This window comes from Bradyrhizobium sp., from assembly GCF_035652035.1.
GTDB lineage: Bacteria > Pseudomonadota > Alphaproteobacteria > Rhizobiales > Xanthobacteraceae > Bradyrhizobium.
On sequence record NZ_DASREO010000031.1, the window covers coordinates 56,283 to 112,093 of the forward strand.

At 61.1% G+C, this 55,811-nt stretch carries 57 protein-coding genes and 1 pseudogene (2 of these 58 cut by a window edge); 30 read left to right on the plus strand and 28 right to left on the minus strand.

The genetic code is table 11. From position 1 onward, the window contains the following. Both VFB05_RS11010 and VFB05_RS11015 read right to left on the minus strand, forming a co-directional pair. Positions 1-60, minus strand: the 5' portion of a protein-coding gene (locus VFB05_RS11010; RefSeq protein WP_325012091.1) for an alpha/beta fold hydrolase. Its footprint begins 804 nt before the window's first position; 60 of the gene's 864 nt are visible here — the first part of the coding sequence; its start codon is at positions 58-60; its stop codon lies off the left edge, out of view. A gap of 349 nt (positions 61-409) precedes the next feature. Further along, positions 410-1,333 (minus strand): division plane positioning ATPase MipZ, encoded by a 924-nt coding sequence (locus VFB05_RS11015; RefSeq protein ID WP_325012093.1) that lies wholly within the window; start codon positions 1,331-1,333, stop codon positions 410-412. Positions 1,334-1,615: 282 nt separating this feature from the next. On the opposite strand from VFB05_RS11015, the gene panC reads away from it, so the two are divergent. Further along, positions 1,616-2,467 (plus strand): pantoate--beta-alanine ligase, encoded by an 852-nt coding sequence (panC, locus tag VFB05_RS11020; protein ID WP_325012095.1) that lies wholly within the window; start codon positions 1,616-1,618, stop codon positions 2,465-2,467. 16 nt (positions 2,468-2,483) lie between these two features. Here panC and VFB05_RS11025 read toward each other — a convergent pair whose 3' ends face one another. The 6 genes from VFB05_RS11025 to VFB05_RS11050 all read right to left on the minus strand — a co-directional run bounded on the left by VFB05_RS11025 (position 2,484) and on the right by VFB05_RS11050 (position 6,275). Next, positions 2,484-2,924, minus strand: coding sequence for a DUF1489 domain-containing protein (locus VFB05_RS11025; protein WP_325012097.1), 441 nt, complete (start codon positions 2,922-2,924; stop codon positions 2,484-2,486). 116 nt (positions 2,925-3,040) lie between these two features. Next, positions 3,041-4,015 carry a hypothetical protein gene (locus VFB05_RS11030; RefSeq protein ID WP_325012099.1) on the minus strand — a complete coding sequence of 325 codons (975 nt, stop codon included), beginning with the start codon at positions 4,013-4,015 and terminating at the stop codon, positions 3,041-3,043. 232 nt (positions 4,016-4,247) lie between these two features. Further along, positions 4,248-4,439, minus strand: coding sequence for a hypothetical protein (locus VFB05_RS11035; RefSeq protein WP_325012101.1), 192 nt, complete (start codon positions 4,437-4,439; stop codon positions 4,248-4,250). A gap of 290 nt (positions 4,440-4,729) precedes the next feature. Beyond that, positions 4,730-5,098, minus strand: coding sequence for a YidB family protein (locus VFB05_RS11040; protein WP_414643180.1), 369 nt, complete (start codon positions 5,096-5,098; stop codon positions 4,730-4,732). A 167-nt stretch (positions 5,099-5,265) separates the two neighbouring features. Further along, a complete protein-coding gene (locus tag VFB05_RS11045; protein WP_325012103.1) occupies positions 5,266-5,463 on the minus strand; it encodes a hypothetical protein in 198 nt (65 codons plus the stop codon). Positions 5,464-5,618: 155 nt separating this feature from the next. Further along, a complete protein-coding gene (locus VFB05_RS11050; protein WP_325012105.1) occupies positions 5,619-6,275 on the minus strand; it encodes a glutathione S-transferase family protein in 657 nt (218 codons plus the stop codon). A gap of 95 nt (positions 6,276-6,370) precedes the next feature. Between VFB05_RS11050 and VFB05_RS11055 the strand changes: the two genes are divergently transcribed. Then, a complete protein-coding gene (locus VFB05_RS11055; protein ID WP_325012107.1) occupies positions 6,371-7,054 on the plus strand; it encodes a DUF599 domain-containing protein in 684 nt (227 codons plus the stop codon). 18 nt (positions 7,055-7,072) lie between these two features. Here the strand turns inward: VFB05_RS11055 and VFB05_RS11060 are convergent, their stop codons facing one another. Beyond that, a complete protein-coding gene (locus tag VFB05_RS11060; protein ID WP_325012109.1) occupies positions 7,073-7,411 on the minus strand; it encodes a helix-turn-helix domain-containing protein in 339 nt (112 codons plus the stop codon). Between the two features lie 193 nt (positions 7,412-7,604). Here VFB05_RS11060 and VFB05_RS11065 point away from each other — a divergent pair, with 193 nt between their 5' ends. Both VFB05_RS11065 and VFB05_RS11070 read left to right on the plus strand, forming a co-directional pair. Beyond that, entirely contained in the window at positions 7,605-8,453 is an 849-nt protein-coding gene (locus tag VFB05_RS11065) for a polysaccharide deacetylase family protein (protein WP_325012112.1), read from the plus strand. A 145-nt stretch (positions 8,454-8,598) separates the two neighbouring features. After that, on the plus strand, positions 8,599-9,873 hold the full coding sequence (locus VFB05_RS11070; RefSeq protein WP_325012114.1) for a polysaccharide deacetylase family protein: 1,275 nt from the start codon (positions 8,599-8,601) through the stop codon (positions 9,871-9,873). Between the two features lie 4 nt (positions 9,874-9,877). Here the strand turns inward: VFB05_RS11070 and VFB05_RS11075 are convergent, their stop codons facing one another. From VFB05_RS11075 to VFB05_RS11095, 5 genes and pseudogenes are all read right to left on the minus strand, one after another. Further along, positions 9,878-10,252, minus strand: a complete 375-nt coding sequence (locus VFB05_RS11075; protein ID WP_325012116.1) for a hypothetical protein — start codon at positions 10,250-10,252, stop codon at positions 9,878-9,880. A 484-nt stretch (positions 10,253-10,736) separates the two neighbouring features. Continuing rightward, the gene (locus tag VFB05_RS11080) at positions 10,737-11,084 is read right to left on the minus strand and encodes a RidA family protein (RefSeq protein ID WP_325012118.1); all 348 of its coding nucleotides are present in this window, start codon (positions 11,082-11,084) and stop codon (positions 10,737-10,739) included. A 7-nt stretch (positions 11,085-11,091) separates the two neighbouring features. Then, a pseudogene (locus VFB05_RS11085) lies at positions 11,092-11,318 on the minus strand (FAD-dependent oxidoreductase); the annotation flags it as partial. A gap of 309 nt (positions 11,319-11,627) precedes the next feature. Beyond that, positions 11,628-12,236, minus strand: coding sequence for a MarR family winged helix-turn-helix transcriptional regulator (locus tag VFB05_RS11090; protein ID WP_325012120.1), 609 nt, complete (start codon positions 12,234-12,236; stop codon positions 11,628-11,630). 85 nt (positions 12,237-12,321) lie between these two features. Beyond that, entirely contained in the window at positions 12,322-12,999 is a 678-nt protein-coding gene (locus tag VFB05_RS11095) for a DUF2848 domain-containing protein (RefSeq protein WP_325012122.1), read from the minus strand. A gap of 83 nt (positions 13,000-13,082) precedes the next feature. Here VFB05_RS11095 and VFB05_RS11100 point away from each other — a divergent pair, with 83 nt between their 5' ends. Beyond that, positions 13,083-13,613 (plus strand): flavin reductase family protein, encoded by a 531-nt coding sequence (locus tag VFB05_RS11100; RefSeq protein WP_325012124.1) that lies wholly within the window; start codon positions 13,083-13,085, stop codon positions 13,611-13,613. Positions 13,614-13,648: 35 nt separating this feature from the next. Next, on the plus strand, positions 13,649-14,029 hold the full coding sequence (locus VFB05_RS11105) for a cupin domain-containing protein (protein WP_325012126.1): 381 nt from the start codon (positions 13,649-13,651) through the stop codon (positions 14,027-14,029). Between the two features lie 25 nt (positions 14,030-14,054). On the opposite strand, the gene VFB05_RS11110 is transcribed toward VFB05_RS11105, so the two are convergent. From VFB05_RS11110 to VFB05_RS11120, 3 genes are read right to left on the minus strand one after another with little or no spacing between them, the layout of a single operon-like run. Continuing rightward, on the minus strand, positions 14,055-15,251 hold the full coding sequence (locus VFB05_RS11110; protein ID WP_325012128.1) for an amidohydrolase family protein: 1,197 nt from the start codon (positions 15,249-15,251) through the stop codon (positions 14,055-14,057). A gap of 15 nt (positions 15,252-15,266) precedes the next feature. Beyond that, positions 15,267-16,745 (minus strand): 4-hydroxyphenylacetate 3-hydroxylase family protein, encoded by a 1,479-nt coding sequence (locus VFB05_RS11115; RefSeq protein WP_325012130.1) that lies wholly within the window; start codon positions 16,743-16,745, stop codon positions 15,267-15,269. Between the two features lie 52 nt (positions 16,746-16,797). Continuing rightward, the gene (locus tag VFB05_RS11120) at positions 16,798-17,394 is read right to left on the minus strand and encodes an amino acid synthesis family protein (protein ID WP_325012132.1); all 597 of its coding nucleotides are present in this window, start codon (positions 17,392-17,394) and stop codon (positions 16,798-16,800) included. 178 nt (positions 17,395-17,572) lie between these two features. Between VFB05_RS11120 and VFB05_RS11125 the strand changes: the two genes are divergently transcribed. The 6 genes from VFB05_RS11125 to VFB05_RS11150 all read left to right on the plus strand — a co-directional run bounded on the left by VFB05_RS11125 (position 17,573) and on the right by VFB05_RS11150 (position 24,701). Further along, the gene (locus tag VFB05_RS11125; RefSeq protein WP_325012134.1) at positions 17,573-18,802 is read left to right on the plus strand and encodes an ABC transporter substrate-binding protein; all 1,230 of its coding nucleotides are present in this window, start codon (positions 17,573-17,575) and stop codon (positions 18,800-18,802) included. A 101-nt stretch (positions 18,803-18,903) separates the two neighbouring features. Further along, on the plus strand, positions 18,904-19,782 hold the full coding sequence (locus tag VFB05_RS11130) for a branched-chain amino acid ABC transporter permease (protein WP_325012135.1): 879 nt from the start codon (positions 18,904-18,906) through the stop codon (positions 19,780-19,782). Positions 19,783-19,784: 2 nt separating this feature from the next. Next, entirely contained in the window at positions 19,785-20,618 is an 834-nt protein-coding gene (locus VFB05_RS11135; protein ID WP_325012137.1) for a branched-chain amino acid ABC transporter permease, read from the plus strand. Continuing rightward, on the plus strand, positions 20,615-21,376 hold the full coding sequence (locus VFB05_RS11140) for an ABC transporter ATP-binding protein (protein WP_325012139.1): 762 nt from the start codon (positions 20,615-20,617) through the stop codon (positions 21,374-21,376). Before VFB05_RS11135 ends, VFB05_RS11140 begins: the two co-directional genes overlap by 4 nt. Further along, positions 21,376-22,113: an ABC transporter ATP-binding protein gene (locus tag VFB05_RS11145; RefSeq protein WP_325012141.1), complete on the plus strand. Its 738-nt coding sequence runs from the start codon at positions 21,376-21,378 to the stop codon at positions 22,111-22,113. The genes VFB05_RS11140 and VFB05_RS11145 overlap by 1 nt, the downstream gene beginning before the upstream one ends. Positions 22,114-22,373: 260 nt before the next feature. Continuing rightward, on the plus strand, positions 22,374-24,701 hold the full coding sequence (locus tag VFB05_RS11150) for a Tex family protein (RefSeq protein ID WP_325012143.1): 2,328 nt from the start codon (positions 22,374-22,376) through the stop codon (positions 24,699-24,701). A 107-nt stretch (positions 24,702-24,808) separates the two neighbouring features. On the opposite strand, the gene VFB05_RS11155 is transcribed toward VFB05_RS11150, so the two are convergent. Beyond that, the gene (locus VFB05_RS11155; protein WP_325012145.1) at positions 24,809-25,078 is read right to left on the minus strand and encodes a DUF2312 domain-containing protein; all 270 of its coding nucleotides are present in this window, start codon (positions 25,076-25,078) and stop codon (positions 24,809-24,811) included. A gap of 138 nt (positions 25,079-25,216) precedes the next feature. Between VFB05_RS11155 and VFB05_RS11160 the strand changes: the two genes are divergently transcribed. Continuing rightward, positions 25,217-26,368: an alpha/beta hydrolase gene (locus VFB05_RS11160; RefSeq protein ID WP_325012147.1), complete on the plus strand. Its 1,152-nt coding sequence runs from the start codon at positions 25,217-25,219 to the stop codon at positions 26,366-26,368. Positions 26,369-26,508: 140 nt separating this feature from the next. On the opposite strand, the gene greA is transcribed toward VFB05_RS11160, so the two are convergent. Together greA and VFB05_RS11170 are read right to left on the minus strand one after the other, a co-directional pair. After that, on the minus strand, positions 26,509-26,991 hold the full coding sequence (greA, locus tag VFB05_RS11165) for a transcription elongation factor GreA (RefSeq protein ID WP_325012149.1): 483 nt from the start codon (positions 26,989-26,991) through the stop codon (positions 26,509-26,511). Between the two features lie 294 nt (positions 26,992-27,285). Continuing rightward, positions 27,286-28,437, minus strand: a complete 1,152-nt coding sequence (locus tag VFB05_RS11170; protein ID WP_325012152.1) for a YaaC family protein — start codon at positions 28,435-28,437, stop codon at positions 27,286-27,288. Between the two features lie 158 nt (positions 28,438-28,595). Here VFB05_RS11170 and VFB05_RS11175 point away from each other — a divergent pair, with 158 nt between their 5' ends. Further along, positions 28,596-29,714, plus strand: coding sequence for a hypothetical protein (locus VFB05_RS11175; RefSeq protein WP_325012158.1), 1,119 nt, complete (start codon positions 28,596-28,598; stop codon positions 29,712-29,714). Between the two features lie 165 nt (positions 29,715-29,879). Here the strand turns inward: VFB05_RS11175 and VFB05_RS11180 are convergent, their stop codons facing one another. Continuing rightward, positions 29,880-31,343: a hypothetical protein gene (locus VFB05_RS11180; RefSeq protein WP_325012160.1), complete on the minus strand. Its 1,464-nt coding sequence runs from the start codon at positions 31,341-31,343 to the stop codon at positions 29,880-29,882. Between the two features lie 5 nt (positions 31,344-31,348). Continuing rightward, a complete protein-coding gene (locus tag VFB05_RS11185) occupies positions 31,349-33,502 on the minus strand; it encodes a helix-turn-helix transcriptional regulator (protein ID WP_325012227.1) in 2,154 nt (717 codons plus the stop codon). Positions 33,503-33,785: 283 nt separating this feature from the next. Here VFB05_RS11185 and VFB05_RS11190 point away from each other — a divergent pair, with 283 nt between their 5' ends. Genes VFB05_RS11190 through VFB05_RS11200 form a run of 3 tightly spaced genes read left to right on the plus strand, consistent with a single transcriptional unit; the run spans position 33,786 to position 36,313 of the window. Next, positions 33,786-34,550: a hypothetical protein gene (locus tag VFB05_RS11190; RefSeq protein WP_325012162.1), complete on the plus strand. Its 765-nt coding sequence runs from the start codon at positions 33,786-33,788 to the stop codon at positions 34,548-34,550. A 6-nt stretch (positions 34,551-34,556) separates the two neighbouring features. Further along, on the plus strand, positions 34,557-35,408 hold the full coding sequence (locus tag VFB05_RS11195; RefSeq protein WP_325012165.1) for a hypothetical protein: 852 nt from the start codon (positions 34,557-34,559) through the stop codon (positions 35,406-35,408). Then, positions 35,405-36,313 carry a hypothetical protein gene (locus tag VFB05_RS11200; RefSeq protein ID WP_325012167.1) on the plus strand — a complete coding sequence of 303 codons (909 nt, stop codon included), beginning with the start codon at positions 35,405-35,407 and terminating at the stop codon, positions 36,311-36,313. Before VFB05_RS11195 ends, VFB05_RS11200 begins: the two co-directional genes overlap by 4 nt. Here VFB05_RS11200 and VFB05_RS11205 read toward each other — a convergent pair. From VFB05_RS11205 to VFB05_RS11215, 3 genes are all read right to left on the minus strand, one after another. Beyond that, positions 36,310-37,023 carry a Fis family transcriptional regulator gene (locus tag VFB05_RS11205; RefSeq protein ID WP_325012168.1) on the minus strand — a complete coding sequence of 238 codons (714 nt, stop codon included), beginning with the start codon at positions 37,021-37,023 and terminating at the stop codon, positions 36,310-36,312. The two genes, VFB05_RS11200 and VFB05_RS11205, sit on opposite strands and share 4 nt — an antisense overlap. Then, entirely contained in the window at positions 37,020-40,124 is a 3,105-nt protein-coding gene (locus VFB05_RS11210) for an N-6 DNA methylase (RefSeq protein WP_325012169.1), read from the minus strand. Before VFB05_RS11210 ends, VFB05_RS11205 begins: the two co-directional genes overlap by 4 nt. Before the next feature lie 957 nt (positions 40,125-41,081). Further along, positions 41,082-42,143, minus strand: coding sequence for an alpha/beta hydrolase (locus VFB05_RS11215; RefSeq protein WP_325012171.1), 1,062 nt, complete (start codon positions 42,141-42,143; stop codon positions 41,082-41,084). A 278-nt stretch (positions 42,144-42,421) separates the two neighbouring features. Here VFB05_RS11215 and trbB point away from each other — a divergent pair, with 278 nt between their 5' ends. Genes trbB through VFB05_RS11270 form a run of 11 tightly spaced genes read left to right on the plus strand, consistent with a single transcriptional unit; the run spans position 42,422 to position 51,637 of the window. Further along, on the plus strand, positions 42,422-43,411 hold the full coding sequence (trbB, locus tag VFB05_RS11220) for a P-type conjugative transfer ATPase TrbB (RefSeq protein ID WP_325012173.1): 990 nt from the start codon (positions 42,422-42,424) through the stop codon (positions 43,409-43,411). Beyond that, positions 43,408-43,719, plus strand: a complete 312-nt coding sequence (locus tag VFB05_RS11225; RefSeq protein ID WP_325012175.1) for a TrbC/VirB2 family protein — start codon at positions 43,408-43,410, stop codon at positions 43,717-43,719. Before trbB ends, VFB05_RS11225 begins: the two co-directional genes overlap by 4 nt. Further along, the gene (locus VFB05_RS11230; RefSeq protein WP_325012177.1) at positions 43,716-43,988 is read left to right on the plus strand and encodes a VirB3 family type IV secretion system protein; all 273 of its coding nucleotides are present in this window, start codon (positions 43,716-43,718) and stop codon (positions 43,986-43,988) included. The genes VFB05_RS11225 and VFB05_RS11230 overlap by 4 nt, the downstream gene beginning before the upstream one ends. Positions 43,989-43,996: 8 nt before the next feature. Then, positions 43,997-46,432, plus strand: coding sequence for a conjugal transfer protein TrbE (trbE, locus tag VFB05_RS11235; protein WP_325012179.1), 2,436 nt, complete (start codon positions 43,997-43,999; stop codon positions 46,430-46,432). Continuing rightward, a complete protein-coding gene (gene trbJ, locus VFB05_RS11240) occupies positions 46,429-47,154 on the plus strand; it encodes a P-type conjugative transfer protein TrbJ (protein WP_325012181.1) in 726 nt (241 codons plus the stop codon). The genes trbE and trbJ overlap by 4 nt, the downstream gene beginning before the upstream one ends. Before the next feature lie 11 nt (positions 47,155-47,165). Beyond that, entirely contained in the window at positions 47,166-47,402 is a 237-nt protein-coding gene (trbK-alt, locus tag VFB05_RS11245; protein WP_325012183.1) for a putative entry exclusion protein TrbK-alt, read from the plus strand. Between the two features lie 3 nt (positions 47,403-47,405). Beyond that, positions 47,406-48,533 (plus strand): P-type conjugative transfer protein TrbL, encoded by a 1,128-nt coding sequence (trbL, locus tag VFB05_RS11250; protein ID WP_325012185.1) that lies wholly within the window; start codon positions 47,406-47,408, stop codon positions 48,531-48,533. Then, positions 48,530-49,216: a conjugal transfer protein TrbF gene (trbF, locus tag VFB05_RS11255; RefSeq protein ID WP_325012186.1), complete on the plus strand. Its 687-nt coding sequence runs from the start codon at positions 48,530-48,532 to the stop codon at positions 49,214-49,216. The genes trbL and trbF overlap by 4 nt, the downstream gene beginning before the upstream one ends. After that, a complete protein-coding gene (trbG, locus tag VFB05_RS11260) occupies positions 49,216-50,199 on the plus strand; it encodes a P-type conjugative transfer protein TrbG (protein WP_325012188.1) in 984 nt (327 codons plus the stop codon). The genes trbF and trbG overlap by 1 nt, the downstream gene beginning before the upstream one ends. Continuing rightward, the gene (locus VFB05_RS11265; RefSeq protein WP_325012190.1) at positions 50,193-51,374 is read left to right on the plus strand and encodes a TrbI/VirB10 family protein; all 1,182 of its coding nucleotides are present in this window, start codon (positions 50,193-50,195) and stop codon (positions 51,372-51,374) included. Before trbG ends, VFB05_RS11265 begins: the two co-directional genes overlap by 7 nt. Positions 51,375-51,388: 14 nt before the next feature. Beyond that, positions 51,389-51,637 carry a DUF2274 domain-containing protein gene (locus VFB05_RS11270; protein WP_325012192.1) on the plus strand — a complete coding sequence of 83 codons (249 nt, stop codon included), beginning with the start codon at positions 51,389-51,391 and terminating at the stop codon, positions 51,635-51,637. On the opposite strand, the gene VFB05_RS11275 is transcribed toward VFB05_RS11270, so the two are convergent. The 3 genes from VFB05_RS11275 to soxC all read right to left on the minus strand — a co-directional run bounded on the left by VFB05_RS11275 (position 51,558) and on the right by soxC (position 54,684). Then, positions 51,558-52,550 carry a LysR family transcriptional regulator gene (locus tag VFB05_RS11275; protein WP_325012195.1) on the minus strand — a complete coding sequence of 331 codons (993 nt, stop codon included), beginning with the start codon at positions 52,548-52,550 and terminating at the stop codon, positions 51,558-51,560. The genes VFB05_RS11270 and VFB05_RS11275 overlap by 80 nt on opposite strands. Positions 52,551-52,829: 279 nt before the next feature. After that, entirely contained in the window at positions 52,830-53,393 is a 564-nt protein-coding gene (locus tag VFB05_RS11280; protein ID WP_325012197.1) for a cytochrome c, read from the minus strand. After that, a complete protein-coding gene (gene soxC, locus VFB05_RS11285) occupies positions 53,383-54,684 on the minus strand; it encodes a sulfite dehydrogenase (RefSeq protein WP_325012199.1) in 1,302 nt (433 codons plus the stop codon). Before soxC ends, VFB05_RS11280 begins: the two co-directional genes overlap by 11 nt. A gap of 118 nt (positions 54,685-54,802) precedes the next feature. On the opposite strand from soxC, the gene VFB05_RS11290 reads away from it, so the two are divergent. After that, a complete protein-coding gene (locus VFB05_RS11290; protein WP_325012201.1) occupies positions 54,803-55,123 on the plus strand; it encodes a helix-turn-helix transcriptional regulator in 321 nt (106 codons plus the stop codon). Next, positions 55,123-55,811, plus strand: partial view of an EamA family transporter gene (locus VFB05_RS11295; protein ID WP_325012203.1) — the 5' portion only. 253 nt of this gene lie beyond the right edge of the window; the window shows 689 of its 942 coding nt (coding positions 1-689); its start codon is at positions 55,123-55,125; its stop codon lies beyond the right edge, outside the window. The genes VFB05_RS11290 and VFB05_RS11295 overlap by 1 nt, the downstream gene beginning before the upstream one ends.

Genomic DNA, 55,811 nt, shown 5'->3' on the forward strand with positions numbered 1-55,811 from the left:
GAGATAGGCGACCGCAACCACTGCGGTCAGCGAAAGCAGAACGGCAATTCCACGTTTCATGTTCGTCCTCTGCGGGACCGCTTCAATCGCGCCTGAATCTCGGGTCCGGACGCATCTTCACAGAGCCTTAATATAAATCACGCTGCGGTGACAGAAAGGCCAAATATTGGCTCTCCGCCGCCTGATCGTTGTGCGACGCACCATTCCGTAGGCATTGAGACGTTTGGAAGTGACCCGCCAGACCGCACGCAGAGATGGATTCCTTTGCACCAAGAAGGGGTTCACACCCTCGGTAAAGCGTCGGTAAAACAAGGCCCTGGTAAACGGGCGGTGAGCGCAATCCTTCGAAATTCGAAGGTAAATCCAGGCCGTACCGCGAACGCACCCGCCGGTATTTTTGCGTGCCCAGTCAGGCGCCGATGATGTCGTGAAGTTCGAGCGGCTTGTCGACCTGGCTGAACCATTCGGCCCGGTTGGCGGCGCGGCGGCGGCCACGGTCATCCAGCGGCAATTTGAGCTGCCGCAGCAGGCTGGTGACTTCCTCGCGCGCGGTGACATGTCCAAGATTCGGGCGCGTACCGAGCGTTTCCTCGTCCAGATCGTCGAGCGCCGTCAGGCCACGCGGAAAAAACTCGCGATACACGACGCGCTCCGCGAAGCCGTCGACCGAGCGGAAACCCAATCGCAGCGACAACTCTTTCAGCCCGTCGGCGACGAGCTGCTTGTTGCGCGATCCCAGCATCGACAGGCGGTTGCGGACGACAATCCAGTCGGTCGAGACCCCGTCGACCTGCCGGCGTTTGCGCCGCGTGTCGCGGACCATCTCGGCGTAATGACTTTCGCCGGTGACCGAATAGGTTTCGGGGTCGACGGTTCCCAAGACGTCGAAGTCAAGGAAGCTGTCGTTGATGGGCGTGACGAGGGTGTCGGCCATCGAATGCGCCAGCCGCATGAGATAACTGTCGGAACCCGGCGTATCGATCACGATGAAATCGAAACTGTGCTCGACCGCCCGCACTGATTCTTCGAATTGTTCGAATTCCGTGATCTCGTTTTCGGCGATCTGCATGGTCTGGCCGAGCTTGATGCAGCGGTGCACCGGAAGCTCGAGGTCGAGCCCGGTCCGATTCGCCCAGGCGCGGCGGTTGTTGATGTAGCGGGTGAAGCTTTGCTGGCGGCAATCAAGGTCGATGGTCGCGACGCGCTGGCCGGCCTTGAGCAGCGCGACGGCAATATGCAGGGCGGTAGTGGACTTACCCGAGCCGCCTTTCTCGTTGCCCAGCACAACGACATGAGCCGAGCCTGACTGACCCTGACTAGTCTGCAGCAACATGCCTTCGACCCCCTTTCGTCATCTTCAAATTCCGCGCGTGCGTGGTCAAGTAAAATGCGCAAACGTCATCGCAAATCGCCAGCGAGCCTGCGGGTATGATGAATCGCGCGCTTCGTCCGCATGTACAACTCGCATGAAGCGCGCCGGTTGCCGAAACTTGCGGCCGGCTGTCGCCGTGCTTGGCGACCGGCCGCAGAGCTTGGTAGAGTCGGACCGCGTCCCGTCGCCGGGCCGCAACAGCCGACGCCCGCCACTCCTCCCCGCCCCGAAGATCGAGACCCGATGCCGTCACGCCCCACGATCGCCCGCACAATCCCTGCGCTGCGCCGCGCGCTCGAAGGCCTTCGTGCGAGAAAAGCCTCGATTGCGCTGGTCCCGACCATGGGAGCACTCCATGACGGCCATGTGTCGCTGGTGCAGCTGGCGAAGCGGCGCGCCCGCAAAGTGGTGGTGTCGATCTTCGTCAACCCCACTCAGTTCGCGCCATCGGAGGATTTCGGATCCTACCCGCGCACCTGGAAATCCGATCTCGCCAGGCTGACCGCCGAAGGCGTCGACCTCGTCTGGAATCCCGACGTCGGGACCATGTATCCGGACGGCTTTGCGAGCCGTATTATTACGGACGGGCCGGCAACGGTTGGTCTTGAGGACCGCTTCCGGCCGCACTTTTTCGGTGGCGTTGCAACCGTGGTCGGCAAGTTGTTCACGCAAGTCCGACCCGACATCGCTGTCTTCGGCGAAAAGGATTTTCAACAATTGCGCGTGGTGACGCGGATGGCCGCCGACCTCGACCTTGGCGTCAAGGTGATCGGTTCCAAAACCGTGCGCGAACGCGATGGGCTCGCGATGTCGTCGCGCAACGTCTACCTGACGCCGGAACAGCGCCACGCCGCGCCGATTCTGTTCCGGACCATGAAGGAGGCGGCGCGCCGCCTTCGTGCTGGCGAAGATGTTCATGCCGCGGTGGGCAGCGCCGTCGAAACGATCTCGGCTGCCGGGTTTTCAGTCGACTATTTCGAGATCCGGCACGCCGAAACGCTTGCCCCGATCACGTCGCTCCGGGATGGGCCGCTGCGGATTCTGGTTGCCGCCAAAATCGGAACCACCCGGCTCATCGACAACATCGCCGTCTAACGGCGCGTCAGGGAACCTACAGAAGCCCGAGATCGCGCAATTCGCGGCGCATCGGCTCCGGCATGGCGGCAACGCCCAATGCTGCGGACCTGCTGAAATCGGGCGGGGCAGCGTCGGCGTCGAAATATCGCCATCCCTGGAAGGGCCGCATCGGACGCGGCGAAACCGGGATCACCTTCGGCTGCATCACGAGGCGGCACCGGCCGATGCCGTCCTTGTCGCGAAAGGGTTCGATGGCGATCAGCTTTTCGCGGGCGGCGATTTCGCCCCGAATGACCCAATAGAGCGAGCCTCCGGCAAGGATCTCTTCGATTCGCTTGGGCGTCATCCGCGTGACGTGGGTATGGTGAGCCGGGAGGCCCTTCTTCCTGGCAGCTTTCATCCGCTCGGCGACCCACTCTTTGAGGTCCTTCACGGAGTCGCAGCCAACACAAAGCTTGATCAGATGAAGCGGCATCCCGACGATATCGCGAACAAGAGTGGTATGGTTTTCACCTTCGCTAACTGCCCGCCCCCGGCTGGGTCAAGCAAGTCACAAGTTCAGAACTCCACCAAAAACTTGTCTCGCGAAGTTCAATTGGGGGAAGCAGCAGGCGGCGCCGCTTGCGGCGCCAGCGATGTGGCCGGCGCCGGTGTCCGTGCGGGCTTCGGCGCTGCCTGTTTCTTGGCCGCAGCTACCGCCGGCGATGCCGAAGCCGACGGTCGCGGCGACGGGCTGGGCGTGGCTGCCGGGGCCGCAGCCGCGTGCGAACTTGTGGTCGTGGGCTCGGCCGTCATGATGCTCACGGGCGGCGTCGAGGCGGCGCTCGGAAATTCGGCATTGGTCGGCCTGCCGGTCGGCACGCCCGGGATGAGCGCAGCAACGGGCGGGACCGCGGCCACAACCGGCGCCGGCGTCGCATTCCACGCAAGCGAATAGCGCCCGACCAGACCGTCATAGGTCCGCTCCTCGATATTCGAGGTGATGCGGCTGCGGTCGGTCAGCGATTTGAACACGGCGCAATCGGACGGCGTGCAATGGTCGCGAACGACCAGCACTTGGGCCATCAGCCCGTAGCGATCGTGCTCGACCGCCCGGCGTAACGCTTCGATCTCTGGCGTCGTGTTGCGGCTGTCTGTCGTCACGTCGCCGAAGCTGGTCAGGCGCGTGATCTGGCGGGCGGCATAAGCGAGCGCTGCGGCGGTCGACTCCGGCGAGCCGAACACGGCCTTTTCGCAGGCAGAGAGAACGGCCTCTCCGGCGAGGTCGTCGACGCAGGCGAGCGCCGGGAGACTGGCCGTCGCCACGCTCGCAACTGAGGAAGAGTGGTTGTCGTCAGTTGCGCCGGAACTCGGCGTGCCGAAGCTGCGCATGGTTGCGGCGAGCGCAATCCCGACAGCCAACAGTGTAATGACCGTCAGCGCGCCATTCGCCACTGACTTCTCTGCCCGCAACAGCGTGATCACCACAATGACAGCGAAAAATGCCGCTGCGGCCAATGTCAGCCACATCGGAAATGCCGGCGAACGCCACATCTGATCGAGCGAGTTGGCCCAGGCCCAGTTCATGCGCGACGTCCTTTAGCACAGCAAAGGCGCACTCGGCCCTTGCGAGCTTGCGAATCCAAAGAAATCGGCAAGACGAAGTCTTGCGTCGCTTGGTTCGGAAATCCGCCTGACGTCATGCAGCCACGATGCGGAAATCAGACCGCCACACCAGCTTGGCCAACAACCTATTTCCGCGAACCGGACCTTTTGACGGCGGATAAAGCGAAACTCGCTTCATCCATGGCGCACAACGTCAAGAAAGCGCGAGCTGGCTTTCCTTGGCCACGCGCTCGAACGCCTCGGTAGAGCTCTTGATACGGTATTGGCAGTCGTCACCATCGGTCGGAAGCAGGCGGATCACTTCGTAGGTGCCGCTCGCCGCCGGACGTGCAACATTGCTGGCGGTAAAATAGACGGTCTCTCCAACCTTATATTTATGCGTCAACGCCCATCTCCATCACGCAAAACGTCAGCGCCGCCTAGGGTCCCACCTGCGTCGGCTGACTGAAACAAACAGCGGCTGTATAGCACGCGGCCAAACTTTTTGGCCAGCGCAATCCACACATGGCAAACGCGATAATTTGCAAGATTTTCAGTTAGATAAATGGCCGATCAGGGACCAATTGACCGCCCCGAAAGGCGGTTCCGGGAACCCGTGCGGCCGTCCCTAGAACCCTAGGTTCAGGCAAGCAAATAATACCGCCGGGCGTTGTACTCCCGGCGGCTCGGGCGAGATCAGGCCGTGTGCGGCAGTTTGCCGTCTGGGCTCGCGTGATCGACGGCCTTGGGCAGCTGCTGCGCCAGAATCTGGGTGATCTGGTCGACCGGAATGTTGTACTTGGCGGCGAGCTGGCGAACCGTGTCGCTGCCCAGCACCTGCTGCAATTGCTCCGCCGTGATTGGCAGGTTCTGTCCATTGCCAAGCCACGACTTCACCTGGTCGCCCAAACCAGCCTCCTGCAGTTTGGCGACGATCGCGTTGAGGCCGCCCTGCCCGCCGCTGCCCATCACTTCGCTCAATACGGCAGGCAACACCGCAGCCCCTAACTGGCCGAGCGCGCCTTTGAAAGCCGGCGAGTTTTCCAATGAATCGAGAATGCCCATGATCGAACCCCTTTGGGTTAGGTGGCGAAACTGGTTCCCAGATTCAGAACGCTTTACCAGGTTCCGGTCAAGCGTCGAATTCGGCGAACCGTAGCCGATTTGAGCTGCACGGCTCGCGTGAAGCGGCCGTCACAAATCCATTACACGGGAGGAAGGCCGATTGGGTGTCAGCCCCTGCTGGAGGTTGGAACGGCCTCGACATCAGGCGCTTTTGGACTGACGTCGCCGGGCATGATTTCGTCGGCCTGCGATTTAAGGTTGGCTGCTTTTTCCACCAGGGCTGCTGCCAATTCGGGGTTCCCTGTTGCGCGGGCGAAACTCAACAGTGCGATCGCCTGACGCGACAAATACCCTTTTCCCACCATCACACATCCCCAACAAGATTATCGACCGATAACGCGCGCAGGCACGATCGGTTTCGTGACGGTGCACAAGTGAACGTGAAAAAGTACGTCAGAGACCAGAAAACCTCACCGGGAACCGAAGCATTCTCCGGATCCCGCCGGTTCGATCGGACGAATCAGGCCGTCTCGAATTTCTCGATGACGAGCGTCTCGGCAAGCCCAGCCTCGGTCCACTCCGCAAACGCCGGCAGCGCCATCATCGTGTCCATGTAGGCTTGCGTCTCCCTCGTCACCGCAACCGCATAGGTGCGGAAGCGATGCACCACCGGCGCGAACATCGCATCGGCCGCGCCGAAGGCGCCAAACAGAAACGGTCCGGACTGCCGATAGCGTTCGCGGCAGTCGGTCCAGATTTCCTGGACACGCGCGATATTGGCGCGCGCATCGTCCGACAGTTCGATCGCGCGAACCGGCCGATGCAGGTTCATGCCGCATTCGTTGCGAAGCGCGGCAAATCCCGAATGCATCTCCGCCGAGACCGAGCGTGCATGCGCGCGCTGGGCCGGATGCTCGGGCCACAGGCGCTTTTCCGGAAAACGCTCGGCAATGTATTCGATGATCGCCAGCGAATCCCAGATGGTCACGCCACCATCGATCAGGATCGGCACCTTGCCGGCGCGGGAGACGTCAAGAATCCGCTGCTTGTCGGCCACGCCCGTATAGAGCGGAACGAAAATCTCCTCGAACGGAATCTGGCTCGCGCGCAGCGCGAGCCATGGCCGCATCGACCACGACGAATAGTTCTTGTTACCGATCACGAGCTTCAACGACATTGCGAATTTGCTCCCACCTGTTGCTGCAATGTATCAAGCGCCCGTTGCCGCCATCAAGCCAACATGGCAGCATTCCTGGTCACGGGGCTTTAAGCATGCGCGCTTATCTGGTCGATATTCTTGCGGTCGGCTTTTTCGTTCTGGAATGGTCGGTTTACTCGTTCACGCTTGAGCATAGCGCCTATGGACGCGACAGCCTTTCCGCCCGCATGCATATCTATCGCGAGGTCTGGATTCGCCGCGTGCTCGAGCGGGAGGCCCGCATGGTCGACATGCAGATCATGGCGTCCTTGCAAAACGGCACGGCCTTTTTTGCCTCTTCCAGCCTGATTGCGGTCGGCGGCGCGATGGCGCTGTTGCGCTCGACGAGCGAAGCACTGGGCGTGCTGAAGGCGCTTCCGATCGACATGAGCCCGTCGCCAGCGCTGTGGGAACTCAAATGCTTCGGGCTGATCCTGATTTTCATCTACGCATTCTTCAAGTTCGCCTGGGCCTACCGGCTGTTCAACTATGTCGCCATCCTGCTCGGCTCGATGCCGCCGGCATCGCAGCGCGATACCGCGGAAGCCGAGGCGCACGTCGTCAGGACCACGCGATTGTTTGAAAGCGCTGGCCGGCACTTCAACCGCGGACAGCGTGGGTTCTTTTTCGCGCTCGGCTATCTCGGCTGGTTCATCAGTCCCTGGGTGCTGTTCGCGACCACCGCAGCCGTGGTGATCGTCACCTGGCGCAGGCAATTTGCCTCAAATGCGTGGCGAGCGATGGAAAACCAGACCTAGCCGCCGCGTGAGCGGCGATCAGGATTTGGCGAGCGCCGAAAACACCGTCTCGGGCGCATGCGCAATGACGGCCAAAAGGGCCCGCGCCGGACCGCGCGGCATCCGCTTGCCCTGCTCCCAGTTGCGGATGGTCTCGACCGGAACGCCGAGGCGGCTTGCGAATTCCATCTGCGTCAGACAGGCGCGGCGGCGCAGATCGCGCACCGCAGGCGGCGTCTCGGTTTCAGCCGCGGTCGCCGCGATGGAAACCGCAGAGGCAGTTGCCGGTGATGCGGGCATGAACGGCGCGAGCGGAAACTCCTGCCCGTCCCTCAATTCGACGATCCGTCCGTCTGCCTTTAAGCGAAGGCGCTGCATTCTCGCCTCATCTTGCGTGCATGGCGGGCCAACGTTGAAAGACCATGGCCCTTTCGATAATCCAGAGTGTGCGCGATCCACGTTAACACTCGATTAACGATACTTTTGTCACCCCTTGTCCAGGGCGGCGATCTGTTCGCCAGCGGCGTGGGCCCTCCGGTTAGGCATTTCAAGGTAATCTGAGCTTCTCTTCATGCAAAAACCTAATTTAATCAGGCTCGGGTCGGACTGCCCGTGGAGAAATGCCCTGCTGCTGGGCATCATTTTCTGGGCGAGCCTCTTCTGGGCCGTCTTTGCCGGTCCCGCCTCGGCCGCAACTGGCCAGACTGCCCAATGTCCGCGTCCGGGCACGCTTGGCACCGCGCGGGTTCTACCGGTCGATGCCGCCACGACACCGCGCGTGGGCTTGAAGAGCTTCCCGCAGTCGCTGCCGCTCGCCGACCACGAAGTTGTCCTCACCTTCGACGACGGCCCCTGGCCACCGACGACGTCCCGGGTGCTGGCGGCGCTCGCGAAGGAATGCGTGCACGCAACCTTCTTTTTGATCGGCAGGAATGCAGCCCCATATCCGGAACTGGTGCGGCGGATTGCGGCTGAAGGCCACACCGTCGGCACGCACACCTGGTCGCACCCGAACATCGAGCAGATCAAGCCGGACCTTGCGACCGAGGAAATCGATCACGGCATTTCGGCGATCGAAATGATCCTGCACGGCAAGGCAACGACGACCCCGACGACGCCGTTTTTCCGTTTCCCCGGCTTTCAGTCGACAGAAGCGACGCTGGATCAAATGCAGTCGCGCGGCATTGTCGTATTTGGAGCTGACATGTGGGTCAGCGACTGGAACAGAATGACGCCGCGGCAGGAATTGAAGCTGGCAATTGACCGGCTCAACGCCGCCGGCAAGGGAATTATCCTGTTCCACGACACCAAGACCTGGACGGCAGCAATGCTGCCAGCATTCTTGCGGTATCTTCGCGACAACGGGTATCACGTCGTCCACGTGATCCCGGCTGAACCTGCCGCTGCCGGCCGCCAGTAACATGGCGAAAACACTTGTGGACGTCCGGCCGTTAAGGCCGCATTCACATTGCAGCATGTCATGATGGACCCTCTAGAGCATGGGTGACGGAAGCTTTTTCATGGGTAGAGCGTGGCGTGGAGTTCGGTCATGGCGGCAGACCGCCGTGGCCGTTTTTGGCCTGCTCGCCGGTCTGACCGCCCAAGCGGCCGCAGCGGAGGATTGTCCCGGCCACCCAAACGCGCTCGGAACGTCACGCACGCTGGTGGTCGATCCTCGCGAGCATCCGCGCATCGGCACCATGCAATATCCGGAAACGCTGCCGCTCGCCGATCATGAGGTGGTGCTGACCTTCGACGACGGGCCGCTGCCGCGCAACAGCAACAAGATCCTGGATATTCTTGCTGCCGAGTGCGTGAAGGCGACCTTCTTCACCATTGGCAATATGGCGCGGTCATCGCCGGAGGGCGTTCGCAAGCTGCTCGCGGCGGGTCATACCATTGCGACCCACACGCAGGATCATCCGCTCAGCATGAATCACATGTCGACCGAGCGCGCCAAGCAGGAGATCGATGACGGCATCGCCTCGGCCAAGGCGGCGCTTGGCAACGATGCCGGCTCGCTGTCGCCGTTCTTCCGCATTCCAGGTCTGCTGCGGGCCGACAATGTCGAGGAATACACGGCCGAACAGGGAATTCAGATCTGGAGTGCCGACTTTCTCGCCGACGACTGGCGGCACATTTCCTCGCAGCGCGTTTACGACCTCGCGATCAGCCGGCTCGAGGCCAAGGGAAAAGGCATCCTGCTGCTCCACGACATCCAGGCGCGCACGGTTGCGGCGCTGCCGCGTATTCTCGAAACGATGAAGGCGCGCGGCTATCGCATCGTCCACGTGGTACCGGCGACGGCCGATCGTCCAGCAACGCCGACCGAGCCGCGTGAATGGCTGCTGCATCCCGCGCCCGACATGATCGCGCAGTGGCCGCAGGTGCCTAATTTCGTTTTCAGCAATATCGGCAACGTTCCGGTTCCCGCACGGTCGGACTTCGACGTCACCGAAGCCGAGCCGATGCTGCATGAGACGTCGCTGTCCCGCACGTCCTGGCCGGAACCGTCGGAGCCGACGGCAGGTGATGCGACCGTGGCGCTGGCTGCGCCGGCGCCTACTCTGTTCGAAGTCCAGGGTAATCTCGACGTTGCGCTGCGAAACGCCTCCACACATATTTCGCGTCGCGCGCAAGCTGCCGCTTCGACCCAAGCCGACACCGGCAGGCGGCGGCTCTCGCGGCGGGAACGACACCGCCTGGCGAACAGCCGCACAGTGCGGCTCGCACACGCCGGACATCAAGCGCACGCCGGCAGCGCTTCGAAGTCAAAGGCGGCAACAGCGCGCCGTGCTTCGGCCCGCCGCGTCGTTCAGGTCCGCAAGCGGCACGTGTAAGGATTTAGTCCGCGACCAGCTTCGACACGCACAGCAGCACGATCAGCGCGAGAAAAAGCAGGTCGATATAGGCTTTCATCTCGCCGGCGTGGCGCAGATCGGAAACCTCGTTGACGATCAACCTGCGCTGGGAACTTGCCGAGTGCCCTTCGCCGGCCGCAATCGCTAGACGGCGCGTTTCACCTTCCAGCCGTTCGATGCGCTGGAAGAAGTAGAACGAGCGCAACGCGGAGGCCGCCCGCATCGCGCTATAGATCAGCACCATGATCGCAACGATGGCGCGTTGGTTGTACTTGTCCAGAAAGTTGAGGCTGTAATAGACCAGCGCCAGGAAGACGAAGTTGGAAGCAAACCGGTAGGCATAGCTCAGGAACTTCATGTGCGTCATCCATCCGATGCAAGCATGGACACTTCGAGCAAACGGCCCTTGGAGAATAGAACTTCACGAGGGAGCGCGAATCCGGTGCAGGCATACACCGGCACCGTGACACGGCGGCAATGGGCGCCTTCTGCGAGCGCTCGAATCCTATGGAATTTACACCTCGTATCTACCCACGCCGTATCGGTGCCTTCAAGCCTGATACCGGTTTTTCCCGGCCTGAATGGATGATGCCAACTCAAGTCCGGCGACGCCCTCTGGTTTTACGCGTGCTTCGGTACACGCCCTCCAGGAGCTAGCACCCCCATCAAATTCGCTTTTGAAAACTCAAGCCAAACAGACAATGCCAGCCTCGTGAGCGCAATCCCAATTCTGGAGCACGAGGCGCCGTCACCGCTTTTTCATATGCGAAACAGAGGTGACCGTCTTATCCGCCCACGGCCGCGAAACAATGGGTAGCAAGGCGAATGCAAACATCCCTGCATCAGCCTTTGAGCGCGGTCACCACGACCTCGATGAGGGCGCTACCACCGAGATCGGCGACGCCGACCGTCGCGCGCGTGGGAAGATTCTCGCCAAAGAACTCGGTCCAGGCAGCGTCCATTTCCTTCTTCTTCGAAAGATCGGTGACGAAGATCGAGGCGCTGACGACTCGGGAGGCGTCCGTGCCCGCCTCCTTCAGATAGCCGGCGATCTTGCCGAGAATGTTTCGCGTCTGGTCGCCGATCGAGACGCTCGTGTCATCGGCGATCGTACCGCCGAGGAAGACGAAGCCATTGGCCTCGACCGCGCGGTGCATGATGGGAGTGCGGATCTTGCGAGTGATGCTCATGATGTCCTCATCTTGTTGGGAGCGTCGCGGAAAGGAAACGGTCGATGCCGAGATCGCCGATGCGGGTCTGCGTGCCGCCATTGACGATCGCTCCGCCATGACGGCTCCGGCACCGGGACCGAGTTGGAAGCCATGCAGCGAAAACCCGAACTGATGGTACAGGCCCTTGTGAATGGCGCTGGGGCCAAACACCGGCAAATCGTCCTTTGTCCGGGCTTCAATTCCGGCCCAGGCCAAGGCGGCGCAACTCACCGCCGCAGTTCTCGCGGCCAGCTGCAATGCACCCTCCGTAGCTGCATCGCAATGGCATGAATGAGCGCGCGGAGATCGCCGCTTGAGGCCTCAACGTGGGATTACGGCGCGCCCGGAGGTCGGTCGCATTTGGCGCGATTTCAACAGCTTACCCAGCGACCGACAAAAAAGGTGCCTATCAGATCCAAGGGCGGCGCCTTTCAGGCTTTCCAGGAGCTTTTGCGCCAATCATTACTCTCTCGAGCCGCAAACCCCGCGCCTGTATTAGCAGCGGCGTGTGGGTCCGGCAGCTCACGCCACCTTTGACGGCTCCTTGATTGAGGATTTGTAGCGTTGCAGCGCAAAGGCCTTGTCGCTCGAATCGATCAACGCTTCCAGAATGCGCGAAATCGATTGGAACTCTTCGCGGCTAAGCGGGCCGAACTCGACGTCGTTAATCTCGCGCTGATAGGGCGCGAGCTTGCGAAGCAGCGCCTTGCCCTTCTCGGTGATGGCGAGCGAAATTCGCCGCCGGTCAGCGCTATCCTGTTTCTTCTCGATCAGACCGAGCGTCTGCAGCTTGCTGGTCACGGTGGTGACGAAGGCGCCGCTCATGTGCAGATGATCGGCGATTGTCTTGACGTTGACGTCGCCATCCAGACCGAGATGGCCGATCGAAATGAGGATCGTGTACTCGATGCCGGCAAGCCCGACTTGGCGAGCATGGCCGTCGCGGATCGATTCATGCCGCGCCATGAAGGCAAAGATGTTGTGCACGAGCCTGCGGAAATCGCGATCAGTACCGTCGCTCAGGAGTTCGGGCCGCGTGACAGTTAGCGGCAGCCCGCCACGCGCATTGGCTGGTTCGGCGCGTCGTGGCGTTTGCTGCCCTCGTTCAGCTTTGACCTTTTGGCGCGACACGTGCGTTCTCCGAATAATCTCTCTGTGGGAAGCCCTACCCGATTTTCGAGTGTGGCAGAATCAGTTCGAATACCTATGCGATGGATCAAGTCACCACCGGCAGGATGTCAATATCGTAAGCATGCCGGAGCGTGCGATTGAGCACCGGATCGGTGAGCTCCACTTCGAAGCGGCTCGCGGGACGAATCCCGCCGATCGCGGCGAGCGTTCCGCAAAACATGATGGTGCCCGACGAAAGCAACGTGCCATACCGCGAAATCAAATCAGCCGGCGTGCGCATCGCGCCGAGCAGACCTTCCTGATAGGTCGTGCGGTGGCCGTCGATCGTCGCAAAGGCCCGCAATTGCAGACGATCCCAGTGATCGGCGACATCGTCCAGCAGCCACAGGTCACGCCCAATAGGCTTGGCACAGAGCTGTTTTGAAAGCGCAATTCCCATCGTTTCGGCCTTGCGGTCGGTGTGATCCGAGCCGACTGTTAGCCAGAGCCGCCCGCCATGCGCGATCACGACGGGCTCGGCCTCGCCGGACGTGTCAGGCCCGAGCACTTGAATGCGCGATGCCTGAGTCACGCTGAGCGCGCTATTTCGGTAGAATACCGGAACCGAGGACGGCCGCGGCACGCCGATGGCTGCAAGCTCCTCGATGTGATGGCGCAAAGCCGCCTCGTCGCAGCCGGTCCAGCCCGCGACGATCAGCGCTGCGACGTTGACGTCGATCCGCTCGGTGGCGCCCTGCCGGGGTGCGAACTGGAATTCGAGCACTGCTTTCGATGCCTCCACAAAACACTTTGTAAAATAGCTAATTTATGGAGTATATATAACCCAAAGCCGTTCCGGAGGCCAGCATGGACGCGCGCAAATTCCGCAATGCTCTTGGCAAATTTCCGACCGGCGTGGTCGTGGTCACGGCGCGAATGCCATCCGGCGAGCTGATCGGGATGACCATGAGCTCCTTCAACTCGGTGTCGCTTGACCCGCCACTGATCTTGTTCAGCATTCATCGTAACGCGCACAGCTTTGCGGCCTGGCAGTCGGTTTCGCGCTACGCCGTCAACGTCCTCAACGAGGATCAGGAACAAGTGTCCAACCAGTTTGCGCGCCCGAACGGCAATAAATGGGAGGGACTGACGATCCTCACCGGCAAGTACGGCGCTCCCATGCTTCCGAACGCCGGCGTGGTATTCGAGTGCGAGAATTATGCCCAATATGACGGAGGCGACCACGGGATATTCGTCGGCCGCGTCGAAGCCTTGCACGAGCACGCCTTCACATATCAACGGCCGCTCGTATTCTTCGAAGGCCGATACCGCCAGCTTGCGGGCGCCGCGACCGCCCATACACCACCGCCCGAGGCCGAGCTTTTGCACGGCTGGTAAGATTTCTTCTATTTTCAACCCAGGGAACGACCGTTATGGCGATCAACAAGGAACATAAAGAATTCCACGCGCTCGATATGTCGAGCGGTTGGGAGACGCCGGCCGGCTATCCTGCCGGCATCCAGCAGAAGATCCTCTCAGGCGCGCTCGACGAAAAGAACGGAAAGGGCTCGCGTTCGCGCCTGTTGCGTTTCGCGCCCGGCGTTTTCACGACCAAGCCGTTCGTGCACGAATACTGGGAAGAGGTGTATCTGATCTCGGGAGATCTCACGGTCGGCAACGACGAACAGGGCAACGGCGGGGAATCTTTCGCGCCCAACACCTATGCTTCCCGGCCACCCGGAGCCTGGCACGGCCCGTTCAAATCCGAGAAGGGCTGCCTGCTATTCGAAATCCACTATTTCGATCCGGCCTAGGATCGAAAATCGCGCGGCGCAAAACTCAGTGCGCCGCGGCGGCAAAATCCTGCATCACGGTTGACTTGACAACCCGTGCCTTGCGCGTGGTCGCCGGCGTGTTGCGGCTGCGGCCGACAAAACGCGGCACACCGGCTGTCATGACCGCGCCGATCGCGGCGATGTCGCCATGCCTGATCGCATCGAGCGCCGTATTTTGCGTGCCGCCATCAGGCGCATCGAGCAGCACGATATCGGCGGCATGTCCTACCTTGAGGAAACCGCTGTCCAACCGATAGACGCGCGCGTTGTTACCACTCGCCGCACAGATCGCCTGTTCCGGGGTCATGGTCGTAAGGCTCGCGAGATGCGCCATGGTGTAGAGAATGCCGAGTGGCATGATGCCACTGCCAGTCGGCGTGTCGGTCGCAATGATGAACCGATCGAAGGCTTTGAACTCCATCGCGAGCTTGCCGCATAACAACGTCGTGCGCAGGTTGCCCGCCGTGCAGACCTGAAGCGCGATCTCGCTTTCGCGGATGACGCGCTCGAAATCGCGATCGGGCATGGCGGTCGGCCCGCCGTTGATATGAAACGAGACGTGCGGATGCATCTTGAGCAAGTGATCGCCGGTGATCGCGCCAGAGCCAGGAATCGATGAACCGCCGGTGTGGCAGGTGGTGATCAGGCCCGCCGCTTTCGCTGCTGCGACCAGCGGCACGTAGTCATAGGATGTCTTCACCGCACCAAAACCGGCCTTGGCGAGGCCCACGCCCTTCTTTGCAAGCTCGATGAAGTCCTCGTCAGTCAGGCCGGGCTCGAGAATGACCGAGCCTGCAATCACGCGCATGCCGCCGGGACGATAGTCGGCAAAGCAGCGCTGCGCCGCGACCGCCAGCGCCTTGACGCCCTCTGCGTCCCGCGGCCGGCCCGGAACATGCACTTCGGAAGCGGAGATCGAGGTGGTCACGCCGCCGTGCAGATAGCTTTCGAGATAGCCGACGGTGCGCTGTCGTGGCGTGTAGTCGCCAAACGTAATGTGCACATGGGAATCGATCAGCCCGGGAATGGCGGTCATGCCGCCGCCGTCGATCACAACATCGCAGGCCTCGATCGCGGCGGCACTGGCGGTGCCGGCGCTGACAATCCTGCCGTCATGAGCAACAACCGTGTCGCCTTGGACGAACGGATCGCGCCAGTCGCCGGAAACGATGGCCCCGAGGTTGGTGATTGCGACTTTCATGCTCGCCTTCCAGCGTTAGTGCTTCACCCCGCCGAGTTCATCGTCCAGACTATACGAGGCCATCAGGTTTTCGACCATCGCGGTCGCGCCGTTCCAGTCGTAGGTGCGGAAACTGTGGCCTGCCGTGACAAAGCGCGCACCCGCATAGAACATCTCGTATTGCTGGTGGCGGGAACCGAATTCGGATCCGACCGCGTCCCAGCAGGCTTTGAGGAACTTCACCTTGTCCTCCGGCTCCAGATTCGCAGCACGCTGCGTTGTATGGATGATCTTGCTGAGCATGGGATCATTGAAATCCTTGATCGAGGACGGCAGCATGATCATCGCACCGCCCGAGAGTTCGCGGATCGCATTGACGAACTGCGGATAAAGATCCTGCGTCAGCACCTGGGCGGAATACATGAAGTGCTTGTTGGGCACCCAATAGTCACCAGCTCTGGAGCCACTCGCTTCCATGCCCGACAGCATCGCTTCCACCATCGCGGCCTGGGCGGCCATGTAGCCGAGCTTCTCGCTCACGGAGGGGATATTCGTGGTGCCGATCGCCTCGGTCAGACGGCGCGCAAGACCGGCAAGAAAACGGAGCTTCACCGAGAGGCGAATTTGCGCCTGGTAATTCTGGTACGAGTGCCCCCAGGTATCGTGGAACTGCTGGCGGCAGACATCGGTGTCCCGGTAGACGAACAAACGATCCCAGGGCACCTTGACGTCGTCGAAATAGATCAGGGCGTCGTTCTCATCAAAACGCGACGAGAGCGGATTGTCGAAGACAGATACCGCGGAGGCTTCGTAGGATTTTCGCGAAAGCACGCGGATGCCCTTGGCATTCATGGGCAACGCGCAGGAGAAGGCAAGGTCCTCTTCGCCGGGCTTCAGCGGCTGCAAGTTGGCGACCAGCACCTCATTGGCCATGATCGATGACGTTCCGAGCATCTTCGCGCCGCGGATCGTGATCCCGGTCGAGTCTTCATCGACGATGCGCGCGACAAGATCCGACACCTGGTCGCCCCAGTTCTTGGCGCGTTCGGCCTGCGGATTGATGATCACATAGGTGAGGAACAGGTCACTCTTGGTGGCATAGTCGACATAATCTTCCAGCGCCTTCGCCCGCTGCGGCCCATGCTTACGGAAGATCTCGATGCCCATGCGCTGGCCGATCAAGGCCGAGGCCACGTGATCGGGCGAGCGGCCCATGAAACCGTAGTGCACCCGCGACCAGGCCTGCAGCGCCTTGCGGCGCGTCACCATCTCCTCATAGCTCTTCGGCATCTGCCAGGCGCGGTTGACACGGCGGTTCGAGCCTTCCGGCATGAACGTCATGAGCTCGATATTTTCCGGCCTGGCCTGATAATCGTAAAGCGCCGCCGAAGACTGCACCGCATTGCGGAACGCCGGATGGGTGGTCACATCCTCGACGAGCGCGCCATCGATGTAGACCGTACGCCCATCGCGCAAGGAGGCAATGTGCTCGGCACCTGTCTTTGCAACCGTCATGTTCCGCTCCACCCTGATGGTCTTCCAAGAACCGTCTGCGCCGGCAAAACGGCTAGGTCAGTCCGTCCTGCCCCTTGATCTCCGCCGCCGACAGGCCGCCAACGCGCTGGTTCGGCCGGCCCCGCGTCGCATAGACGGCGATGATCGCGATCTCGTTCGCCTGCGGCGCATCCGGCAGCGTCAGCGTCATGCCATCGTAATGCGAGCGCACGTAAAGCGCATCCTTATGCGCCAGCGGAATGTCGATCATAGCGCCCGGCGCGGCGCGCTTGGTCATCGAGGAGATCCAGGCCTTGCCGCCGCCAACAGCCTCGCGCATCACGTTGCCGAACACCGTGGTGAGCATGGCATTGCCGTGCTCCTGCTCGCCATTGATGCCGACCACGGCGGCCTTGCCGTAACTGACGGCTTGATCCGGCGCCAGCAAGCCCACGGCAATGGCGCAGATCTCGCGGCCGATCGCTTCGCTCGCCTTCGTCAGCAGGCTAAGGTCCTGCACGAAGCGGCCGGCAAAGGGATTGTCGATGATCGCGACCGCGGCGGCCTTGCGCAGGGGCGGCACAGTGTCGCGACCATCGGCCACACGCGTCTCGTCGAGGAACGTCAGCACGCGCTTGATTCTTATGGTGTCGACGCCTGTTTCGGCCATCGCGCGTCCTCCCAAGTGCTAAACTATCTTCCATAATTACATAACTAACGAAGCTTTTCAAGCTCGCTTTCTGATGCTAGCTTCCCGCAAGTAAGGCCTGAGGGGAAGCTGCTTGGGCGGACCTCCCTGAAGCCGATCGCACTGATCGCAAACAACGCGACTAACGGGAGGATTCCGCATGACGTCCAAAGTTATGAGAGTGCTCGGTGCCGCGGGACTCACGCTGGCGCTGTCGGGAATGATCGCAAGCGCACCGGCTTACGCGGCCGATGCCGAGATCGTTCTCGGTGCGATTGTGCCATCGAGCGGACCGTTCGCCGAATGGGGTCGCACCAACACGGCGACGCTGCAAATGCTCGAGAAACAGGTCAATGATGCCGGCGGCGTCAATGGCGCGAAGCTCCGCATCGTGATCCTCGATGACGCGACCAAGCCGGCGCAGGCAACGAACGATCTTCGCAAGCTCGCCGGCGACGATCACGTGCTCGCTGTCGCCGGCCCGCTGACGTCGAGCGCCGCGGAAGTCACCTTCCCGGTCGCCAACGAAATGAAGGTGGTTGCGACCTCGCAGGCCTCATCGAAACCTGGCGTCGCCAAGCTCAACCGTCCCTGGGCGTTCCGCAACACCATCGACGAAGGTGTGCTCGGCCGAACCACGGTGCCGTATTACAAGCAGGCCTTCAACATCAAGAACGTCGCCATCATCTTCGATGCCAAGGATGCAACCGCGGCGACAGTCGGCAGCAAGATCATGCCCGGCCTGATGAAGGAAAACGGCATCGAGGTTCTTAACGCCACCGACCCCCTCTCCTTCAACACCGGCGACCTCGACGTCAGCGCCCAGATCACCAAGATCAAGGCGCTCAATCCTGACGGGGTCGTCGTCAGCGCCGACTACAGCCAGGCCATTACCGTAATCCGCGAGATGAAACGCCAGGGCGTCATCAAGCCGATCGTTGGCGCGACCCAGCTGATTTCGTCGGCGATCCTGAAAGCAGCGCCGGAAATTCCGATCGTGGCGCCGGCAAGCTTCTACGCCAGCATGCCCGGCGACAAGCCGCAGGCCTTCGTCAAGGAGCTGACGCCGATCCTACGCAAGATTTCGGGCCTGCCCGCCGAGATCGAGCCCTCGATGTACGACGCCAACATCTACGAGATCGCCAGCATCTATGTTGATGCGGTCAAGAAGGCCGGCGTGACCGGCAAGCCGGAAGACCTCGAGGCCGACCGCACCAAGATCCGCGATTACATGACCAAGCTTTCGGGTTTTGCCGGGCTCGGCGGTCCGATTTCCTTCAATGCGGACGGCGACGCCATCAAGGCCTTCTACATCGTGCAAGGCCAGAACGGCGCGTGGCAATCGAAGGTGCGCGGCTGCAGTGCGCCGGACGGTAAGCAGGGCTGCTGAACGTCACCTAAACTCGTCATGCCCGGCTTTGCGCCGGGCATGACCGACAAAAAGACAAACGACACAATCTCGAAAAACACCTCTCCTCAGGGGACGCATTCGTGCTGGTCCAGCAACTCGTGAACGGTCTGACGCTCGGCGCGGTCTACACGCTGATCGCGCTGTCCTTCTCGCTGGTGATGGGCATTCTCGGGGTGCTCAACCTTGCCATTGCGGAACTCTTCATGCTCGGCGGCTATTTCGGTTTCACCGTGGTGATGGCGCAACTGCCGCTGCCGCTCGCGCTCGTTGCCGGCATGGCGGGTGCGGCATTGGTCGCCGCCATTGTCGAGCGCATCGGCTATCAGCCGTTTCGCGCGGCGCCCGTGGTGACGCCGATGCTGTCGACGCTGGGCTTCTCGATCATCCTGCAGAACGTCGCGACCAATGTCTGGGGCTCCGACCCGCTGCAACTGACCGACGAGGTCTTGAGCGGCCGGTACAATATCGGCCCGGTCAGCGTCAGCGCGATTCAGCTCACCGTACTCGGTGTGACCGTGTTACTCGTCGCGCTGCTGGCCTTTCTGGTACAACGGACCTCGATCGGCCGCGCGCTGCGCGCGGTGGCCGAGAATCGCGACGTCGCGCGGCTGCTCGGCGTGCCCGCCGGCCGAGTCACGCTGATCGCCTTCATGCTGTCCGGTTCGCTTGCCGGCGCGGCCGGCGTTCTGATCGGCGTGCATTACGCGGCGATCACGCCCTATATCGGGGTCGAAATCGGTCTCAAGGCGATCGCAGTGATGGTGGTCGGCGGCACCACCCGCATCTGGGGCGCGCTGATCGCCGGCCCCCTGATGGGCGTGGTGGAAGTGATGACCGTTGCCTACGGCGGCTCGCAGATCCGCGACTTCGTTGTCTATGGCTTCATGATCCTGATCCTCCTGCTGCGTCCGCAGGGGCTGCTCGGCGGCGGCCGCAGCGACCAGGGCCAGAGGGTCTGACCATGTCGATGTATTACGCGGGACTTCTCTCCGACATCGGCATCCTTCTGCTCGGTGCGCTCAGTGTCTACATCATCCTCGCGACCGGGCAGCTTTCGCTCGGCAATGCCGGCTTCATGGGGATCGGCGCCTATCTCACCTCACATCTGACAGTCGTCGTCGGATTGCCGATTACGGCCGCGCTGATCGTGGCAGCGTTGGTGTCGGGCTCCATTGGCATCGCCGTCGGCTTTCCGGCGCTGCGCCTGAGAGGCATTTATCTTGCAATGGCGACACTCGGCTTCGGCGAGATGGTGCGCAGCTTCTTCCAGAATTTTACGCCGATGGGCGGTTCGGAAGGCTTTCATGGCATGCACCACGTCTCCACCGGCTATATCTGGGCGTGGGCTGCCATCGTGCTCGTCGTGATCATGCTGATCGAGGCCTCGCCGATCTGGCTCGAAATCCGCGCCGTGCGCGACGACGAGACCGCGGCCGGCCTGGTCGGCCTCAACGCCACACAAATCAAGGTCGGCGCCTTCGGCTGTGGCGCGGCAGTCGCCGCGATCGCCGGCGGGTTGTTCGCGCACCATCATGTCTATATCGAGCCCGGCAACTTCTCGTTCGAACGCTCGATCGACTTCGTGCTCGCCGTGATCCTCGGCGGCTCGACGGTAGCGCCGGGCGCGCTCGCAGGCGCGGTGCTGCTGGTGATCCTGCCTGAATATCTTCGTTTCCTGGCCGACTGGCGCTTTGCCGCTTTCGGCGCGCTGTTGATCGCAATGCTGCTGGTGCGACGCCAGGGCCTGCTCGATCGTGCATTGTTTCGCTTCGCGCTGCCGAGGTCGAAGGCATGAGCCGGATCACGCCGCCCCGTCTCATCCTCTCCCGCGTTACCAAGACGTTCGGCGGCGTCCGGGCGCTGACCGACCTTTCGCTTGAGGTCGCCCCCGGGCAGATCGTCGGCGTGATTGGCCCGAACGGCGCCGGCAAGACCACAACCTTCAACGTCATCACCGGCGCCTATCGCGCCACCTCCGGCAGCGTGTTGCTCGACGGCCACGACGTCACGTCGGAGCCGTCGCACAAAATCGCGCGCGCCGGCATCATGCGCACCTTTCAGAATATCCGGCTGTTTTCCGACATGACCGTCTGGGAGCATCTTCTGGTAGCGCAGCCGCACACGGGTTCGTTCGTGCGGCGGCTGTTGCCGATGCGCTTTTCCAATCCGAAAACGATCGAACGCGCGGAAGAAGTTCTGGAATTCTTCGGCCTCGGCGATGTCCGCGACCGCCTGGCTCGCTCGCTGCCTTATGGCCTGCAGCGCAAGGTCGAGATGGCGCGTGCCGTCACGGCGCGGCCCAAGCTGTTGCTGCTCGATGAGCCCGTCGCCGGGATGAATCACGACGAGGCCGAGACGATCCGCACCCTCATGCTGAAGCTGCGCGAGGGCGGCCTCAGCATTCTCTTGATCGAACATGACATGGCCTTCGTCATGAACCTCTGCGACCACCTCCATGTTCTCGACTTCGGCGTCTTGATCGCGCAAGGCAAGCCGGACGACATCAGGACCAACCCGGCAGTGCTCGACGCCTATCTCGGACGGGCGGCATAATGTTGAGGGTTCGCGATCTCGTCGTGCGTTACGGGGCAATTCAGGCGGTGCGCGGTATCGACATAGATATCGCAGCTGGAGAGATCGTTGCGCTGATCGGGTCTAACGGAGCGGGTAAGACCACTGTCGCGCGCGCTATCGCCGGGCTTTTGCCCTATCGCGGCGAGATCGCCTTTGAGAGCGGGGTTCTGACGCCCAACAATGCCGAGCGCAACCTGCGGCGCGGAATTGCGCTCGTCCCCGAGGGGCGTGGGATCCTCGGCACAATGACGGTGCAGGACAATCTCCTGATGGGTCTCTACACGCGGGCCGACAAGACCCAGGCCATGACAGAACTGGTCGCACTCCGAGAGCGCTTTCCGATCCTTGCTCAGCGCGGCCATCTGCCAGCGAACTTGATGAGCGGCGGAGAGCAGCAGATACTTGCGATCGCCCGCGCGCTGCTATCGAAGCCGAAGCTGTTGCTTCTCGACGAACCATCGCTTGGGCTTTCGCCGAAAATGACCGATACCGTTTTCGATATGGTCCAGGATCTGCGGCGCGAAGGCCTGACAGTCTTCCTGGTCGAGCAGAAAGCCCGTCAGACGCTGAAGATTGCTGATCGCGCTTATCTGATGGAAACCGGCCGCATCATCACGTCGGGTCCGGCAAAAGAGCTGATCGACGATCCGGTGGTGTCGGAAACGTTCCTGGGTGGCCGCGCCGCACACTCCCGGAAGGCCAGCCCATCCGTCTAGATGACGGTTCTGCCGGATTGACCAGCCGCCGCTCGCAGCGTCCAATACTCGTGTGGGTCGGAGCGAAACTTCGGCAATTTGTCGATCGCGTGATCGGCAACATGTTGGATGCGAAAGCCACAGAAATTTTCCGCAGCGACACAAGTGATCAACAGAACATTCGATCCCGACGCGGGGGTTGATGAATCGCGCCGGATCAGTCCATAAGCGATCGGTCCGGCGACATCATCCGCCGCAGAATTTCGGAGGAAGATTCTCGCGTGAATATCAATCAGAAGATCGCTGAAGAACTTGGCGTCCGCGAACAACAGGTCGTGGCGACGGTGGAACTGCTTGACGGCGGCGCGACGGTGCCGTTCGTCGCGCGCTACCGCAAGGAAATGACCGGCGGCCTCGATGACGCGCAGCTGCGCACGCTGGAAGAGCGCCTGACCTATTTGCGCGAGCTCGAACAACGTCGCGCCGTGATTCTGGAATCGATACGCGATCAGGGCAAGCTTGACGCCGCGCTGGAAGCTTCCATCCTGGCAGCCGACAACAAAGGCCGGCTAGAGGATATCTACCTGCCGTTCAAGCCGAAGCGCCGCACCAAGGCAGAGATCGCCAAGGAAGCCGGGCTCGAACCGCTGTCAGGCCTCCTCCTTGCCAACCCGCAGAACGATCCAAGTCAGGTCGCGGAAAACTTCGTCAATCCCGACAAACAGATCGCGGATGCCACCGCAGCTCTCGAGGGCGCACGCGCTATTCTGGTCGAGCGCTTTGCGGAAGACGCCGATCTGATCGGCGAGTTGCGAGAACAGATGTGGTCGATCGGCCAGATGTCGTCGACCGTCCGCGAGGGGAAGAAGACCGAAGGCGAGAAGTTCAAGGACTATTTCGAGTTCAGCGAGCCGCTGAACAAGCTGCCGTCGCATCGCATCCTGGCGCTATTCCGCGGCGAGAAAGAAGAGATTCTCGATCTTAACATGCAGCCGGAAGCGCCGCCTGCGCCGGCCGCGACTCCGGGTTCCTATGAGCTGAAGATCATGCAGCGCTTCGGCATTTCTGATCAGGGCCGGCCGGGCGATAAGTGGCTGATGGAAACGACGCGCTGGGCCTGGCGCACCAAGATCCAAGTGCATCTTAACATCGACCTGCGGACCCGGCTCTGGACGGCAGCCGAAGAAGAAGGCGTGCGCGTATTCGCCTCCAACCTGCGCGACCTCTTGTTGGCGGCGCCGGCCGGCGCACGCGTGACCATGGGCCTCGATCCAGGCTATCGCTCCGGCGTGAAGACCGCGGTGGTCGATGCGACCGGCAAAGTGGTCGCGACAACGACGATCTACCCGCACGAACCGCAGCGCGCCTGGGATGCGTCGCTGGCCATGCTCGGCAAGCTCGCTGTCGCACACAAAGTTGATTTGATCGCGATCGGCAACGGCACCGCCTCGCGCGAGACCGACAAGCTGGCGTCGGAGCTGGTCAGACTGCTGCCCGATTTGAAGATGTCCAAGATCGTGGTGTCGGAGGCCGGCGCGTCGGTCTATTCAGCCTCCGCCTTCGCCTCCGAAGAGTTGCCCGAGCTTGATGTCACCTTGCGCGGCGCGGTGTCGATCGCCCGGCGCCTGCAGGATCCGCTGGCAGAACTCGTCAAGATCGATCCGAAGGCGATCGGGGTCGGGCAATACCAACATGATCTTGGTGAAACCAAACTCGCCCGCTCGCTCGATGCCGTGGTCGAGGACTGCGTCAACAGCGTCGGCGTTGATGTCAACACTGCTTCAGCGCCCCTGCTCGCCCGCGTGTCGGGCATCGGCAGCGGGCTGGCACAAAGCATCGTTGAACATCGCGACGCCAACGGCCCGTTCAAGTCGCGCAAGGCCCTGAAGGCCGTGCCGCGGCTTGGCCCCAAGGCGTTTGAGCAATGCGCCGGCTTCCTACGAATCAACGACGGCGAGGATCCGCTCGATAAATCCGGCGTGCATCCGGAGGCCTATCCCCTGGTGCGGAAGATTCTGCAGGCCACCAAGAGCGATATCAAGACGTTAATCGGCAATGTGGAGGTCCTGCGCAAGGTGCAGCCGAAAACATTTGTTGACGACACGTTTGGTTTGCCGACGGTGACCGATATCCTGCGCGAACTCGAAAAGCCCGGCCGCGATCCTCGCCCCGCCTTCAAGGCTGCGGTGTTCATGGAAGGCGTTGAGAAGCTGAGCGACCTGAAGCCGGGGATGGTCCTTGAGGGCGCTGTCACCAACGTCGCCGCCTTTGGCGCATTCGTTGACATCGGCGTGCACCAAGATGGCCTCGTGCACATCTCGGCGATGTCGAAGACCTTTATCAAGGACCCGCGCGAGGTCGTGAAGCCCGGCGATATTGTCAAGGTTAAGGTGCTGGAAGTCGACGTCGCTCGTAAGCGCATCGCGCTGACGCTACGCATGGATGATCCGGTCGGCGCCAAGGCCGATCGCCCGCAAGGTGATCGCGGGCCGCGCTTCAACGAACGGCAGATGACGTCACGGGGATCGGTCAAGCAGGATAGCGGCGCTGGAGCATTCGCGGACGCGATGCGGCGAGCAACGGAACGCGGCCCCGGGAAAGCCAAGTAACCTCTGCGTCGTCGTGCGGGCCTCCGTTAGGGCCACAGCAACGGGGAGTACGTTAGCGACAGCGTGATGGTTCGCTCCATCTACGCTGTCGCCAACCCGTTTATTTCTCAGGCAGCTTTGGCGATCTTCTCCGGTTCCGCCTGCTCCATGGCGCGCATGTAGAGATCAAGCAGACTCTCACGTTCGTCGCGCTCGTCCTGGTCCTGCTTTCGCAGTTTGATGATCTCTTTCAGGATCTTGACATCAAACCCTTCGCCTTTGGCCTCCGCAAACACTTCCTTCTTTTGTTCGTTCAGTTCCTGCAATTCAGTGTCGATATTTTCAATCCGTTCGACGAACGCGCGAATTTTGCCGCCGGGAATGGTGACGTCAGACATAGTGCCTCCCTGATAAGTGGAAGCTGTGAAAATGACCGCAAAGACATAACCAATGTGTTAACCTCGAAAGCCAAGCCAAAAGGTGCTTAACGGCCCAGCGCGCGCTGATGCGCGTGATCAAAAACCGGGAAACGTCTCATGATCGCCAACACTCTTCTGCGCGGCCTCACCGCAGCGTCCATTTCTGTTTTCGCCTGCGACATCTCCTCCGCCGTGGAGAAGTATCCCCCGGTGCCGATGATCGATGCGGCGTCAAGCTTTGGCTACTTCTATGCGGGCGGTCACTATGTAGGTGACAGCGGAAAACAAGTGATGCAGGGCGCAATGTATGTGGAGGTCATGCAGCCGCGAAAGGTTTCGCAACCTTACCCGCTGGTGCTGATTCACGGCGCCGCGCAGACCGCCACGAACTGGCTCGGCACGCCCGATGGCCGCAAGGGATGGGCGCAGTATTTTCTGGAGCGCGGTTATGTCGTCTACATGGTCGACCAGCCCGCCCGCGGACGGTCGGCATGGCACCCAGGCATTGACGGACCGATCCGCAATTTCCCGGCGCCAACCCTGGAAAAACTGTTCACCGCGCCAAGCGAGTCGGGCTCCTGGCCGCAAGCCAAGAAGCACACGCAATGGCCGGGTGACGGCCCCGGCAATGGACACATGGGCGATCCCGTCTTCGACGCGTTCTATGCCACCCAGGTCGAGTTTCTCACCAGCAATGCCGAAACCCAGAAGCTCGTTCAGGATGCAGGCGCCGCCCTGCTCGATCGCATCGGTCCGGCGGTCCTCCTAACCCATAGTCAGTCCGGACCATTCGGCTGGTTGATCGCCGATGCGCGGCCGGACCTCGTCAAGGGGATCATCGCGATCGAGCCGAGTGGTCCTCCGTTCCAGGACATCATCATCAGCGACGGGAAGGCGCGCGCTTGGGGACCGACCGACATCAAACTGACCTACGATCCGCCCGTTGCCAGCCCGGAAGAGATCACTGTCGCCCAGCAGGAAAAGCCGGACGGCTCGGACTTATTTGCCTGCTGGCTACAAAAGGAACCGGCCCGCAAGCTGAAGAACCTTAGCCGCATTCCGATCCTGATCGTCGTTAGTGAAGCCTCCTATCACGCGGTCTACGACCACTGTACCGCCAAATATCTCTCACAAGCCGGCGCCATGGTCGATTTCATCCGGCTCGAGCAGGTTGGCATCAAGGGCAACGGACACATGATGATGCTCGAAAAGAACAACCTCGATGTCGCGCAGGTGCTGAGCAACTGGACTGCCAAGACGATCAAGTAATAGAGCGCTTCGTTCCAACTGGCTTAGGTTCAGGCCGCATGCACGTCGCCGCGCTGAGCGGCATGCGGCGGAGTACGGCCTTTGACGTTGTTTTCCAGGGCGAAAACAGCCAGGCGTTTTATTTACCCGGCGTAGAGGCGCTATTCGATAGTCGTAATTTGAATTTCCTGACTTCCGGATCCGACTACGTCACCCACCGCTTTGCCCATCAGGGACCTCGCTACCGGCGACACGTACGAGATCGATCCTGTCTTAGGATCGGCCTCATCCTCTCCCACAATGCGAAACTTCTGCATGCGCCCATCGTCTCGGCAAAACGTGACCGTACTTCCGAAGGCAACTGTGTCATTGGACGAAGGGGGTGGCACCACCTGTGCGGTTCGAACTCTTTCTGCAAAATATCGGACGTCGCGCAACGGAGTTGCCGATTGCCGGCGCCGTTCGTTAACGTCGTCGATCGGCTGCACCACCTCGTAGGCATCGCGCGCTGCCTGAAGCTGCGACTCCAAGGCTCTTAAGCCCCCTTCGGTAACAAGATTAGGATGAGGCGAGATTGGGCGATCGGGCAGTAGCGTTTCCGATGCTGTCTCTGCACTCTCTTCTTTGGTGAAGGCAACACTCAAACTTGAACCCTCGAAAATCGATACTCGCGCAGGTGTCTACGCGGACGGCGCCGCGGCAGGAACGAGTGCCGTGAACGGCGTGGTAACATCCCCGGGTAACATCCGGAAAAAACGCCAGAAATTTCAGGGCCAAACGTGGGTTTATGGTGCGCTCGGAGCGCCCACAACGATCCGACCCCACATTGATATTACGAGATTTTTTACCATCGGCTGGTGAGAATGTATCACAATTTGTATCGCGAACTGTATCCCAGAAATTCGAGCAAATAAGGCGACACTTGCCGACGGCCAGCGTTAGCGCGTCCGCTGATAATTCATCAAGCGCGCCGCCATATCCGGAAATCCACTCAGCACGTCGTCCAGAAATTTTTCGATAAGTGACAACGAGCGATCGTCAGCGGGACTCTGCGCTGTGACAGACCGTGAAATCGCATTCTGCCAAATTTGGGGCCGGTAGCGCACGAGTGAGCTCAATAGAAAGGTGCCAAGGAATTGTAGCGCATATTCGCTCAGGTTGACGTTGTTGATGGGCTGCATAGCGTATGTTTGCCCCGCGCGTGTGTAACCGCCGGATAGTGGTGGCAGTATTTTGATCGCGGGAACAATCGTTCGCTCAGCGCCCATCATAGCTCGGCCGGAGGCAAAACCATTGTTATTGGCCTGGATCAGATTATCTTCTGAAAGATCATCGAGCCCCCGCCTGTCAGCGTTGTCGAATACGATTATAGAATTTCCCCATGCATGTTGAGCTTCGGTGAAGCGCCATTGTTCAAGAAATGGATACTGTGAGCGCAACCTTTCAATGGAAGCAACTAAGCTTGCCCGATCGGTAAACAGATCAGGATCATCGATGCGCAACGTGCAGGAGCCTGTGTACGGCGTCCCGAAATCCAGAATGATCGGAAGCGTCTTACCGGAAGAACCGAATGTCTGCGCAAATTTCTCGGCGAGCCCCGGCGCACGCGCCAATATGTCCGTGATGGTAATTTGCAGACCACTCAAACCCGCCGCGGAGTCGAACGGCTTCTCGTGCCATTTCGGCATCCAGCTATCGAAATACCAAATCCGACCAAGCGGCGCGACCGTGTCGTTGAATTCCTGAAATGTGCCGTTGTTTTCAACGCGGAGCACCAATCCTTCTACGCCCGCGTCCAGCGACGTCATATCGGTCAGCCCATGCGCCCGAACAAGTGTCGACAAAGAACGGCCATTTCGAGCGACAATTACGGCCTGAGCAAATGCAACGACGCCATAGTAAATTTGTAGCGGTTTAATCTGGATCGGCGCGACCGACGCGGCCTCGAAAAACAGCCTGCCCTGTTGGATACATACGGCGATCTCCCGTGCGATATTGGAGCTCGGCGTGCGTCCCATAGAGTTGCCGAGCAACTCACGCACGTTGGTAGCGCTCTCCATAAATTTGATATCGTACCAATCATTTATCATTTGGCCTCTCAGTTCTTAGATAGCGCGCCTCTCGACCGCATTTCACGTCGATGCGGCCCCTGATGCATTTGTCTCGGGAGCCCGACAAACTCCTTACTTTCGCAATTGCCCGGGGCCACCCTGTTTTAGTTGTACAGCAACCGGACTGACGCTCTAGGATGCACCCCAGCCAATGGGGGAAGGCGATGAGAAGTGCACTTTATTATCCGCATACGCGCATCCGGAACGCAGGCCTGATCAAGACGGCGCTCCTTCTGTGGGACCGGCTGGAATATATCGTGCCTTGGGATCATTTCCGTCCGGATTATCGAGAGCGCGACATCGCCGAAGCGATGGAGCTTATCGGTACGGCGCACTGCCCCGGCCCTGACGAAAAGCGAGAGGCGCATCTGCGGCTCGAGGAATTTGTAAAGCGGCGGTTACCGGGGCAATTTTACCTGAACCGTGGCCTCCGGAGGCTGCATAGTTGGGGCCCGGAAGAGCCCTATGAAATGTATCCCGAAAAGCTGCTCCCGGAATCATGGAAGATCCTGCACACGGCGCGGCTGGCGGGCAAGGTTCCCGATAATTCCGACTATCCCTTGACGGAATATGCCGGGCTCACGGTGATGTCGATCCTGGCCGACTGCTGTGCGGGAACGACGCGGAGCCGTGTCACCGACCGTGGCGACGCCTATGCAACAGTCGCCGGGCTCCTTGGCAACCATCCCGGCATGCCTGAAGTCAAGAAAGCGGACGCTTACGCCCAGCTCGTGCCGGTCGGCCTGAACGTTATCGATGCGTCGAAGGTTGATTTGAAAGCACTGATCCGGCTGAGAACCCGCGAAGAAAAGGAATCCAGTTCACTTCGCGCTTTGCGCCATCGTTATCTAGAGAGCCTTGAGACCTACCTCGTTCGCCTTGCAAATACCAAGACGACGAAGGCGGACGCAAAGGAGATCCAGCGGCAATTTGCCGATGATATGAAACGCGATCTGAAAGACCTTAGGACCGAACTCGGCTTTGCACGAAGGGATGTGGTCGCATCCAACGAAATCATCGCAACCGTGGTCGCCGGCGTGGGAACGGCGGCGACGTGGCTTGCGGGCGCTCCGTTGCCGCTTGAGGGCGTCACAACGCTTGGCGGGGCTTCCGTGGCCGTTGGCGGCCTCATCCGAGTGCGGAACAAGTATCTCAAGGAGCGGGAAGCCATCCTGAAAAAGCATCCGATGGCGTACCTCTTTGAAGCCCGCTCCGGGCTAAGGCGGCGCTCACTGTTCAAACGTGCTTTGGGATAGGCCGCTTTCGAAACCGAAGCCGCCGATGGGGAGCCGCTTTATAAGGATACCCCTCGCGGTGCGGGTGCTGCAAGAGCACCGTTCGGATGCGACGTCCTCCATGGTGGGCCTTAACCTGCTCGCGACGTTGAACGATGATGGGATCGTCAATATCCATGACGTCAGTTACCGCTCGTACTTGCGCCGATAGGCATCGGCTTTTGCATCCGTCACCACGCATGACCCCTTACACAGCCCGCAGAGATCGCCGTTAAAGCCTGTGGTGCCTTTGCCGCCACAGCGCGGACATTCAACCTCATCGATCTTGTCAGGATCATAGGCTTCAAACCGGGCCTGTTTGACGACGCAGGAGCCGCCGCAAAGCTTGCAAATATCGTTGACCAGGCCCGTGGTGCCTCGGCCATTGCAATGCGGGCAATCGACCTCGTCGATCTCGGCCGGATCATACGCGTCGTGCCTCGCCTGGCTGACCACGCACGAGCCGTGGCAGTAGGCGCAGAGATCGTTGACCAGCCCAGTCGTGCCGTTTCCGTTGCAGTGGGGACAGTCCATCTCGTCGATGTCATCGGCTTCGTAGGCCTCGGCTTTGGCGTGCGACACCATGCATGAGCCCCGGCAATAAGCGCAAAGATCGGACACCAGGCCAGTGGTACCGCGCCCATGGCAGCGCGGGCACTCGATTTCATCAATATCGTCGGGGTCGTAAGCATCGGCTTTGGCCGTGCTCACGAAGCACGAGCCCCGGCAATAGCGGCAGAAGTCGCCAACGAGGCCAGTCAGTCCCCGACCCGCGCAATGAGGACAATCAACCTCATCAAGGTCAACCAGCACATCCTCAACTTGCGCGACTAGCTTTTTAGCCTTATCGCGGACCGCCTTCTCGTTCTGCTTGCCTGGCACTGCGGCGGAAATTGCCGCCAGCTTCGGTGCGATCTTGACAAACGCCCTCTCTGGCTTGGTCATCAGCTTGTCCGTCTTCGCCTCTGCTTCGGCGGCCTTAGTCAGTTCCGGCACGGCCGCCATAAGGCTGGTCAATTCCGCAAGATGAATGGTCTTGAGATTGTCAGTTTCGGCCGAGGCGATGCTCCGTTCCAGAGTGCGGACAAACTGGATCAAGCAAATAAGCGATTTGGTTGCGAACGCCTCGTATTTCATGACACGGCGGCGCGCGTTCTGCTTCAAGAGCTTTGCGGCCTTGATCTCCTCAGCGGTGACGTTCGATTTGACCTTGTAACCGAGGTCATACTTGGTGTGATGGTTGGGGCAGAGATAGATGAGGTTGCCGGGCGCGTTATTCAACGTACCCGCCACTGCCTCGATGTGCGCGATCTCGCCATTGTCCATGTGCCCGCAGATCGCGCAACCATGATGTGACTCTTCCTTGATGTCGTCGCGGATTGCCTTCGGAATCGACGGCCGCGTGCCTTTCGCTGGCAGCGGCCACGGCTCGTTCAGATAACTCCGGTAGGCCTCCAGTTCGGCTTCGTCGTAGGTCTTACCTGCCTCCGAATTCACGAATTTAAGCTTACGAGTCTCACCGGTTTTCGGGCAGGTCTTGGACAGGTATGCGACCGTCTCGACCTTTAGGCCAAGAAAAAGAGCGGCCTCAATTTGCGACAGGTAAGCCATCGGCTTTAGCCCTCCGGCAGCAAAGCCCGGACCTCCGCCACGGCTTCGCTCCACTTTTGCGCCACCAATTCCATGACGCGCGCATCAGCCTCGCTGTGGCGTTCGTCCTCGAACCACTGCTGATTGCGCTTGTTGACGCGGTCCTTATATCCCCGGCCCGCGATGGCACTGCAGGCGCGCCAGAATTCGAGATCCTCGCGCAGATCGTCGGCGTAGATGCTTTCGCCGACCAGTTGCGCGTTACGAATGATTTCATCAAAGCCCGCTTCAAGTGTGCGAACGGCCTGCCGGGCAAGATTGTGGGCGTCGGTGAGTTCGTCATCGCTGAGAACGCTCGTGGCGATCGTCTTGAAACCGTCGAGCTTTTCTTCGACCACGTGCGTGGCGATGCGGCGCGCGCCGTGGCTGAGCTGATGCGCATAGTCGAGGTTCGGCCAGCCGCCTCGTCGACTGATGGTCGCGTAGACCGTCTTCCAGTGCGCCGCCCGCGTCGTCGACAGAAGACTGTCGTGCACACGCCGGGATGCCGACCGCGGCAGATCAGTGTTGTCTTTTAGCCAGATCGCGAGACGCCGGGCGGCGGTTCGCAGCGTCTCTTCCGCTTGCTCCTTCTCATAATTGACGAGCAAGTCCCTGGCGCCGGCGATGATCTCGCGCAACGCCGCGCGGTGGGTTTCGCGGATGGCATCGATGCGTTCGGCAATGAAGGCGCGAAGGGTCGCGGGATCATCGGACGCGGAATTGAAGAACGCGATCGGCAGATGGTCGAGGCCAAGCGGATGAAGCTTGAGCCGCACCTCGTCCCCCTTCAGATCGTAGCCCTCCTGTTCGGTTTGCGCTAGCTCGCCCTCGAATTTCACTGAAAGGGCCTCACCCACCCGGGGTAGGGCGAGGATCGCAGCCTGTGTGCCAAGGGTGCGAACGCCTGCCTCCTTGGCGCGCGTCAGCAATTGTCGAATTTCCGTCGATGGCGCCTGGGCGAAAAGCGTGCACAGCATGACAAGCGTATGCGCATCGTCGAAATGCTGCTCAAGATCAGCGCGCGCGGCAAGATCGTCGATGCCACGCGAATCCACAAGCGTGACCGTTACCGTGTCGTCGCCGAGGATGGCCGTCGGCACGACGACTTCAATGCGCTTGGGCACCGTGAATTCCGGGTGGCGACCATTGTTGATCTTCTCGAAGTTCTCCTGCAGCCAGGCAAGCGGCGGCTTGCCGCTGCTGGCGTCGTGCCAGAGGTCACGGCGATCACGCTTGTGAAGCTCCATGCGCGCGAGAATTTCGACGGACAGCGCCTTGGCATCCGCCACGCTCGCGGCAAGGTCGCGCGCCTCGTCGCTCGCTGGAATGACCGTGCCGTCAGATTTTCGCTCGGAGCGGCGCCGCCGCAAACTGGTCATGCTGCGCAAGGCACGATCAATCTCGCGCGAGATGCCGGGTGAGCCCGAGCCCGCCTCCTCCTCTTCGTTGTCGCCGGCTTTGGCAGGATTCAACAGCGAGTTGGCAAAATCCGTCACATGGTGGCGGATTTCGTCTTCGCTGCACGGCTCGATGATCAACCCGTAGCCAGGGCCCTTGCGGATGTGCACATCACAGATGGTAATGCCGCCCGTACCGGTCTCAAGCACGGCCGTAGGCATACCCTTCGCGCTTGGCAGCTCCAGTTGCTCAATGCGGCAAATGCCGGTGGATTTGCCAACACCAATCGTTCCCATGAAGGCGACGCGGAAGCGCTTGTCGAGCACGCGCTGCGCGGCCGTAGACATCTCCTCCTCATAGCGGACGAGCCGGCGCTCGAAGAGCTGCTTGACATCAGGTTGCTCGGCGAGCGCATGGATTTCCTGAGCGACCTCCTCAGCCTCCCACAAGAGATCGGCGTCCGCATCGCCGAGTGTTGGTTCGGGCAACCGATGCCACTGCCGCGCCAGAATCTCCTTGAGCCGCGCGGCTTCAGGCGTCCCGATACCTTCAAGGATGATGTCGAGTTCATCATCGGCGAGCGGGCGCTCTCCAGCCTCGACGCGCGACAACACCGCCGCGCTCCATTGGACGTTTTTGGCGAGTTCGTTTTGTTTCAGGCCCGCTTGCTCGCGCAACCCGGCAAGGTGCTTCCCAACGGCAGCAGCATCGCGGCTCATATCCGCCTCCTTCTCGATCATAGCGTATTGCACAACGTTTCTCAGAAATCAAGAAACGTTTCGTAAACGTTTCTCTTGACGGCGAAATGCTCACTAAACGACTGATATACTGGATATAATGTTGCTGGCGACAACAGCGGTGGGGAATGAGCGAGACCGGCTGAACCTTTACGAATGCGGGAGGTTCTGGCCGCCGTGAAACCACGCGCGGCAGAGTATTACCGACCGGCGGAAAACCGCTCGGGGGTGACAGGCGCGGAATAGGTCTATTGTCGCTGCTCACGATACGCGCAGGTGGGGATATATGGCGCAGACGGCAGATAGTGACTCAGGGTCGTTTGAGGACATCAAACGCATTGATCCGGCGGCGTTGCTTTACGGTGTCCAGAAGATGTTCGGCGAAAAGGCCCGGGCCAAAACCAAAGAGGCTTATGGACCGTTGATCGGCGTTCACCTTCTTGTGGCCAGGGTGTTGGCAGCCTGCTTGCTACGCACCAACGCCATAGTGACATCTGCGACCGCTACCTCGGAGCAACGCAACGCGCTCTTCGCCGCGTTCGTAATCGGATTGACTGCGTGCGAAAGTGCGATCGAAGAGGCCCGCTACCTCCAGGCGCATGCGCTGTTACGGCAAGAACTGGAAATTCTCGCGCAACTCGGGGCGGTCCGGGATGGACGCCGCAGGCCGAACAGCTCCCCAAATGTCATGGCCCTGGAGGAATCGCTACGGCGATTGTACGGCGATCTGTCCGCGGCGGCGCATGTGTCTAGGCACGACATCATTGAGAGCGTCACATTGTGGAACGGTCCAACAGATGATCTGCCCGGCCCGACCCACATGACGCGCTACTTCCCTGAAGCCGATGAGGGACTCGCGCGCAGATCCTTTGCGCTCCATCTCTATATGATGATCCGACTGATCGAGGAATTAAACTTGGATCTTGAAGAGCGGCACCCCGATCATGTTGTCACGGAGGACGAGCGTGCGGCGCTCAATCGCGCCGTTATGCTGATGGTCGAGGAGAGATTGTTCGAATGGGATATCGAAAAGTCGGAAGGAAGGGATTAGCCGGCCATGCTTATGTTCGATCACCAATGGCGGTTCGACAGTCCTGGCCCCATCGCCCCCGGCGTCATCGGCGAGTTTCTCGACCTGATCAACCGCATTAGTGGGCAGGGCCCGCGAAAATCGATCCTCGAGCACTTCAAATCCGCCTTCTCTGGAGCGGCGGGCCTCCCATACCATTCAAGCAGCGACGTGAGCTGGGCAGCAAGTGATCTTGAGCGGTCAATGGATGAGGCTGCGGCGAACGCACCGCTTTTCATCGATGCCTTCTACACCGCGTGTGAACAACTGAGACAGCGAAACCATGACATGGCGCTTCCGGACGCCGCGCGCATCAACCGCATTCTCACCGAACACAATGCCGGCTATCAACTCGATCCTCCAAATCTGGTGGCGACGCGAACGCACATTCCGATTTCGGTGCCCGAGCAGGCTCCCTCACTTGACGCCCAGGCTCACGAACTGATCGAGGCCGCTCTTGACGCCTCCGAACGAGCGCTCGCTGAGGGCAAGGGCCGGCAGGCTGTCCAGGACGTGCTGTGGCTTCTTGAAACAGTATCGACTGCATTTCGAAGCGCCGAGATCCTCGATGGATCGATTCAGGGTCGATACTTCAACAAGATTATTGCAGAATTGAAGTCACACGGCCGCAGCAACCATCAAGATCACATCCTGCAATGGATGATGACGCTCCACGGCTATCTATCTTCACCGACTGGGGGCGGCGTTCGTCATGGCGTCGATCTGCGTGACGGTATCGCCCTGCAGATCAATGAGGCTCGACTGTATTGCAATCTCGCCCGCAGCTACCTCACCTTTCTGATCGGCGAGCATGAAAGACTGAGCGGACGGTCTTCGTGACGATGTACATGACCAAGACTTGGGGCTTCGGCGTGCCCTGCGGTCCCCTCCAATTCAGCCTGGCGGGATTTCGAGATCGCGCGCGGGGCCTGCTCCAGCCCCGGGATCTCGTGGCCATCGTCGGCACATTCGGCGAGAACACACCGGAAGACGAACGCGGCAAGATTCTCGGCCTCATGGAGCCTTCCACGGTCATCGTCAGTTCGCTGGATTATTTTGACGTCGAAACGGTGCGCGCGGTAGATCGCGACGAACAGGGGAACTACCGCTGGCCGTTTGGCCTTGAACTCCGCGCGGCTTGGCGATTTACCGAACCGAGAACCGCGCTGGCGGACATTTCCTCGCGGCAATTCCACATGGATTCGGCGCAAGGCATCGTCCCGTTGTTCTCTGACGAAACGGATGCCATTTTCCGTTTGCCCCGCGAGCCCGTAGCGCTCCTCAGTCCGTTTCGCGCCCGCGTTCGGGTCGATGGCATCGAAGCAGCGCGGCGGAAGGTAGCACCTCCGCCATCTACCATGCGCAGAGGCGTAATGCACGTGCGCCGGGCGCCAGCCTTCACCTACGCCATGAGACTTGAAGGGGCAATGGAGCCCGCGTTCAAGATCGGTTGGGCTTTTGACTGGAAACAACGGGAGCAGCAATTCAACCAGTCGGCCATGCCCATCATCGGGGGCTTGCGATACCGCACGGTCTATCATGAGATCTGGGATACGGCATTCGACGCCTTTCGCATGGAGCAAGCCCTCCTGCGCCACTTCCATGTGGCACGCCACCCTCAAAATCACGAAATTATATCACCTGTCGGGGATAGCGACCTGCTGACCGCCTGGATTCAATGTCTCCAGGCGATCCAGCAAGCCCGTCGCATCCCAACGCCTCGCGATCGAGCGCGGTCGATCTAATTCCGGGATTTTGCCGTTTTCTTCGTGTTCCCGGGATACCCGAAAGCCAAAAAGAAGTGAGCTACGCGGATCGTGCCATGGCTCGGTGCCAGATCGGCATCGCGCTCGTGCTCCGTGTCGAAATCCGCGGCAGGAAACAATGTCGATGGCCGCTCATAGGGGCCCCCCGCGGCAGTCCGCCTGATCTTTAACTCGGCAGCAAGGCTCAGATCGGTGAGTGCGTCGCGCAACGGCGGGACGACCTCGTTTTCTGGATCGATCAAGATGCCGACCATGGCCGCGACGGCTTGTCGACGGCTATAGATACCGGTGACGAAGCGCCCCAATCCGTTCTCTCGAAGGTAATGGGTCCGATGACTCTTCTGACGGCCGACTTTCTTGAATTCAAACACGAGTTCGATGCGGCGCGTGTCGTCATTCCACCCGTAGACAATGTCCGTGCGGCGTTCCTGGGTAAGTTTTGCGGTCTCCATGTCGATATCGTGGAGAACACCCTCAGCAGCCCACATGCCAAGCAGACCGCGCTCCCGCGCGGTAACATTCTCGACATAAGCCTTCAACGCCTTGGTGAGCGCGGGTTCTTTCATGCCCGGATGAAAATGGGCTCTCGGTCTTTCGGCGAGGATTCGCCAGCTTTCTCGCAGCGCGTCGACGGCTTCTGTCGCTGGGCGAATCGGGAAAGCGGCAAGCCAATCGTCTCCGGGTATCACGCGACCTCCGGGCGGATTCTGGGCGACTCCCGGCTTTGAACAGATCGGACGATATGTTCGGCATCACGAAGCGCTTGGCGCACCGTCCAACTGCGTCGAGCCAGTGGCCGAACCAGATAGAGGGCACCGTCAATCCAGACATGGGCGTCCGGAATAAGTTGGAGTGCATCGCCCGTCGGAATCGCTGACAGCCCTGCACCGCGGAGTCGCGTAAGCGTGGCAAGAACGAGATCATCGTTAAGCTCAGCGCTGGCGACTGCTGATGCGGTCACTTCACTGGTGTAGCTCACGCGCACGATTCCTGACGGTCCTTCGCGAACTGGATCGCTGGCTACGACGGCGACATGAAACCGACCTCCGCCACCTGTCCGTTCACGCCAGTTGGTCAATGATGCGGCCAGCGCGTCGCTGTAGGTCTGGAAATCCTTCAAGCCCGCGGTGGCCTGAGCCGGCGTATCTAGGCTTTTGAAGCTTCGCGGCCGTATCGAGGGCATCAGGATGTCGACGGTTTCCCGAACGAGCGCCTGTTCACTCTCGACCAAGCCGAAATACTTAAATACGGCCTTGTCGAGCGCGTCTTGTATTTCGGCGTAGCGGCGGCGTTGATCGAGCTCCGGCAGATCGGTGAGCTCTTGCATATAGCCGGCAATCTTCGCGAGTGCAGCCTTAGCCGCCTTCGGGTCAGGTGCAGCCTCAATATCGAAAAAGGGGAACGTCTCGACGTCAGCCAAGTGAACGCCGTTGCGCTCGCAGAGCATCTTCCAGCCGCGCATCATGAGAAAGTAACGAGCAAGCTTGGATCGCAGAAAGATCGCGGCAAACTGCAGGAGCGCCGCATCTGACGAAGGCCCGGAAATGACGCCGATGCTGTGGGTGAAGCTGGCGGGGCCGTTATAAAAGACGGCCCGCACGGTATGCTCCTGCTTCGAAAAGCCGTCTGGGAAGAGCACACGAGGACCATCGAAAACAGCCATTACCTCATCGTTGAGACCGACGACCGTGGTCTGCTTGCTCGGCCAAGGCCTTAAGAGATCGGTATGGAGAACAGGCGAGCCTGCGCTCAATGCGGGTACCGGGATGAATCGCATTTTGCGAAGCCGGCTGGCGCTGACGGCATCCCGGCTCTTGTCGTTGAGATGAATGCCTTTGCGGTTTACCCACTTTCGGAACTCACGTGGCCCCTTCCAGAAATCGCTGAACGTCCCGCATGCGGTCAGGCGGGTCCACAGCGCCATGTCGTTGGCGTCGCCCCACATCAGCGTGACGAGCAATTGCGGATCTTGGGCAACCGATCGGGTTTGCAAAACGTGCCGATCGGCAGACCGCATGGTCAGGCGTCCGAAGGCGAGACTCATGTCGGCCTTCGGCACGCAGTAATCGAAGGTTTCGCCGAACGGGATGGACGTCCTTGCCACTTTGCCGCGCTGTATTCCTAGAAATACATGGCAGGTGTTTTCAGCGGTCGGGAACAACAACCCTTGAAGATCACCAAAGTTGATGAGGCGGACGGGCCGATACGACTGAAGCAGATGGCAAACAAACGAGGCGCTCGACTGGCCCAAAAATTGGCCGATCGGCAGGATGAGGCAAACGCGCCCCTGCTCAGCTAGGAAATCGCGCGCCTTCAGCGCATATGCGCCGGCGATTTGACGCCGGACAAACGGAGCGCCGGCGCGTTCTGCCCAGGTGTCTGCTGACGTGACGTCTTCACCCTCGGGCTCCGCCCAGGGAGGATTGGAAATGATGAGAGAGAAGCGCTTGTCGGCGAAGCCGTGCTTGGGGCCAAAGAAGTCTGCCGTTGGGCCATGCCGAAGGTTGCTACCATCCAGCGACGGCAGCTTCACGCCTTCGCGTTCCTGCGCCTCCATGATATCGGCCGGATCGAGGCCTTCCAACAACGACAGATAAAGGCTGAATGCCGTAACGCGGCAGGCCATCAGGTTGATGTCGGCGCCGAATATGCGGCTGGTCAGAAGATCCCGACGTTCCTTGAAGCTGAGCTGTCGGCCGTCGCGCGCTTCCGATAGCGCGATGAGACGCCGATAGGCCGTTGTGAGTAGAATTCCGGAGCCACACGCACCGTCGAAGATCGTCTCCGACAGAGGATCGGCAGAAGTGACGAACGCTTGATCCACCGCCAACATGGCGAGATGACGCGGTGTGTAGTAGGCGCCTTCTTTCGCCTTTTGATCTGCAGACAGAAACGACTCGTAGAGACCAGAGAGCAATTCAACCGGGATGTAGCTGAAATCGTAGTTCCAGAAATCACCCTGCCCTGTGGTCATGTCGGTGCGGAGCAAGAACTGATCAAGCAGTTCAAACCCTTCCACGTTCAGTGCCGCCCACGGGTCATGCCGGTCGCCGCCGAGAAAGTCCCCGTTAAAATCCTGACGAAGCGAGTCGATGAGCGCGCGAACGCCATTGCGGTTGCTTTGACTGACTAGTGCATGAAGTTGCTCGACATTGCGCCTTTGACGATAGGTTGCTCCGACGATATCGCGATGTTCCAGATATGAAATGAAGAGCACCTGCCCCATCAACAACTCGGCGTGCCGGCGCCGCAGTTCCGGACCGGTTGCCGCACGAAATCCAGCCTTGGAAAGCTTGACGACGGCGGTCGACAGATTGGCCAGGAGCTTGCGGTCAACGCGGGCTTTAATGTCGAACCAGTTCGGCGCACGACGGGACAGGTTGGCCGATGCAACATCGAACGCGGAAAAGGGGCCGTCGGGACGAGCCTCACCGAGTGTCAGCCTCTGCTCTGCATTGTGAAGCTTCCGCGCAGGGCGTGCGACAGCGTTGTCGCCTTTGACCTCGATCACCACCGTGGCCAGGTTCTGATTCCAGATTCGCTTGCGGATCTCGTCCAGAGCAGCACCGGAGAGTGGTTCGTCCGCATCTCCGACGAAAACAACGGTCGGAACCCCCTCAACGTCGAAAACGGCTTGGGCCCGGATCGCCCCGTCGGGCTTCAGAAGCGACTTGATCTCCAAGGCATAGGGGTGAATTTCAGGGACTTCGTCCCCGCGCCGGTGCAGCACGGCGGGCTCGGCGGCGTAGCCGAGTCTTTCAAGCCAGTTCTGCAGCCCGGTAACGGTCACGCTTGCTCCTTTCGACGCATTTCAAGTGAGAACATAACAGGAACAAAGCTTTTAGTGAAGGGCCCCGAGGGCCGGCCATCCGGATGCCGTTGCGAATCGACGCAGCTCATGCCGAGCGTCTCCGCTTAGCGCCTGTCACCGAATCGGTCGGAAGCCGCCGCCGCGACTTCTTTGTCGTCTGGCTCGCAACCGCGTGGAGAGGAAAAAGATCGAATTGACCGAGCGCGGCAGCCGGACCCGGCAAGGCAAAGCCCGCCGATAACACCTCGAGATGAGCATTTAACCGAAGGAGTAGGACGTCGTCTGCTGGCGGCTGACCGTCAACAGTGTCCAGAAGCATCCATCGATTCTTGCCCACGAGCGCTACGCTCCGTCCCCAGAGGGCAATGAATGACTTTGCTCTCAGCTCCCGGCGGAGTCCATCGAATAGGCCTTTGTGAGCCTGAAGCTCAATGTGAAACTGTTCGCGAAGGGTTACGGCAAGCCTGAGAATGAGGATGGTTTGCCAAGTATATTTGGCTGGGGAGCCCTTTCGTCTGGGCCTTACGTCCGCCGGGATCAGGGCGCGCCGACTCGTCCACTCCCGAAGTCTCTCGGTCGAAAGACCAGTGAGCTGGCAAGCAAGCGGCGTGGCGGCGTAGCGCAATGTCGTCTCCCTTCCAGGTCGGGTAGCTTACCCGATCTCTGTTTAGGAAACGGCTATCAGAGCCAACCTCTTGGGTAAAGAACGAGCGGCGGACTGCGGAGCCGTCTGGCCGTCATTCGGCCCCTTCGCCTTACTGATCTGGCCGACTATCTCGACGCGCGCACAGCCGGCCCGGCGCAAGTTATGGACGGTGAACGGCTCAAGCGGGAACCTGGGCCTTGGCGCACCGCTGAAGGTAGCACGGGACATACACGCGTCTCTGGGGTTATGGATAACTGAGCGTACACCGAGCATGAGGGCCAGTCAGGCGCTCATGGTGGAAGCTCGCTGGGGGAAATGTCCGCGGGACGATTGGCCTGGTGCAAAGCGATGACGTTGCCATCGCTCCGCTGGTGGTTGATGTGGATCGGCGCGTTGATTTCAGGTTTGTGTTCGAGGCTGAGGCGCTGGCTGGCGATTTTCGCTGTCGTGTAAGAACGGCGCCAGATTCTGCGTTCAACGGCCCCCAGGAAGGTTTCGAGGTGAGCATTGAAGGCCGCAGGCTCCTCGAGATTGATGGTGTGGCCGGTGTTCGGCGATATCCAGAGGCCGGCATTTGGCAGCGTCGCCTTCAGCATCAGGTTGGTCTCGATACAGGCCGCATCCTCGTCGCCAACGACAAGCAGGACCGGGGTGGTCATGGTGGCGAACTGATCACGCAGATCGTGCAAGGATGGTCGTAGGGCCTGGCAACGGATGACTGTGTTTGACAGTCCCTGCCCTGACTGATGGCGAAGCTGCCTGGTAAATTCCTGCCAGCGCTTCGGATCCTTGTATTTGAGTTGGATACGAGCCGCGCTGGTTGCGATTTTTTCGGCGATCGTGGCCGGACCGCGCTCGGCGAACGCGCGCGCCAAGATCGACGTCTCTCTCAACCAGGCGTGACGGCCGGAGGGCGATGAACCCGATCCTGCGGCCGCGGCGACAATCGCGCTGACGCGTTGGGGATAGCGCAGCCCAAACTGCAAAGCAGCATAGGCTCCCATGCTCAGTCCGACAACGTGGCTGCGATCGATGCCAAGCCCGTTCATGACGGCAGCGATGTCATCGACCGAGCGCTCCCAGCCGTAGGCTGTCGGATCCTCGGGAACGTCGCTCGGCGGATAGCCACGGGCGTTGTACGCGACGCAGCGATAGGCGCGCGAGAAGTAGCGAACCTGGTCTTCCCATTGCCGGAGATCGGATCCCAACTCATGCACGAAAATGATTGGATACCCGTCGCCGTGTTCTTCAACATGCAGCCTCGCGCCTGCGGCCTCGATGTATGGCATTGTCGTTTCTCTGTCCCCACGAAGTGATTTCAGGAAAAGAACAGGCAAACGATCAGGACGCAACGGCTCGCGCGTCGGGCTCGCGCAATCGCGCAGGATCGCGCATAATTACTGGCGCCCCGGCAGCTATACTGCTCACTCCGCGTCTTCTGTGCGGATGCGATTCAAAGCTCGCGTCGTACCTCAAGCGGTGCAGACCAACTCGGCAACTTCGCCGATCGCAAGTTTATCTGCGCGGTCCTTCGCCCGCATCAAGTCCCTTGTTGCGGCGCGCGTGATCATGCCTTTTCTATTCGTCCCCGAGGTTCGGTGCATTTGCTCGAACGACTTGGGGGACGAGGATGGCCGGGACTGAGCGCAACAACGAGACGGTGTCACGCGGCGCACGCATGCTGCGCACGGCGCTCGGCCCGGCCATCGCGTCCTTCCTTCAGGACGGCTCCATCGTCGAGGTCATGCTCAATCCGGACGGCCGGCTCTGGATCGATCGTCTGAAGGGTGGGCTCGAGGATACGGGCGAGCGGCTGTCGCCCGCCGATGGCGAGCGCATCGTCCGACTGGTTGCGCACCATGTCGGTGCCGAAGTGCATCCAGCCGCGCCGCGCGTATCGGCCGAGTTGCCGGAAACCGGTGAACGCTTCGAAGGATTAATCCCGCCGGTTGTCGCCGCGCCGACCTTCGCCATCCGGAAGCCCGCTGTCGCCGTGTTCACACTCGATGATTACGTCGCCTCGGGCATTATGCAGCGCGGCCAGGCCGATGTACTGCGTCTTGCTGTCGAAAGGCGCCGCAACGTGCTGGTCGCGGGCGGCACGTCGAGCGGCAAAACCACCCTGGTCAATGCCCTGCTCGCCGAGGTCGCAAAAACGTCCGACCGCGTGGTCCTGATCGAGGACACCCGCGAGCTGCAATGCGCCGCGCCGAACCTGGTCGCGCTCCGAACCAAAGACGGCGTGGCCTCGCTGTCGGACCTGGTGCGCTCGTCCTTGCGGCTGCGGCCGGACCGGATTCCGGTCGGCGAGGTGCGTGGCGCCGAAGCGCTCGAGCTTCTGAAAGCTTGGGGGACGGGCCACCCCGGGGGCGTGGGCACCATCCACGCCGGCTCCGCTCTCGGCGCATTGCGCCGCCTCGAACAACTGATTCAGGAAGCGGTCATCACGGTGCCGCGTGCGCTAATCGCCGAGACCATCAATGTCGTCGTCGTGCTCGTCGGCCGCGGCTCTGAGCGACGCGTGGCCGAGCTTGCCGCCGTGCGCGAGCTCGCACCCAACGGCGACTACGTGCTCGATTCTACGACTCCCGAAACCTCTTCAGCAGGTGACCCTTCATGATCAGACGCGTTTTCAGATTGCCGACCGCAGTCATAGCGGCCCTCGCCTCGGCTCCAGCTTACGCCGCCGGCTCCAACATGCCCTGGGAGCAGCCGCTGCAGCAGATCCTCGATTCCGTGCAGGGGCCGGTGTCCAAGATCATCGCGGTGATCATCATCATCACCACCGGCCTGTCGCTCGCCTTTGGCGACACGTCGGGCGGCTTCCGGCGCCTGATCCAGATCGTGTTCGGGCTGTCGATCGCGTTCGCGGCGAGCTCGTTCTTCCTGAGCTTCTTCTCCTTCGGCGGCGGCGCGGTGGTCGGATGAGCGAGGCCTCAGACAACATTGCCGGCTTCCATGCGCCGGTGCATCGGTCGCTGAGCGACCCGATCCTGCTCGGCGGCGCGCCGCGCACGGTTGCCATCGCCAACGGCACGCTCGCGGCGGCGATCGCGCTGGGCCTGCGGCTCTGGATCCCCGGGCTTCTGTTGTGGGCCGCCGGCCATGCCGCGGCCGTATGGGCCACCAAGCGCGACGCCCAGTTCGTCGACGTGGTGCGCCGGCACCTGCGCTACCCGACCCATCTCGGATCATGAGGCAAGCGATGATGAACCTCGCTGAATATCGCAAGCGCCCTGCTCTGCTGGCTGACTATCTGCCATGGGCCGCGCTGGTCGCCAAAGGCGTCGTGCTCAACAAGGATGGCAGCTTCCAGCGCACGGCTCGATTCAGAGGTCCTGACCTCGATTCCGCTACGCCGGCCGAGCTGATCGGCACCACGGCGCGGCTCAACAATGCGCTTCGACGATTGGGCTCAGGCTGGGCAATCTTCGTCGAGGCGCAGCGCGATGCCGCCAACCGCTATCCCGAGAGCCGGTTTCCGGACGCGGTTTCCGCATTGGTCGACGCCGAACGCAAAGCGCAATTCGAGGAGGAAGGCGCGCATTTCGAGAGCGCGTATTATCTGACGCTGTGCTGGCTGCCGCCAGCGGAAGACGCCGCTCGCGCGGAAGCCTGGCTCTATGAGGGGCGTGCCAAGGGCGGCGTCGACGGCCGCGAGGTGTTGCGCGGCTTCATCGACCGCACCTCGCGGGTGCTGCAACTCGTCGAGGGTTTTGTGCCCGATGCCGCCTGGCTCGATGACACCGAGACGCTGACTTACTTGCATTCCTGCATCTCGACCAAACGCCATCGCGTGCGCGTGCCGGAAGTGCCAATGCACCTCGATGCGCTCCTGGTCGACGAGCCGCTGGCCGGCGGGCTCGAGCCGCGGCTGGCCAGCCAGCATCTGCGCACGCTTTCGGTGATCGGATTTCCGACCGCGACGTTTCCCGGCGTGCTCGACGAGCTCAACCAGCTCGCCTTTCCTTACCGGTGGGCGACGCGGGCGATCATGCTCGACAAAACCGACGCTACCAGGCTGCTGACGAAGATCCGGCGGCAATGGTTCGCCAAGCGCAAGTCAGTGGCGTCGATCCTCAAGGAGGTCATGACCAATGAAGCCACGACACTCCTGGACACCGATGCGGCTAACAAGGCGCTCGATGCCGACGCCGCCCTGCAGGAACTCGGCAGCGACACGATCGGCGAGGCCTATGTCACAGCGACGCTCACGGTCTGGGACGCCGATCCGCGCACCGCCGACGAGAAGCTGCGGCTCGTGGAAAAGGTCATCCAGGGCCGCGACTTCACCTGCATCGTCGAAACCGTCAACGCGATCGAGGCCTGGCTCGGCTCCCTGCCCGGCCAGACTTACGCGAATGTCCGGCAGCCGCCGATCTCGACGCTCAATCTCGCCCACATGATTCCGCTGTCCGCGGTGTGGGCGGGGCCGGAACGGGACGAGCACCTCGGTGCACCCCCCTTGTTTGTCGCCAAGACCGAGGGCTCGACCCCGTTCCGGTTCTCGCTTCATGTCGGCGACGTCGGCCACACGTTGATCATCGGGCCGACCGGTGCCGGCAAGTCGGTGCTGCTGGCGCTGATGGCGCTGCAGTTCCGCCGCTATGCAGGGTCTCAGGTGTTCGCCTTTGATTTCGGCGGCAGCATCCGCGCCGCGGCCATCGCCATGGGTGGAGATTGGCATGATCTCGGCGGCGCGCTGTCCGACGACAATTCGAACGCCGTCGCCTTGCAGCCGCTCGCTGCGATCGATGAAGCAGCGGAGCGCGCCTGGGCCGCGGAATGGGTGGCGGCGATCCTGACCCGTGAGGGCCTCACCGTCACACCGGAAGCCAAGGAGCATTTGTGGACAGCGCTGACCTCCCTTGCCTCGGCCCCATCCGGCGAACGCACGCTGACGGGACTCGCCGTATTGCTGCAATCGAGCACGCTGAAGCAGGCGTTGCGCCCCTATTGCCTCGGCGGTCCGTTCGGCCGGCTGCTTGACGCCGAAGCCGAGCGGTTAGGCCAGGCCCGCGTGCGGGCGTTCGAGACCGAAGGCCTGATCGGCAGCAGCGCGGCGCCGGCGGTGCTGTCCTATCTGTTCCACCGCATCGAAGGGCGGCTCTCCGGCGCGCCGACGCTGCTCATCATCGACGAGGGCTGGCTGGCCTTGGACGATACCGGCTTTGCCGAGCAGTTGCGGGAGTGGTTGAAAACCTTGCGCAAGAAGAACGCCTCGGTGGTGTTCGCGACCCAATCGCTCGCCGATGTCGCCGGCAGCGCGATCGCGGCCGCGCTGATCGAGAGCTGCCCGACGCGGCTGTTCTTGCCGAACGAGCGCGCGATCGAGCCGCAGATCATGGCGGTCTATCGCCAGTTCGGCCTCAACGACCGCCAGATCGAGATCATCAGCCGCGCCACACCGAAGCGAGATTATTACTGCCAGTCGCGGCGCGGCAACCGCCTGTTCGAGCTCGGCCTTGGCGAGGCTGCGCTCGCCTTCACTGCCGCCTCCTCCAAATCCGACCAGGCTGCCATAGCCGATCTCCTCGCCGCTTACGGCCGCGATGGCTTCGCCGCGGCGTGGCTCGCCCGCAAGGACATCGCCTGGGCCGCCGAGCTTCTTCCCACCCTCGCGCCGGAGCTTTCCCTATGACTCGTATCCGCTCGATCGTGGCGATCCTGTCGATCGCCCTTCTCCTGACAATGGGCTCAAGCACGGCCCAGATCCAGGTCTTCGACCCCTCGAATTACGCGCAGAACCTGCAGACCGCAGCCAACACGTTAAAGCAGATCAACAACCAGTTGACCGCTTTGCAGAACCAGACCCAGATGCTGCTCAACCAGGCGAAACATCTGGTGAGCCTGCCGACTTCCCTGGTCAGCGCCATCGACCAGACCTTCACCCAGACGCAGAACATCCTGCGCAATGTCGACCGCATCGCCTACGACGTGCAGGCGATCGGCCAAGCGTTCTCCAGCTACCAGCACTTCAATGCATCACAGAGCGATCAACAGCTCATCGCGCTTGCGCAAGGGCGCTGGCAGACCTCGCTCAGCGCCTTTCAGCACTCCCTCAATGTCGGGGCCACCACGGTCGGCAATCTCTCCGCGACGCAGACGCAGACCGGCACGCTGGTCGGCGCCAGCCAGTCGGCCGTCGGGCAATTGCAGGCGACACAGGCCGGCAACCAGTTGCTTGGGGTGCAGTCGCGACAATTGTCGGACCTGACGGCGCTGGTCGCGGCGCAGGCCCGGGCGGAAGCGCTGGAGCTGGCGCGCAAGGCCGCTGCCGAGGACCAGGCGCGCGAGCAGACCAGCCGCTTCCTCAACAACGGCCAGACCTATCAGCCGCAGACCGCGCAGATGTTTCATTGAGGGTGGCGAGCATGCGTCAGTGTGCTGCGATTTCAAGTCTGTTGCTCGCCGCTGCGCTGAGCGGCTGCACCATTCCGCTTTCGAGCTGGAGCAGCCGTCCCACGGTCTCGCCCGACGACGGCACGGCGCTCGATGCGCGGCTGACCCGCTGCGCCGCGCTCGGCTCCAACGCGTCCACTGATGTCGATTGCCAGAACGCCTGGGCGGAGGCGCGCCGCCGGATCCTGCCTGTGCCACCGGAGAAGTGAGCCATGAACAATACCGGCGTCATCGACCAGTTTCTGAATGTCTTCACGCAATATATTGATTCTGGCTTCGGTTTAGTCGGCGGCGACGTCCGGTGGCTGAGCACGACGCTGATCGCGATCGACATGACGCTCGCCGGTCTGTTCTGGGCGATGGCTGGCGAGGAGGACATCCTCGCGCGGCTGATCAAGAAGACGCTCTATGTGGGTTTCTTCGCCTTCGTGATCGGCAACTTCAACAGCCTGTGCAAAATCGTCTATCAGAGTTTTTCCGGGCTCGGGCTGGAGGCGGCCGGCTCCACACTGTCGGCGCAGACGCTCCTGCAGCCGGGCAAGCTGGCACAGGTCGGCATCGATGCGGGAAAGCCGATCCTGGCCGCCGCCTCCAGCCTGACGGGCTATGTTTCGATCGTCACGAACGCCATCCCGATCTTCGTGCTGCTGGTTGCCTGGGTGGTGGTGGTTCTCTCGTTCTTCGTGCTGGCGATCCAGCTCTTCATCGTCCTGCTGGAATTCAAATTGACCACGCTGGCGGGCTTCGTGCTGATCCCGTTCGCGCTGTTCAACAAGACCGCGTTCCTGGCTGAGAAGGTGCTCGGCAACGTCGTCGCCTCCGGCGTGAAGATCCTCGTTCTCGCCGTCATCGTCGGGATCGGCTCGACGCTTTTCAGCCAGTTCACGCAAGGGTTCGGCAGCAACCAGCCGACGATCGAGGATGCGCTCTCGATCATGCTCGGCGCGCTGTCGCTATTCGGTCTCGGCGTCTTCGGCCCGGGAATCGCGACCGGGCTTGTCTCCGGCGCACCGCAGCTAGGCGCCGGCGCCGCCGTCGGCACGGCGCTCACTGCCGGCGGGCTCGGGGCTGCGGCGGCGCTTGGCGCGGGTGCTGCCATCGGTGCAGCGGGCTCGGGCCTCGGGGCCGCGGCGCGAGGCGCATCGCGGCTTTCTGGTTCTGCCGCGGCGCCCGCCACGGCGGCGGCTTCGAATTCGACGTCGCCATCAGGTCCCCCTGCCTGGGCGCAGCGGCTGCAGCGCGGCGCGCGCCACGCCGGTCGGGCTGCGCTCCAAGTCGTCCGCTCCGAAGGCCACGGCGGCGCGAATTCCGTGTCCCTCGATCAGGAGGATCGCCGATGAATCCGTTCCGCCGGCCGAGCGTCCGCTACGGTAGGACGCCCGCCCCCGAGACGCCGTACCAGAAGGCTGCGCAGGTCTGGGACGAACGCATCGGATCAGCGCGGGTGCAGGCGCGCAACTGGCGGCTGATCGCCTTCGGCAATCTCACCCTCGCTGCGGGATTGGCCGGAGCCCTAGTGTGGCAGGCGACGCGCGGCACGATCGTGCCGTGGGTGGTGCAGGTCGACAAGCTCGGCGAAGCGCAAGTCGTGGCGCCGGCGAACGCCGCTTATCGGCCTACGGACGCGCAGATCGCCTGGTATCTGGCGCAATTCATCGAGCAGGTGCGCTCGGTCGGGGTCGATCCCATTATCCTGCGGCAGAACTGGCTCAAGGCCTATGACTTCGTCACCGACCGCGGCGCGCTGGCGCTGAACGATTATGCCCGGACCAACGATCCGTTCGCGAAGATCGGCAAGGCCCAGGTCGCGGTCGACGTGTCCAGCGTAATCCGCGCCTCGCCGGATTCGTTCCGGATCGCCTGGGTAGAACGCCGCTACGAGAACGATGCACTCGCGGCGACCGAGCGGTGGACCGCGATCGTCACCATCGCCATCGAGACCCCGCACGACGCCGACCGGCTGCGCAAGAATCCGCTCGGGGTGTTCGTCCATGCCATCAACTGGTCGAAGGAGCTCGGCTGATGCGGCTACCACGCGTTGTTCTCTGTGCCCTATTCCTCTCCGGCTGTACCGCCAACGCGTGGAAGCCGCCGCAGATCAGCTACGATGAGCTTGAGCCGGCCGTCTTGGAGGCCGACCCGCCAAAGCCGGTCGAGGTGGTGGAGATCCCGAAGCCGCTGCCCCTTCCCGGCCAGCTCAAGCCGATGCCCGGTAAAATAACCGCCGCGCCGGAAGCGAAGGATCCTAGGGAGCGCGTCGCGAAGGCGAACGATGCCGCGCGGGTGCAGCCGACGCGGCATGGCTACCTCAATGCGGTGCAGGTCTACCCCTTTGCCGACGGCGCCCTCTATCAGGTCTATGCGGCGCCGGGCGAGGTCACGGACATCGCCTTGCAGCAAGGCGAGCAGCTTGTCGGCTCGGGTCCGGTCGCTGCCGGCGACACCGTGCGCTGGGTGATCGGCGACACCGAGAGCGGCGCCGGCGCGTCCAAACGCATCCATATCCTGGCCAAGCCGACGCGGCCCGATCTCGTCACCAACCTCGTCATCAACACCGACCGACGCACTTATCTACTGGAGCTGCGCTCGACCGAGAAGACCTATATGGCCTCGGTGTCTTGGCAATATCCGCAGGACCAACTCATCGCGCTGCGGCGACAGGCTGAGGCCGCCGAGGCGGCGACGCCGATCGACAGCGGCATCGACATCGGCAAGTTGCGTTTCCGCTATGCGATCGAAGGCGACAATCCGCCATGGCGGCCGACGCAGGTCTTCGATGACGGCTCAAAGGTCTATATCGAGTTCGCGCATGGCATCGCGCAAGGTGAGATGCCGCCCTTGTTCGTGATCGGCAGCGATGGCGGCACCGAGCTCGTCAATTATCGCGCGCGGCAGAACTACTACATCGTCGATCGCCTGTTCGCAGCGGCCGAGTTGCGTCTCGGCGGCGACAACCAGCAGAAGGTCCGGATCGTGCGCAGCGACGGGTGGAAGAAGCCGTGGTAACCGAACCCCATGTCACGCGAGAGGATCAGCTCGCGGCTGAGCTACGGCTGCGGCCCGAACGGCCGCCAGTGACCCGGTTGTCGCGCCGGGTGCTCGCGACGCTCGGCGCCGTGGCCACGGCCTTAATCCTTGGCGCGCTTGTATTCGCGCTGCAATCGCCCGGCCGCCGCCAGGAGAGCACCGAACTTTACTCGACCGACCACAAAACTACGGCCGACGAGCTCGAGAAACTTCCAAAGGACTATGCCGGCCTGCCGCAGCCGGTGGCGCCGCGGCCGATCCCCCAGCTCGGCCCTCCCCTTCCCGGGGACCTCGGCCGCCCCATCCTCAATGCGCAAGGCGGCGCCCCGTCAGCCGACGAGCAACGCGTCGCGCAGGAGGATGAGGCCGCGCGGGTGAGCCGGGTGTTCGCGACCACGAATGTACGGCAGGAAACGGTGCCAATCGCGCCGACTCCAGCGGCGAGCGGTGTGCCGGGACTGGCGCAAGCGGCCGACAATAAGCCGCCGATCGACCCGGGATCGCTGCAGAACATGCAGGACCGGAAACTCGCGTTCCTGAATGCCGAGACCGACAAGCGCACGGTGAGCGAGGGGCGGCTGGCGCGGCCAGCATCTCGCTATGTCGTGCAGGCCGGATCGGTCATCCCGGCGGCGCTGATCACCGGAATCCGCTCGGACCTGCCCGGCGAAATCACGGCGCAGGTCACCGAGAACGTCTATGACAGCCCCAGCGGAAAATTCCTGCTGATCCCCCAGGGGGCGCGTCTGGTCGGCCAGTACGACGGCCAGATTTCGTTCGGACAGTCGCGCGTTTTGCTCGTCTGGAACAGGATCATCATGCCGAATGGCACATCGATCGTGCTGGAGCATCAGCCGGGCGCCGACAGCGCGGGTTATGCGGGGCTCGAGGACGAGGTCGACTATCATTGGGGCAATCTTGTCAAAGCGGCGGCGATCTCGACCCTGCTCGGCATCGGCAGCGAACTCGTGCTCAACAGCAATAACGCCGTGGTCCAGGCGTTACGCACCGGTGCCGAAAACACCGTCAACCAGACAGGGCAGACATTGGTGAGCCGGCAGCTTAACGTGCAGCCGACCTTGACCATCCGGCCGGGCTTTCCTGTGCGTGTGGTGGTCAACCGCGACCTGATCTTTGTGCACCACAAGGGCTGACGGAGCAACGCATCGTGACCAAACTGAAGCTCGGCGCACTCGTAGACGACAAGCCGGTCAAGCTCACGGTTGAGCTGCCGGCCGCGGTGCATCGCGATCTCGCCGCTTACGCGGAGGTGCTGGCGTCTGAAAGCGGCCAGGCGGTCGATGCGGCCAAGTTGGTCGCTCCGATGCTGGCGCGTTTCATGTTGACCGACCGGGCTTTCGCGAAGGCGCGGCGCGATGTTGTGTCGAAGTCTCGATCGCCGCGGGCGACTGAATGAGGGAGCCATTGCGCGAGAGGGATTCGCCACGTAGCAGTTTCAAGAATTGCCGAAGCGTCGGATTGTCGTTGCGGCCGTGCCAGCAAGCGATGCTCCGGATCGGCAGCACGCGGTGTCGGCCGGATAGCTTCCGATAGGTGACGCCGGGGTGAACGACACCGGCGCTGGAGGCGTAGAGCAAGGTGACGGATCGGCGCAAGGCAACAAGGCCGATGACCGTGTCGCGGTCGGCGCTCGTTTGTAGAACAGTCGGCAGGACATCGGCCCCGTTCAGGACCGCGATCAGGGCATTGTGCAACTCCGGGCCAGGATCGCGGCTGGAGAACAGGATGCGCTCATGGCGAAGATCGTCCCATGTGACGGCGTCCTGTTGGGACAGAGGATGGCCGTCCGGCATGGCGACGAGGATATCCTCAGTCCAAAGCGGCAGGATGTCGAACGCACCGTGTCTAACCTGGCCGTTGACGACGATGATATCGAGAGCGCCGCTATTGAGCCGCTCTAACAGGTAGCGCCGGCTCTCATCGACCACGCTGATTTCAATGTCCGGGAACTGCTCTGCGTAGGCCAAAAGCACGTCACGGAGCGGGCCGGTCGACAAAGACACGTAGAGGCCGATGCGAAGCGAGCCCGATTCGCCACGACCGCCGGCTCGGGCGTTGACTAGCGCCGAGCCAAGATCGGACTCGATACGCTGTAGGTTCTCGAGGAAAACCTTGCCGGCGTTGGTCGGACGAACGCCGTGACGATGCCGTTGGAACAACGAGACACCAAGGCGAGCCTCCAGCTCGTGGATCCGCCTGCTGAGTGTCGAGGTCTTGACGCCCAGCAGCGATGCCGCCTTGTGAAAACTCCCCTGCTCCGCCAAAACCAGGGTTTGAAAGAGAGTATCGAGTTCGATGTTCTTAATCATCGAGGGTGGGTTGTCAGGTTGGCCGTGAAAGTGAATTGGGGGTTCGCGTCATACGCATGACGGCGTAGGTCCAGGCGGCGTAGAGCTGAACTCCCTTCGATCTGATTTCAACAGGTTCAGCCATCATCGCTTCTCCTGTTCGCGCACGGCCAATCTATGATGCGCGGCAGATGGTCGGCCTTGCCAAGCCTCCCGTTCAGGCCGTCGCAAAGGCACGCGGGCGGTCGACATAAGTGCCGCCCATCCCAAGAGGAGGGATGGGACTAGCAGCTCTATCAATCAGCGGCAGTCCGTCATACATGGCTCGGATTTGATGTCGGGGCGGGGATCCACGCTCGTAAACCCGTTCCTGTTCGGCATTATAATTTTTGGAAGCGTCCTCTCATCAAGAACAGCATCTTCCGGGACGATATTGTTCAGGAAGAGTATGTAGGCAACGACTGCGTAAACGTCGTCATTGGAAAGCGATTGCGGCGCGTTGAAGGGCATCGCGCGACGAATGTAGTCGAATAATGTTGATGTGTAGGGCCAATAACTCCCAACCGTCTTGATTGGTGCTTTCGTCGCTAGCGTCCCAAAGCCTCCTACAAGTCGATCCATCGGCTTGCCTTCACCTTTTTCGCCGTGGCACATCGCGCAGCTATTAGCGAAGATCTCCCTTCCGCTTTTGGCGCTACCCTTTCCATAAGGCAATCCCGCACCATCCGGCCTGACGTCAATGTTCCAACCGGCAAGCTCCTGAGACAGCACCGGCCGGCCCAAATTGTACTGCTCGGCCGCAAGGGCAAATGTCGAGAAGAACGCTCCGAAAGCCACGCAAATCGTAGTGAGCCTACGCCACATGGAACACCACCCTCCCGTCCGAACTAACTCGCCAGCTTTGGATTGCATTGTAGTGGTCGCTTGAATAAAGGCCTCGCGCGTTTACGATGGCGTCGTGTTGTGGTTGCACATAACCCGTCTCGTCGATCGCACGGGATTGCAAAATCGCTGGGCCGCCATCCCACCGCCAAGGCGCACAAAATCTCGTTAGAGCTTTTGGCAAAACCGGCTCCTGGAGCCGTGCTTCGTGCCAATTTTTTCCGCCGTCAACGGAGACATCGACTCGTTTAATGCGACCGTGCCCAGACCACGCCAAACCAGTGATTTCATAACTTCCCTTGCCACCCGAAAGCTGCTGACCTCCCGAAGGTCGCGTGATGACCGACTTTGCTTCCATCACGAACGTAAATTGACGAGCACGTCCATCTGGCATCAGATCGGTGTATTTCGAAGTCTCTTCGCGGGTATGAAACGGTTGATCCCCGATTTTGAGACGGCGGAGCCATTTAATGCTCATATTGCCCTCGTAACCGGGCACAAACATCCGCAGTGGATATCCCTGTTCCGGGCGCAGGCGTTCGCCGTTCTGGGCGTAGACAATGATTGTGTCGTCCAGAGCCTTCTCGATAGGAAGGCTCCGCGTCATCGCTGCAGCATCAGCGCCCTCCGCTAAGACCCATTTCCCGTTCGGCTTCAGACCCACTTCCTCAAGTAGGGTGGATAACAATACTCCCGTCCATTCACAGCAAAGGACAAGTCCGTGGGTGTGCTGCACAGTCCAATCGGGATTTGTGTTTTGCCAATTCTGTGTATTGCCGGCGCATTCCATGAAGTAAATGCGGGAAACCGACGGAAACCGCATCAAGTCATCCATCGTAAAGATGAGTTCTCGATCCACCAACCCGTGAATAATGAGCCGGTGCTCGTCCGGATTAATAAGAGGAACGCCGTTGTGATGTCGTTCGTAGCAAAGGCCGTTCGGCGTTATGATGCCATAGAGGTTCTGGAGCGGTGACCAGCTTGGTGCAGCGGTATCGGTCGGTCTAGGATCCCGTTTGCGCCGGATCACGGCCTTTTCAAATTCCGACGGTACTCCGTAAGCCGGGCTCAAAATCGGAGCCCCCTGCTCTTTCATCCACTGCGGGACGTTGGGCGGAACATTCGCGCTCGTTTGCGCGAAACTTTGATGCGACGCTAACACGCCTCCAACCGCCCCACCGAAAACGAGCAGCCTGCGGTTCACCGCCGAATTCGCCGGAGGCGGCTCAGTTGATGCGTTCACATACCCGTTCGTATCGCGATCCTTGCCCATCACACCCATCACCTTGGTTCCTTAATTTACATATGACGTGCACAATTGACATTTGTCAATCTTAAAACTATTTGACTAAGAGAGTGGTTTTGAGCGTTTCGCGGACTGGTCTTCCAAAATGAAAAACGACGCTGCCGCCAGGATTTTTGCCGAGCTGGGTAACGTTACGCGTCTGGATATTTTGCGCTTGCTGATAACCGCGGGCCGAGAAGGCCTATCGATCGGCGACATTCGGGCGCAGCTCAAAATACCTCTATCAACACTTTCCTTTCATCTTCGGGGGTTGCTGGGGGCAGGCTTGATAGAGCAGAAAAAACTGAGCCGTATCGTGCTCTGTCGACCTTGCTTTGACGCAATCAACGAAGCCATTGCGTTCCTAAGAACGGAATGTTGCGCAAAGGCTACTCAACCGTCGGCCGACCGAAAAGCGGCAGCGTAATGAAGCCCTTTCACATTCTTCTCGCAGTGCTCGTTGCGGTGATCTGGGGCGTTGCGTTCGTCGTGAGCAAGATTGGGCTCGAGAGCTTCACCCCGTCGCAATTGACGTCGCTTAGGTTCATGGTCGCGGGTATCGCGGCGGTTTGGTTGCCCCGTCCACGAATTAGATGGTCTTCCATCATTGCGGTCGGACTGACCGTTTTTACCGGGCAGTTTCTTTTACAATTTTTTGGCATCGCCCTGGGGATGCCTGCCGGATTGACGGCCGTCGTGGTCCAGACACAAGCACTTTTTACGGTCCTATTCGCCGCGCTCGCGATCGGCGATAGGCCGAGCGCTCAACAATTGGCAGGCATGCTGACGGGCTTTGCCGGAGTAATACTCATCAGCTCCACGGTGGGCGGCAGCATCACGTTTCTTGGATTCAGCCTAACCCTGGCTTCAGCGGTTAGTTGGGCAATCGGAAACGTATTGGTGAAGCAGTTGCCGAAGGTTGACATGCTCCATCTGATGGTGTGGGCGAGCCTCGTCCCGCCACTTCCTGCTCTCGCCATATCATCCATATTGGACGGACCTGGAGCGATTATCCATGCCTTAACGGTCGCGCCGCTGATGGGGATCGCTGCTCCAATCTATTTGGGGGTCTTTGCGAGCGTATTGGCCTACGCCGTCTGGGGCAGTCTCCTTCA

Excerpts from the sequence above, each read along its gene's own strand:
- soxC (WP_325012199.1), bottom strand. The coding sequence starts at position 54,684 with ATGGGCAAGGATCGCGATACGAACGGGTATGTGAACGCATCAACTGAG.
- VFB05_RS11225 (WP_325012175.1), top strand. The coding sequence starts at position 43,408 with ATGATCAGACGCGTTTTCAGATTGCCGACCGCAGTCATAGCGGCCCTC.
- VFB05_RS11195 (WP_325012165.1), top strand. The coding sequence starts at position 34,557 with ATGCTTATGTTCGATCACCAATGGCGGTTCGACAGTCCTGGCCCCATC.
- VFB05_RS11280 (WP_325012197.1), bottom strand. The coding sequence starts at position 53,393 with ATGTGGCGTAGGCTCACTACGATTTGCGTGGCTTTCGGAGCGTTCTTC.
- trbJ (WP_325012181.1), top strand. The coding sequence starts at position 46,429 with ATGACTCGTATCCGCTCGATCGTGGCGATCCTGTCGATCGCCCTTCTC.
- VFB05_RS11015 (WP_325012093.1), bottom strand. The coding sequence starts at position 1,333 with ATGTTGCTGCAGACTAGTCAGGGTCAGTCAGGCTCGGCTCATGTCGTT.
- VFB05_RS11025 (WP_325012097.1), bottom strand. The coding sequence starts at position 2,924 with ATGCCGCTTCATCTGATCAAGCTTTGTGTTGGCTGCGACTCCGTGAAG.
- VFB05_RS11100 (WP_325012124.1), top strand. The coding sequence starts at position 13,083 with ATGGACGCGCGCAAATTCCGCAATGCTCTTGGCAAATTTCCGACCGGC.
- VFB05_RS11120 (WP_325012132.1), bottom strand. The coding sequence starts at position 17,394 with ATGGCCGAAACAGGCGTCGACACCATAAGAATCAAGCGCGTGCTGACG.
- VFB05_RS11175 (WP_325012158.1), top strand. The coding sequence starts at position 28,596 with ATGCACCCCAGCCAATGGGGGAAGGCGATGAGAAGTGCACTTTATTAT.
- VFB05_RS11145 (WP_325012141.1), top strand. The coding sequence starts at position 21,376 with ATGTTGAGGGTTCGCGATCTCGTCGTGCGTTACGGGGCAATTCAGGCG.
- VFB05_RS11040 (WP_414643180.1), bottom strand. The coding sequence starts at position 5,098 with ATGGGCATTCTCGATTCATTGGAAAACTCGCCGGCTTTCAAAGGCGCG.
- VFB05_RS11155 (WP_325012145.1), bottom strand. The coding sequence starts at position 25,078 with ATGTCTGACGTCACCATTCCCGGCGGCAAAATTCGCGCGTTCGTCGAA.
- trbE (WP_325012179.1), top strand. The coding sequence starts at position 43,997 with ATGATGAACCTCGCTGAATATCGCAAGCGCCCTGCTCTGCTGGCTGAC.
- VFB05_RS11190 (WP_325012162.1), top strand. The coding sequence starts at position 33,786 with ATGGCGCAGACGGCAGATAGTGACTCAGGGTCGTTTGAGGACATCAAA.
- VFB05_RS11170 (WP_325012152.1), bottom strand. The coding sequence starts at position 28,437 with ATGATAAATGATTGGTACGATATCAAATTTATGGAGAGCGCTACCAAC.
- VFB05_RS11060 (WP_325012109.1), bottom strand. The coding sequence starts at position 7,411 with ATGCAGCGCCTTCGCTTAAAGGCAGACGGACGGATCGTCGAATTGAGG.
- VFB05_RS11080 (WP_325012118.1), bottom strand. The coding sequence starts at position 11,084 with ATGAGCATCACTCGCAAGATCCGCACTCCCATCATGCACCGCGCGGTC.
- VFB05_RS11075 (WP_325012116.1), bottom strand. The coding sequence starts at position 10,252 with ATGAAGTTCCTGAGCTATGCCTACCGGTTTGCTTCCAACTTCGTCTTC.
- VFB05_RS11110 (WP_325012128.1), bottom strand. The coding sequence starts at position 15,251 with ATGAAAGTCGCAATCACCAACCTCGGGGCCATCGTTTCCGGCGACTGG.
- VFB05_RS11185 (WP_325012227.1), bottom strand. The coding sequence starts at position 33,502 with ATGATCGAGAAGGAGGCGGATATGAGCCGCGATGCTGCTGCCGTTGGG.
- VFB05_RS11290 (WP_325012201.1), top strand. The coding sequence starts at position 54,803 with ATGAAAAACGACGCTGCCGCCAGGATTTTTGCCGAGCTGGGTAACGTT.
- VFB05_RS11050 (WP_325012105.1), bottom strand. The coding sequence starts at position 6,275 with ATGTCGTTGAAGCTCGTGATCGGTAACAAGAACTATTCGTCGTGGTCG.
- VFB05_RS11065 (WP_325012112.1), top strand. The coding sequence starts at position 7,605 with ATGCAAAAACCTAATTTAATCAGGCTCGGGTCGGACTGCCCGTGGAGA.
- VFB05_RS11125 (WP_325012134.1), top strand. The coding sequence starts at position 17,573 with ATGACGTCCAAAGTTATGAGAGTGCTCGGTGCCGCGGGACTCACGCTG.
- VFB05_RS11180 (WP_325012160.1), bottom strand. The coding sequence starts at position 31,343 with ATGGCTTACCTGTCGCAAATTGAGGCCGCTCTTTTTCTTGGCCTAAAG.
- VFB05_RS11275 (WP_325012195.1), bottom strand. The coding sequence starts at position 52,550 with ATGATTAAGAACATCGAACTCGATACTCTCTTTCAAACCCTGGTTTTG.
- VFB05_RS11055 (WP_325012107.1), top strand. The coding sequence starts at position 6,371 with ATGCGCGCTTATCTGGTCGATATTCTTGCGGTCGGCTTTTTCGTTCTG.
- panC (WP_325012095.1), top strand. The coding sequence starts at position 1,616 with ATGCCGTCACGCCCCACGATCGCCCGCACAATCCCTGCGCTGCGCCGC.
- trbL (WP_325012185.1), top strand. The coding sequence starts at position 47,406 with ATGAACAATACCGGCGTCATCGACCAGTTTCTGAATGTCTTCACGCAA.
- VFB05_RS11115 (WP_325012130.1), bottom strand. The coding sequence starts at position 16,745 with ATGACGGTTGCAAAGACAGGTGCCGAGCACATTGCCTCCTTGCGCGAT.
- VFB05_RS11160 (WP_325012147.1), top strand. The coding sequence starts at position 25,217 with ATGATCGCCAACACTCTTCTGCGCGGCCTCACCGCAGCGTCCATTTCT.
- trbB (WP_325012173.1), top strand. The coding sequence starts at position 42,422 with ATGGCCGGGACTGAGCGCAACAACGAGACGGTGTCACGCGGCGCACGC.
- VFB05_RS11045 (WP_325012103.1), bottom strand. The coding sequence starts at position 5,463 with ATGGTGGGAAAAGGGTATTTGTCGCGTCAGGCGATCGCACTGTTGAGT.
- VFB05_RS11230 (WP_325012177.1), top strand. The coding sequence starts at position 43,716 with ATGAGCGAGGCCTCAGACAACATTGCCGGCTTCCATGCGCCGGTGCAT.
- VFB05_RS11140 (WP_325012139.1), top strand. The coding sequence starts at position 20,615 with ATGAGCCGGATCACGCCGCCCCGTCTCATCCTCTCCCGCGTTACCAAG.
- trbG (WP_325012188.1), top strand. The coding sequence starts at position 49,216 with ATGCGGCTACCACGCGTTGTTCTCTGTGCCCTATTCCTCTCCGGCTGT.
- trbF (WP_325012186.1), top strand. The coding sequence starts at position 48,530 with ATGAATCCGTTCCGCCGGCCGAGCGTCCGCTACGGTAGGACGCCCGCC.
- VFB05_RS11135 (WP_325012137.1), top strand. The coding sequence starts at position 19,785 with ATGTCGATGTATTACGCGGGACTTCTCTCCGACATCGGCATCCTTCTG.
- VFB05_RS11105 (WP_325012126.1), top strand. The coding sequence starts at position 13,649 with ATGGCGATCAACAAGGAACATAAAGAATTCCACGCGCTCGATATGTCG.
- VFB05_RS11030 (WP_325012099.1), bottom strand. The coding sequence starts at position 4,015 with ATGAACTGGGCCTGGGCCAACTCGCTCGATCAGATGTGGCGTTCGCCG.
- trbK-alt (WP_325012183.1), top strand. The coding sequence starts at position 47,166 with ATGCGTCAGTGTGCTGCGATTTCAAGTCTGTTGCTCGCCGCTGCGCTG.